This window comes from Bacillus sp. ISL-75, assembly GCF_018613095.1.
Genome location: NZ_JAGGQX010000025.1, coordinates 1 through 57,671 on the forward strand (window position 1 = coordinate 1; position 57,671 = coordinate 57,671).

At 38.0% G+C, this 57,671-nt stretch carries 56 protein-coding genes and 1 riboswitch (1 of these 57 running past the window's edge); of the genes, 45 read left to right on the forward strand and 11 right to left on the reverse strand.

The window, feature by feature from the left end; translation table 11 throughout:
* Positions 1-198 precede the first annotated feature (198 nt).
* Positions 199-1,431, reverse strand: coding sequence for an aminopeptidase (locus J7E63_RS11390; protein WP_215012109.1), 1,233 nt, complete (start codon positions 1,429-1,431; stop codon positions 199-201).
* A 462-nt stretch (positions 1,432-1,893) separates the two neighbouring features.
* Complete coding sequence (locus J7E63_RS11395) at positions 1,894-3,984, reverse strand: DNA topoisomerase III (RefSeq protein WP_215012111.1); 2,091 nt, start codon at positions 3,982-3,984, stop codon at positions 1,894-1,896.
* A 345-nt stretch (positions 3,985-4,329) separates the two neighbouring features.
* On the opposite strand from J7E63_RS11395, the gene hutH reads away from it, so the two are divergent.
* Positions 4,330-5,856, forward strand: coding sequence for a histidine ammonia-lyase (gene hutH / locus J7E63_RS11400; protein WP_215012113.1), 1,527 nt, complete (start codon positions 4,330-4,332; stop codon positions 5,854-5,856).
* A 32-nt stretch (positions 5,857-5,888) separates the two neighbouring features.
* Here hutH and J7E63_RS11405 read toward each other — a convergent pair whose 3' ends face one another.
* Positions 5,889-6,092, reverse strand: coding sequence for a hypothetical protein (locus J7E63_RS11405; protein ID WP_215012115.1), 204 nt, complete (start codon positions 6,090-6,092; stop codon positions 5,889-5,891).
* Between the two features lie 626 nt (positions 6,093-6,718).
* Positions 6,719-6,808, forward strand: a riboswitch (cyclic di-GMP riboswitch).
* Positions 6,809-6,838: 30 nt separating this feature from the next.
* Here J7E63_RS11405 and J7E63_RS11410 point away from each other — a divergent pair.
* A complete protein-coding gene (locus J7E63_RS11410; RefSeq protein ID WP_214715341.1) occupies positions 6,839-6,970 on the forward strand; it encodes an anti-repressor SinI family protein in 132 nt (43 codons plus the stop codon).
* Between the two features lie 104 nt (positions 6,971-7,074).
* Here J7E63_RS11410 and J7E63_RS11415 read toward each other — a convergent pair whose 3' ends face one another.
* On the reverse strand, positions 7,075-7,404 hold the full coding sequence (locus J7E63_RS11415) for a helix-turn-helix domain-containing protein (RefSeq protein ID WP_214715342.1): 330 nt from the start codon (positions 7,402-7,404) through the stop codon (positions 7,075-7,077).
* Between the two features lie 277 nt (positions 7,405-7,681).
* Between J7E63_RS11415 and map the strand changes: the two genes are divergently transcribed.
* Entirely contained in the window at positions 7,682-8,431 is a 750-nt protein-coding gene (map, locus tag J7E63_RS11420) for a type I methionyl aminopeptidase (protein WP_215012117.1), read from the forward strand.
* A 37-nt stretch (positions 8,432-8,468) separates the two neighbouring features.
* Here the strand turns inward: map and J7E63_RS11425 are convergent, their stop codons facing one another.
* Positions 8,469-8,693: a DUF1128 domain-containing protein gene (locus J7E63_RS11425; RefSeq protein WP_066251264.1), complete on the reverse strand. Its 225-nt coding sequence runs from the start codon at positions 8,691-8,693 to the stop codon at positions 8,469-8,471.
* 237 nt (positions 8,694-8,930) lie between these two features.
* Between J7E63_RS11425 and J7E63_RS11430 the strand changes: the two genes are divergently transcribed.
* Complete coding sequence (locus J7E63_RS11430) at positions 8,931-9,302, forward strand: YtxH domain-containing protein (RefSeq protein ID WP_215012119.1); 372 nt, start codon at positions 8,931-8,933, stop codon at positions 9,300-9,302.
* 14 nt (positions 9,303-9,316) lie between these two features.
* Positions 9,317-10,153: a YihY/virulence factor BrkB family protein gene (locus tag J7E63_RS11435; protein ID WP_215012121.1), complete on the forward strand. Its 837-nt coding sequence runs from the start codon at positions 9,317-9,319 to the stop codon at positions 10,151-10,153.
* Between the two features lie 238 nt (positions 10,154-10,391).
* Here J7E63_RS11435 and J7E63_RS11440 read toward each other — a convergent pair whose 3' ends face one another.
* Complete coding sequence (locus tag J7E63_RS11440; protein ID WP_215012123.1) at positions 10,392-12,305, reverse strand: heavy metal translocating P-type ATPase; 1,914 nt, start codon at positions 12,303-12,305, stop codon at positions 10,392-10,394.
* Positions 12,306-12,481: 176 nt separating this feature from the next.
* Entirely contained in the window at positions 12,482-13,660 is a 1,179-nt protein-coding gene (locus J7E63_RS11445) for an MFS transporter (RefSeq protein ID WP_215012125.1), read from the reverse strand.
* 200 nt (positions 13,661-13,860) lie between these two features.
* On the opposite strand from J7E63_RS11445, the gene cax reads away from it, so the two are divergent.
* The 23 genes from cax (at position 13,861) to J7E63_RS30495 (ending at position 38,306) form a co-directional block, all read left to right on the forward strand.
* A complete protein-coding gene (gene cax, locus J7E63_RS11450) occupies positions 13,861-14,901 on the forward strand; it encodes a calcium/proton exchanger (RefSeq protein WP_215012319.1) in 1,041 nt (346 codons plus the stop codon).
* Positions 14,902-15,283: 382 nt separating this feature from the next.
* A complete protein-coding gene (locus J7E63_RS11455; protein WP_215012127.1) occupies positions 15,284-15,898 on the forward strand; it encodes a YczE/YyaS/YitT family protein in 615 nt (204 codons plus the stop codon).
* A gap of 131 nt (positions 15,899-16,029) precedes the next feature.
* Positions 16,030-16,800: a YfkD famly protein gene (locus J7E63_RS11460; protein WP_251033497.1), complete on the forward strand. Its 771-nt coding sequence runs from the start codon at positions 16,030-16,032 to the stop codon at positions 16,798-16,800.
* Positions 16,801-16,932: 132 nt separating this feature from the next.
* Positions 16,933-17,130 carry an SE1561 family protein gene (locus J7E63_RS11465; protein ID WP_088085809.1) on the forward strand — a complete coding sequence of 66 codons (198 nt, stop codon included), beginning with the start codon at positions 16,933-16,935 and terminating at the stop codon, positions 17,128-17,130.
* A gap of 193 nt (positions 17,131-17,323) precedes the next feature.
* The gene (locus J7E63_RS11470) at positions 17,324-18,865 is read left to right on the forward strand and encodes a fumarate hydratase (RefSeq protein WP_285289930.1); all 1,542 of its coding nucleotides are present in this window, start codon (positions 17,324-17,326) and stop codon (positions 18,863-18,865) included.
* A gap of 404 nt (positions 18,866-19,269) precedes the next feature.
* Positions 19,270-20,235, forward strand: coding sequence for a nuclease-related domain-containing protein (locus J7E63_RS11475; protein ID WP_215012131.1), 966 nt, complete (start codon positions 19,270-19,272; stop codon positions 20,233-20,235).
* Between the two features lie 63 nt (positions 20,236-20,298).
* On the forward strand, positions 20,299-21,066 hold the full coding sequence (pdaA, locus tag J7E63_RS11480) for a delta-lactam-biosynthetic de-N-acetylase (protein WP_215012138.1): 768 nt from the start codon (positions 20,299-20,301) through the stop codon (positions 21,064-21,066).
* Positions 21,067-21,232: 166 nt separating this feature from the next.
* Complete coding sequence (rlmD, locus tag J7E63_RS11485) at positions 21,233-22,615, forward strand: 23S rRNA (uracil(1939)-C(5))-methyltransferase RlmD (RefSeq protein ID WP_215012145.1); 1,383 nt, start codon at positions 21,233-21,235, stop codon at positions 22,613-22,615.
* Positions 22,616-22,889: 274 nt separating this feature from the next.
* On the forward strand, positions 22,890-23,456 hold the full coding sequence (locus J7E63_RS11490; protein ID WP_215012147.1) for a DUF4256 domain-containing protein: 567 nt from the start codon (positions 22,890-22,892) through the stop codon (positions 23,454-23,456).
* Positions 23,457-23,680: 224 nt separating this feature from the next.
* Entirely contained in the window at positions 23,681-24,004 is a 324-nt protein-coding gene (locus J7E63_RS11495; RefSeq protein ID WP_168242256.1) for an ArsR/SmtB family transcription factor, read from the forward strand.
* Positions 24,005-24,007: 3 nt separating this feature from the next.
* Positions 24,008-24,397: an SRPBCC family protein gene (locus tag J7E63_RS11500; RefSeq protein WP_215012149.1), complete on the forward strand. Its 390-nt coding sequence runs from the start codon at positions 24,008-24,010 to the stop codon at positions 24,395-24,397.
* Between the two features lie 119 nt (positions 24,398-24,516).
* On the forward strand, positions 24,517-27,687 hold the full coding sequence (locus J7E63_RS11505; RefSeq protein WP_215012154.1) for an ATP-binding cassette domain-containing protein: 3,171 nt from the start codon (positions 24,517-24,519) through the stop codon (positions 27,685-27,687).
* A gap of 319 nt (positions 27,688-28,006) precedes the next feature.
* Positions 28,007-29,221, forward strand: coding sequence for a C40 family peptidase (locus J7E63_RS11510; protein ID WP_215012161.1), 1,215 nt, complete (start codon positions 28,007-28,009; stop codon positions 29,219-29,221).
* A 168-nt stretch (positions 29,222-29,389) separates the two neighbouring features.
* The gene (locus tag J7E63_RS11515) at positions 29,390-30,097 is read left to right on the forward strand and encodes a M48 family metallopeptidase (protein WP_215012163.1); all 708 of its coding nucleotides are present in this window, start codon (positions 29,390-29,392) and stop codon (positions 30,095-30,097) included.
* Between the two features lie 34 nt (positions 30,098-30,131).
* Positions 30,132-30,629, forward strand: coding sequence for a YehS family protein (locus J7E63_RS11520; RefSeq protein ID WP_215012165.1), 498 nt, complete (start codon positions 30,132-30,134; stop codon positions 30,627-30,629).
* A 76-nt stretch (positions 30,630-30,705) separates the two neighbouring features.
* Positions 30,706-32,175, forward strand: a complete 1,470-nt coding sequence (locus J7E63_RS11525; protein ID WP_215012167.1) for a protein adenylyltransferase SelO — start codon at positions 30,706-30,708, stop codon at positions 32,173-32,175.
* A gap of 51 nt (positions 32,176-32,226) precedes the next feature.
* Complete coding sequence (locus tag J7E63_RS11530) at positions 32,227-32,496, forward strand: iron-sulfur cluster biosynthesis family protein (RefSeq protein ID WP_215012169.1); 270 nt, start codon at positions 32,227-32,229, stop codon at positions 32,494-32,496.
* A gap of 173 nt (positions 32,497-32,669) precedes the next feature.
* Positions 32,670-33,443, forward strand: coding sequence for an IclR family transcriptional regulator (locus tag J7E63_RS11535; protein ID WP_215012171.1), 774 nt, complete (start codon positions 32,670-32,672; stop codon positions 33,441-33,443).
* A gap of 52 nt (positions 33,444-33,495) precedes the next feature.
* The gene (locus J7E63_RS11540; protein ID WP_215012172.1) at positions 33,496-34,383 is read left to right on the forward strand and encodes an acetaldehyde dehydrogenase (acetylating); all 888 of its coding nucleotides are present in this window, start codon (positions 33,496-33,498) and stop codon (positions 34,381-34,383) included.
* Positions 34,384-34,406: 23 nt separating this feature from the next.
* On the forward strand, positions 34,407-35,435 hold the full coding sequence (dmpG, locus tag J7E63_RS11545; RefSeq protein ID WP_215012178.1) for a 4-hydroxy-2-oxovalerate aldolase: 1,029 nt from the start codon (positions 34,407-34,409) through the stop codon (positions 35,433-35,435).
* Positions 35,436-35,668: 233 nt separating this feature from the next.
* Complete coding sequence (locus J7E63_RS11550) at positions 35,669-37,075, forward strand: GntP family permease (protein WP_215012187.1); 1,407 nt, start codon at positions 35,669-35,671, stop codon at positions 37,073-37,075.
* Positions 37,076-37,305: 230 nt separating this feature from the next.
* The gene (locus J7E63_RS11555) at positions 37,306-37,749 is read left to right on the forward strand and encodes a HEAT repeat domain-containing protein (protein ID WP_251026732.1); all 444 of its coding nucleotides are present in this window, start codon (positions 37,306-37,308) and stop codon (positions 37,747-37,749) included.
* A gap of 137 nt (positions 37,750-37,886) precedes the next feature.
* Positions 37,887-38,306: a hypothetical protein gene (locus J7E63_RS30495; protein WP_374193721.1), complete on the forward strand. Its 420-nt coding sequence runs from the start codon at positions 37,887-37,889 to the stop codon at positions 38,304-38,306.
* Here J7E63_RS30495 and J7E63_RS11560 read toward each other — a convergent pair.
* Both J7E63_RS11560 and J7E63_RS11565 read right to left on the reverse strand, forming a co-directional pair.
* Positions 38,191-38,616 (reverse strand): MarR family winged helix-turn-helix transcriptional regulator, encoded by a 426-nt coding sequence (locus J7E63_RS11560; RefSeq protein ID WP_251033495.1) that lies wholly within the window; start codon positions 38,614-38,616, stop codon positions 38,191-38,193. The two genes, J7E63_RS30495 and J7E63_RS11560, sit on opposite strands and share 116 nt — an antisense overlap.
* 36 nt (positions 38,617-38,652) lie before the next feature.
* Complete coding sequence (locus tag J7E63_RS11565; RefSeq protein WP_215012189.1) at positions 38,653-39,132, reverse strand: glutathione peroxidase; 480 nt, start codon at positions 39,130-39,132, stop codon at positions 38,653-38,655.
* Positions 39,133-39,294: 162 nt separating this feature from the next.
* Here J7E63_RS11565 and J7E63_RS11570 point away from each other — a divergent pair, with 162 nt between their 5' ends.
* The 3 genes from J7E63_RS11570 to J7E63_RS11580 all read left to right on the forward strand — a co-directional run bounded on the left by J7E63_RS11570 (position 39,295) and on the right by J7E63_RS11580 (position 40,766).
* On the forward strand, positions 39,295-39,522 hold the full coding sequence (locus tag J7E63_RS11570) for a hypothetical protein (protein ID WP_215012191.1): 228 nt from the start codon (positions 39,295-39,297) through the stop codon (positions 39,520-39,522).
* A gap of 191 nt (positions 39,523-39,713) precedes the next feature.
* Entirely contained in the window at positions 39,714-40,097 is a 384-nt protein-coding gene (locus J7E63_RS11575; protein WP_374193723.1) for a vWA domain-containing protein, read from the forward strand.
* 60 nt (positions 40,098-40,157) lie between these two features.
* Entirely contained in the window at positions 40,158-40,766 is a 609-nt protein-coding gene (locus J7E63_RS11580) for a methyltransferase (protein WP_215012195.1), read from the forward strand.
* On the opposite strand, the gene J7E63_RS11585 is transcribed toward J7E63_RS11580, so the two are convergent.
* Both J7E63_RS11585 and J7E63_RS11590 read right to left on the reverse strand, forming a co-directional pair.
* Positions 40,755-41,831 (reverse strand): UvrB/UvrC motif-containing protein, encoded by a 1,077-nt coding sequence (locus J7E63_RS11585; protein WP_215012201.1) that lies wholly within the window; start codon positions 41,829-41,831, stop codon positions 40,755-40,757. The two genes, J7E63_RS11580 and J7E63_RS11585, sit on opposite strands and share 12 nt — an antisense overlap.
* A gap of 97 nt (positions 41,832-41,928) precedes the next feature.
* The gene (locus J7E63_RS11590) at positions 41,929-43,413 is read right to left on the reverse strand and encodes a peptide MFS transporter (RefSeq protein WP_215012203.1); all 1,485 of its coding nucleotides are present in this window, start codon (positions 43,411-43,413) and stop codon (positions 41,929-41,931) included.
* Between the two features lie 334 nt (positions 43,414-43,747).
* Between J7E63_RS11590 and J7E63_RS11595 the strand changes: the two genes are divergently transcribed.
* The 14 genes from J7E63_RS11595 to J7E63_RS11660 all read left to right on the forward strand — a co-directional run.
* Positions 43,748-44,512, forward strand: a complete 765-nt coding sequence (locus J7E63_RS11595; protein ID WP_215012205.1) for a MerR family transcriptional regulator — start codon at positions 43,748-43,750, stop codon at positions 44,510-44,512.
* Between the two features lie 307 nt (positions 44,513-44,819).
* On the forward strand, positions 44,820-45,833 hold the full coding sequence (locus tag J7E63_RS11600) for an ABC transporter ATP-binding protein (protein WP_215012206.1): 1,014 nt from the start codon (positions 44,820-44,822) through the stop codon (positions 45,831-45,833).
* Positions 45,814-46,782: an ABC transporter ATP-binding protein gene (locus J7E63_RS11605; protein WP_215012208.1), complete on the forward strand. Its 969-nt coding sequence runs from the start codon at positions 45,814-45,816 to the stop codon at positions 46,780-46,782. Before J7E63_RS11600 ends, J7E63_RS11605 begins: the two co-directional genes overlap by 20 nt.
* Positions 46,783-46,832: 50 nt before the next feature.
* Positions 46,833-48,449, forward strand: coding sequence for an ABC transporter substrate-binding protein (locus tag J7E63_RS11610; protein WP_215012210.1), 1,617 nt, complete (start codon positions 46,833-46,835; stop codon positions 48,447-48,449).
* 154 nt (positions 48,450-48,603) lie between these two features.
* The gene (locus J7E63_RS11615; RefSeq protein WP_215012213.1) at positions 48,604-49,611 is read left to right on the forward strand and encodes an ABC transporter permease; all 1,008 of its coding nucleotides are present in this window, start codon (positions 48,604-48,606) and stop codon (positions 49,609-49,611) included.
* 17 nt (positions 49,612-49,628) lie between these two features.
* Positions 49,629-50,528, forward strand: a complete 900-nt coding sequence (nikC, locus tag J7E63_RS11620) for a nickel transporter permease (protein WP_308161944.1) — start codon at positions 49,629-49,631, stop codon at positions 50,526-50,528.
* A 141-nt stretch (positions 50,529-50,669) separates the two neighbouring features.
* The gene (locus tag J7E63_RS11625; protein WP_215012215.1) at positions 50,670-51,188 is read left to right on the forward strand and encodes a shikimate kinase; all 519 of its coding nucleotides are present in this window, start codon (positions 50,670-50,672) and stop codon (positions 51,186-51,188) included.
* Positions 51,189-51,239: 51 nt separating this feature from the next.
* Positions 51,240-52,004 carry a type I 3-dehydroquinate dehydratase gene (aroD, locus tag J7E63_RS11630; protein ID WP_215012222.1) on the forward strand — a complete coding sequence of 255 codons (765 nt, stop codon included), beginning with the start codon at positions 51,240-51,242 and terminating at the stop codon, positions 52,002-52,004.
* A gap of 123 nt (positions 52,005-52,127) precedes the next feature.
* Positions 52,128-52,553: a DUF4395 domain-containing protein gene (locus J7E63_RS11635; protein WP_215012224.1), complete on the forward strand. Its 426-nt coding sequence runs from the start codon at positions 52,128-52,130 to the stop codon at positions 52,551-52,553.
* 267 nt (positions 52,554-52,820) lie between these two features.
* On the forward strand, positions 52,821-53,858 hold the full coding sequence (gene argC, locus J7E63_RS11640) for an N-acetyl-gamma-glutamyl-phosphate reductase (RefSeq protein ID WP_215012226.1): 1,038 nt from the start codon (positions 52,821-52,823) through the stop codon (positions 53,856-53,858).
* A gap of 18 nt (positions 53,859-53,876) precedes the next feature.
* A complete protein-coding gene (argJ, locus tag J7E63_RS11645) occupies positions 53,877-55,145 on the forward strand; it encodes a bifunctional ornithine acetyltransferase/N-acetylglutamate synthase (RefSeq protein ID WP_215012228.1) in 1,269 nt (422 codons plus the stop codon).
* 14 nt (positions 55,146-55,159) lie between these two features.
* Complete coding sequence (argB, locus tag J7E63_RS11650; RefSeq protein ID WP_215012230.1) at positions 55,160-55,957, forward strand: acetylglutamate kinase; 798 nt, start codon at positions 55,160-55,162, stop codon at positions 55,955-55,957.
* Positions 55,957-57,156 carry an acetylornithine transaminase gene (locus J7E63_RS11655; protein ID WP_215012231.1) on the forward strand — a complete coding sequence of 400 codons (1,200 nt, stop codon included), beginning with the start codon at positions 55,957-55,959 and terminating at the stop codon, positions 57,154-57,156. Before argB ends, J7E63_RS11655 begins: the two co-directional genes overlap by 1 nt.
* A 5-nt stretch (positions 57,157-57,161) precedes the next feature.
* A protein-coding gene (locus J7E63_RS11660) for a carbamoyl phosphate synthase small subunit (protein ID WP_215012326.1) crosses the window boundary here: on the forward strand, positions 57,162-57,671 show its 5' end (the start). 567 nt of this gene lie beyond the right edge of the window; the window shows 510 of its 1,077 coding nt (coding positions 1-510); it begins with the start codon at positions 57,162-57,164; its stop codon lies off the right edge, out of view.

A 57,671-nucleotide genomic window follows, 5' to 3' on the forward strand; every position in this document is an offset into this window, starting at 1 on the left:
CAGGGGAGACCCCGCAGGAGCGTAGCGACGAGGAGGCTCCCCGGCACGCCCGCGGAAAGCGAAGTGCCTGGAGCGGAAATCAACAGGCCCATTAGCAGGTACAATGAATAATTAAATGCTGAGAATAAAAAATTGCCGAGAAAAATACTCTTTCTCGACAATCTGAGAGCAGGGAGTCCTACTCTTTTTGTGCTTAAATTAAAAAGCCCAGTTTCCGCCTCGGAATACGGGTTCTGTTTTTCCATCAGCGGTGATTCCATCGATGTCCATCTCCGTGGAACCAATCATGAAATCAACGTGAGTGATACTTTCGTTCAGACCGTTTTCTTTCAATTCTTCGGAAGACATTTTCTTGCCGCCTTCAATACAGAAAGCATAGGCACTGCCGATTGCTAAATGGTTTGATGCATTTTCATCAAACAATGTATTGAAGAAAAGGACATTTGATTGGGAAATTGGTGAGTTATATGGTACAAGAGCAACCTCACCAAGATAATGTGAGCCTTCGTCTGTATCGACAAGACGCTTAAGGATTTCTTCGCCTTCTTCTGCTTTTACCCCGACAATTCTTCCATCTTCGAACGTAATCGAAAACCGGTCAATAATATTTCCACCATAGCTTAAAGGCTTTGTGCTAGCAACTGTACCATTAACACCTGTTCTATACGGAACAGTGAACACTTCTTCTGTCGGCATGTTGGCCATAAACTCGAAGCCTTTCTCATTCAAACTGCCTGCGCCCACCCAGATGTGTTTTTCCGGAAGTTCAATCGTTAAATCTGTACCAGGAGCTGTGTAATGGAGCTTTTGGTATCTTTTTTCATTTAAATAATGAACTTTTTCATGAAGGGTTTCATCATGTTTTTTCCAAGCTTCTACTGGATTTTCAACGTCTGCACGCACGGCTTTGAAAATCGCATCCCAAAGTTTGCTTACTTGGTTTTCAGCAGGCTCATCCGGGAAAACTTTAGCTGCCCATGCCGGCGCCGCAGCTGCAATAACAGTCCAACTCACCTTATCTGATTGTGCTGCCTTCCGGTAATTCGCCAGTGCTTTTCCAGCAGCTTTATTGAAGTTGGCAATCCGTTCTGGATTCACGCCTTTTAGCAAATCAGGGCTAGTGGAAATAACCGACATAAAGGCAGCGCCTTGATCTGCTAGATCTTCCATTTCTTTGGCACGCCAAACAGGGTACTCAAGGAATGCCTCATCGGGAGCTAAGTCATATTTTGTTCTCGTAACTGTATCATCGTTCCAGTTAACGATGACATTTTGTGCACCAGTTTCGTATGCTTTTTTGACAATCAGACGAACAAATTCGGCCGCATCTAAGGTGGCGTTTACGACTAAGGTTTGACCTTTCTGAACATTTACGCCCACTATAACGGCTAGTTCAGCATATTTTTCAAGGTTTTTTTGAAATTCACTCATATGTACGTCTCCTTTTCTTCTGAATCTTCCTTTATTGTAGCGGTTCCAATTGGAAAAAGAAACCGAAAGCCATTAAGCAAAAGGATACCTGATAAAAACAAAAAAACAGTAAAGATTTTTATCTTTACTGCAACTTACTGCCGTATACTTTTATATTTAAATAAACACCTGCGGAAAATAGGACTAAAAATGTAATAATTCCTGACAATGAAGTTGGAGCCATGAACTGGGATAATTCCATTGTTTCCACCGCCCTAATAATATTAACTTTTGTAAGTTAATTATAATACAAATTAGGCAAATGTGAACATTTTAGTACAATTTTTTATGTATTATTGACCCTTTTTTACATCTGTGTTCCAACCTTTTGTTTTTCAAACGAATAAAACATCACCATCATACTATCTAACTGGAAGATCATACAACAGAAATGGTAAGCACATTTTGTGCTTACCATTATGGTTAGTCTTGATTCTTTAAGGCTTGTTTCAGTAAATCTCCTAAGCTTGTTCCAAAATCCTCTTTTTGCGTATATTTCTGGACAAGCTTTTGTGCTTCTTTCTTATTGACTGCTTTTTTCTTGTCTTCTGCTTTTTCAACGACATTGCATCGGCGGCATTGGAAGTATGCGCCTGCTTTCCCGTCATGAATCTCCATTTTTTTATGGCACTGTGGACAGCGGCGATTAGAAAGCTTCGGGTCCTTTCTTTTCCGAAATGAACACTCAGGACTTGAGCAAACAAGAATTTTTCCATCCTTTGTATTTCTTTCCTTTAAGAATTCGTTACATTCCGGACATCTCGATCCAGTTAAATTGTGAGCCCGGTACGTTTTGTCGCTCGTTTTAATTTCAGAAACCAGCTGCTCTGTTTGACGGCGAATTTTTTGTAAAAAGGCTTTCGGGTCTGCCTTTCCTTTTGAGATTCGTTCCAGTTCCTGCTCCCATTTGGCCGTCAATTCTGGTGATTTTAATTCATCATTGACAAGGTCGATTAGTTGTTTGCCTTTTTTCGTTGGATGGAAGCGCCCATTTTGCCGTTCAACAACTTCTGTTTCCACAAGCCTTTCAATAATTTCTGCTCTGGTTGCTGGGGTTCCTAAACCGAATTTCTCCATTTGAGCTAGAACATCTGCTTCAGAATAACGCTGCGGCGGTTCGGTCCATTTTTGGTTCATGGAGCTATTTTTAACCGTAAAGGACTGACCTTGGGCTAATTTTTGCAGGCCAGTTACAGCATGTTCAGTATCTTCTTTTCCTAAAACTTTCTTAAAGCCCAAATCGATTACATTTGTTTCTTTTGCTGTAAATGTCTCACCTTCTACCTTGAAGGTAGCCTGAATGGTTTCATATTCATAAGCAGGTAAAAACAAAGCTAAGAACCGTCTAGCAATGATATCGTATAGTTTTCTTTCATCTGAATCGAGTTCACTAAGATTCAGCCGTTGTTCCGTAGGAATAATGGCATGGTGATCCGATACCTTTTCATTGTTAAAAACGCGTTTGGCAAGTACTATACCCCTATTTGCAAGAAGAGGGCGGACCTCATCCTTATATCCAGAAGCCATTCCTTGCAGGCGGTCTGTCATTGTGTTCATCATATCTGTTGTTAAATAGCGTGAATCGGTTCTTGGATAAGTAACTAATTTGTATTGCTCGTAAAGACGCTGTAAAACGGTCGAAGTCTTTTTTGCAGAAAAACCAAATCGCTTATTGGCATCACGCTGTAGCTCTGTTAAATCATAGGGTAGAGGCTGCGGCTCTGATTTTTTCTTTCGCTCAATTTTTTCAAGCACAGCTTTTTTCCCATTGATTTTAGATTGGATCGCTTCCGCTTTTACTTTATCGAAAATGCGCTTTTCATTGTCTCGTTCCCAATCAGTTGAAAGCGGGCCGATTTCTGCCCGAATTGTCCAATATTCCTTTGGTACAAAAGATTGAATCTGCTGCTCACGCTCAAGAGCAAGTGCAAGCGTAGGGGTTTGAACCCGACCTGCAGATAGAGGATCCTTGTATTTGGTGGTCAATGCTCTTGTCACATTTAGACCAATTAACCAATCAGCCTCTGCTCGGCAAACTGCTGAATGGTAGAGGTCCTCAAACTGTTTGCCTGGTTTTAATTGTTTGAACCCATCCTTTATAGCCTTATCTGTTTGTGAAGAAATCCATAATCTCTTTAAAGGTTTGTTCCAGTGGAGCTTTTCAAGAATCCAGCGGGCAACCAGTTCGCCTTCACGTCCTGCATCCGTTGCAATGATACATTCGTTTATATCTTTCCGTTTGGCTAACGCTTCAATGGCTCGGAATTGATGGTTTGTTTGCTTCATAACCATCAGGCCCATTTTTTGTGGAATGATCGGTAAATCTTCCAAATTCCATGTTTTATATTTCGTGTCATAATGCTCGGGCATTTTTAATTCAATTAAGTGACCAAGGGCCCATGTGACAATATATTGATTGCCTTCCATATAGCTTTTATGTTTTTGATTGCAGCCAAGGACACGAGCAAGTTCACGAGCCACACTTGGCTTTTCTGCAAGTACGAGAGATTTCATAGTAACTCCTTTCGGGTAAATCCAATTTGACCTTTTTATAGTATAACGGAACTTTCCTTTATTTTAAATCGTTGTAGCTCATACGCCACTAAACCGGCGATTCCGCTTTTCATTATTATCGTACTAAAGTGTTATCGTGCTAAAATTCAGAAAATTAAATTGACAGATAAGCTTTTCATCACATACAATAATTATCAATAAGATAGTTAAAGAATGGAATGATCCCATGAGGCATCTAATAATATTCGATCAATTAATCATAAAAGAGGCTGGACTCCAAATCAAATAGATTCGGAATCCAGCCTCTTTCTTTATTATACTACAGTGGTAGAGGAGAGAGACAATATGATCACACTTACAGGTGGAAGCTTAACGTTAGAGCAGATGAAAGATGTATTATATGGCAAGCAAAAGGTTAATGCTTCAGACAAGAGTATGGAAGCTGTCAAGAAGAGCCGTGAAGCAGTAGAAAGAATTGTTTCAGAATCAAAGGTCGTTTATGGAATTACGACTGGATTTGGAAAATTCAGCGATGTACTTATCGATAAGAATCATGTTCAAGACCTGCAGCTTAATTTAATTCGTTCCCATGCGTGCGGGGTAGGTGAACCTTTTCCGGAAATTGTTTCTAAAGCCATGGTCCTTCTTCGGGCTAACGCACTGCTAAAGGGCTTTTCTGGAGTCAGACCTATTGTCATTGAAAAGTTATTAGAGTTAGTGAATAAAGATATCATTCCTGTCATCCCACAGCAAGGTTCCCTTGGTGCGAGCGGTGATTTAGCTCCGCTTTCTCACCTTGCCTTAGTTCTAATTGGGGAAGGAGAGGTATTTTACAAAGGTAAGCAAATCGATGCTTTTGATGCGCTCCAGTTAGAAGGGATTTTACCCGTAACATTGGAAGCGAAAGAAGGTCTAGCTCTAATTAATGGTACCCAAGCGATGACAGCAATGGGTGTTATTGGTTACTTGGAGGCAGAACAGTTAGCACATGAAAGTGAGCTGATTGCTGCAATGACAATGGAAGGGTTAAACGGAATTATCGATGCATTTGCAGAAGAAGTTCATGTCGCAAGGGGATATAAACAGCAGATTGACACAGCAGCGAGAATTCGTCGTTATTTAAGCGATAGTTTATTGACAACACAGCAGGGCGAGTTACGGGTTCAAGATGCTTATTCTCTCCGCTGCATTCCACAAGTTCACGGGGCATCTTGGCAGGCCTTGGATTATGTGAAAGAAAAATTAGAGATCGAAATGAATGCAGCAACGGATAATCCATTAATTTTTGATGATGGAGAAAAGGTGATTTCTGGGGGGAACTTCCACGGGCAGCCCATAGCTTTTGCGATGGATTTTATGAAGATTGCCGTAGCGGAACTAGCAAATATCTCGGAAAGACGAATTGAAAGATTAGTCAATCCACAGCTTAATGATTTACCGGCTTTCCTAAGTCCTGAACCTGGTTTGCAATCAGGTGCAATGATTATGCAATATGCGGCAGCAGCGCTTGTTTCAGAAAATAAAACACTCGCACATCCTGCCAGTGTCGACTCGATTCCCTCTTCCGCAAACCAAGAGGACCATGTAAGTATGGGAACAATTGCTTCTAGGCATGCTTATCAAATTATCCAGAACGCACGCAGAGTTATCGCAATTGAACTAATTTGTGCCATGCAGGCGGTTGAAATTCGCGGGATCGAAAAAATGGCATCTCATACCAGGGTTTTTTATGATAAGGGCCGCGAACAGGTAGCTTCGATTAAACAAGACAGGGTGTTTTCCAAGGACATCGAAAAAGCAGCTAATTGGCTTAAAACAATTGAATTTTCACATTTTATTAGAAATTTAAGTATGGAAAAAGGCCAATTCTAGGGATATAAAAAGGCGTGAAGTGCTCACGCCTTTTATTCTGTCTGGTCATTTAGTAAACGAGCAGTATCTCCTCGATATTCTTCCTCATCTTCTACTCGATTTTTAAATGCTTCCCTTACCACTAAAAATTCTTCGTCCCCAATTGCTTGTTTCGCATGTTTTTCAGTTAAACTGTCTTTTGGAAAATTACCAGGGTGGTTTTTCTTTTTATGTTCAAAATGTTCTCCACGTGCCAAATTCAACACTCCTTTCGTCATCAAAAGTAGCATTCCCTGATTGGAGTGAAAATAATTACTATTAAAAAAGAAAAAAGCTGTCTGAAAGTGGAATCTATAAATAGATTCACTCTTCACCAGCTTTATCTTTCGGGGGATCTGGTTTACACATGCGGTCTAATACATACCCAGCAAACACAATAAACGCAATCGGAATGGAAAAGTTTAATACATGAATAAGGGTCATCGCAATGCTTCACCACCATTATTTTGAATATTAACAATATTAAGTTTGTTGTTATGTTGTTTAATTATATGCTAATTGTCACAGTTTAGACAAATATTACAATTCATATGAATTGTAATATTAATTTAGTTTCCACAAGGAAATAAAGAAATGGCAAGGAATTTCGTCTAAAGCTCTAGAACTTAGACATGGAACATCAAAGGGGTTAAGCTGTAATTGGGATATTTTTGTAGATATTTGGCATAATTTGTTAGAAAAAAATGTGTGAAAATTAAAATAATGCGACAAATTACAACACCCTACTAAAATAGCACTAGATATAATATCAATGAGGATTAAGTAAATCGACCTATCACATAAGAACGATAAGCTAAAACAGTCATACTTAAGTTGTATTAGTATCAGAAAAAGGCAAACCTGTTGAAAAGCAGGGACGCAAAGCCGAGGATCTAAGGCAAGTATGACTTGTTACGATGGCCGGGCTACCTGGAATACACAATGTATTTTAGGAGTGAGAAAAATGGTTATTACAAAAAGTGAAGTAGAAGTAATCGATCAAGAATGGATGGAACTCATATTAGAAGCAAAAGACTTGGGATTATCCATAAAAGCAGTTCGTGACTTCCTTAGCCAACAAGAGGTTATGAGTTAATCACGGAACGACAGTGTACATAAATAAAAAAAGCATTCTACAAATGGGAGTATTTGTAGAATGCTTTTCTTTTTTCAAATTGAAAAAGACCTTTTCGCAGGTTATTATTTATCGTCGTTTTGATTAATACGCCACTTGTTAAATTCAAGAAAATCACGAAATTGTTCTTTGGAAACACCAGAATTCATTGCATCTTTGACAAGATTCATCCAATCAATGTCTAATTCCGCTTTATTGACTTCTTCATGTATTAAATGATCAATAGGTATATTTAAGACAACTGCAATTTTTTCAAGAAACTTTATAGAAGGATTCTCTTGTTTGTTATTTTCAAGGTTGCTTAAATAAGATTTTGCCACGCCTGCTTGAGCAGCAAGTTCGGAAAGTGACATTTTCTTTTCTAAGCGAAATTTTTTTACGCGATCACCGATCATAATTCTCACACACCTAATTTTTATTCACTTACATTAATTTTATCAAAAAGAATAGAAAAGCACCATATTAAGAACAAAGGAATATGACAATAATATGAACTTTGAGAAAAGTTTCACCATATAAAGTATTTTTGAAAAAATCACAGGATAGGGTTAATATTAATAGTGTTGCCAATAGTGGTCAATTGTAATTCACTAAAAGGTATGGCTTTTAGACGAATAACAATTTTGGATATTATACATAAAAATAAACAAAAAGGAAGGGGACCCTCCTAAAATGATTGTCCTTAAATCACAACGTGAAATTGAAGCAATGAAAAAGGCAGGAGAAATACTTGCAGCTTGTCATAAAGAAATCGGAAAATTAATCAAACCAGGTATAACCACTTGGGAAATCGATGCATTTGTTGAAGAATTTCTTAAGAAAAATGGAGCGACACCAGAACAAAAGGGTTATAAGGGTTATGAATATGCAACCTGTGCAAGCATAAATGACGAAATATGTCATGGCTTCCCAAGGAAGGAACCTTTAAAAGATGGGGATATTGTGACAGTGGATATGGTTGTCAATTACAATGGTGCTTTGGCTGATTCCGCCTGGTCTTATGCGGTAGGAAAGGTATCAGAGGAAACCGAACGTCTATTAAATGTTACAAAGGAAGCACTCTATAAAGGGATAGAACAGGCGATTGTCGGCAATCGAATTGGGGATATAGGACACGCAATTCAAACCTATGTTGAAAGCGAAGGTTTTTCTGTTGTTCGAGACTTTATTGGCCATGGGATTGGAGCAGTGATACACGAGAAGCCGGATGTTCCACACTACGGGCTGCCAGGAAAAGGAGCAAGAATTAAAGAAGGTATGGTCTTTACAATTGAACCCATGGTTAATGTAGGTAGATACCAAACGAAGATGGACAACAATGGATGGACGGCAAGGACCATTGATGGAAAATATTCAGCACAATACGAACATACACTTGCGATTACAAAAGATGGCCCCGTCATCTTAACTGAACAGGATTAAAAACAAACCCGTTATGTGCAATAACGGGTTTGTTAGCTTATTTTTTTCGGAGGCTTCCAAGCTCTTCAACTAAGGCCTGCATTTCATTAGGACTAAATGAATTCTTTCTAAGTACCATATCATAAATCTCTTTTAATTCCTCGTACATTTCTTCATCAAAATGCGAAGGTTTTATGGCTCCAAGGTTTAGGACCTTTAGCTTTTCCTTAATTTGTTCAATCATATATTCGACATTCTCAATCGATTTTTCTGATAAATTCATTTGGGTCACCCTTTCCGCGAGTTAATATGTCCATCTTTTCATGTTGAAAATTATATGTCAATACAAAGTTCCTAGGAAAGACTCCCAATTTAGTAAACCAAAAAAAATGGATAAAAATATCAGTTGGACTTGCGTGACCATCCACTATGAAGCAAAATAAATGAAAGAGGGTTTTGGTATTATTATCATCGGGTATTATTAATGATAATAATAATTATGATTAAGGGAGACGTTAACATGACAAAGAAAAATCAATTTTGGCGCGGGGTGTTACTTGGAGCACTTGCTGGCGGAGCAATCAGCCTTTTAGATAAACAAACACGTGAAGTGATGAAAGAAAACGTACAAAAAACTACTACAAAGGTTACCTATATCATGAAAAATCCAGGAGAGATTACTGATAAGGTGAAGGAAACTGCAGAAAAATTAAAGACAACCGTTAAGCAGGTCAGTGAGGATATATCTTATATAACAGATAAAGTGGAAGAGTTACGAGAGATAACTCCTCAGGTAACGGACATTATAAAAGAAACGAAGGATACCTTCACAAAAAGTGACGAAGAAATCCTTTTAAATGAAGTATTAGGTAAAGAAGAAAAAATCCAATAAAAAGGAGGATGAAAATGGAAAAGGTGGGGAATGTTCGCTCATCTTTATTAAAATTACTTTGGCACCGGGTCGATGAAGATGATTTACCTGGATTAAGTGCACAGCTAGCATATTATTTTCTACTGTCCCTGTTTCCGCTCCTGATTGTTTTATTTACACTCCTTCCATATATTCCAATTCCCCATCAGGATATGCTTGGGATCGTAAGGGATTTTGCACCTGTCGAGGCCATGGACCTAATTGAAAAAAACGTCCATGACATAATGAATCATCGGAATGGCGGGTTGTTATCGTTCGGGATTATCGGTACGATTTGGTCGTCATCGAACGGTATTAGTGCGATTGTGAAGGCTTTTAATAAGGCATATAATGTTAAGGAAAGCCGCTCGTTTATTGTCTCAAGAGGAATGGCTATTCTTTTAACTTTTGGAATGATCTTTGTTTTAATTCTGGCGATTGTTCTTCCTGTATTCGGCAGAGAAATAGGTGTCTTTTTATTTTCTCAAATGGGCTACACGACAGAATTTATTAAGGTATGGGATACATTAAGCTGGCTGGTTAGTGCGATTATTTTGTTTCTCATTTTTACAGGATTGTATTGGATTGCACCAAACGTAAAAATAAAATGCCGGAGTGCCTTTCCAGGGGCAGCTTTTGCTACCGTGGGCTGGATTATTTCTTCGATTGGATTAACCTTTTACGTTGGTAATATAAGTAATTATTCGCTCACCTATGGAAGTATTGGGGCAATTATTGTCTTAATGATTTGGTTATACATATCGGCATTTATTATTATATTAGGTGGAGAAATCAACGCTTTTTATAGTGAAAAAAACCGTAAGAATTGCTAATAGTTTCCTTCATGAAATTAGCCCATCTGTCCAAACTAAGTTAGAAGGCTAACATAACTTCAGGGAGGTTCTTATTATGACAAAGAAGACCAAAAAAGATGGCGGTACAAAGCAAAAAGGTAAAGGTAGTAAAGGAAATAAAACTTCGGGGTCTGCGAACGGCTCGAACGGCTATCACTAATGGGTTAAATCCCATATGAAAATAAAAAGACCGGATGAATGTTCATCCGGTTTTTCACTATTTAAGCAATCGAAGACTATTTAGAATGACTAAAATGGTACTGCCTTCATGACCGATTACTCCATATGGCAAATCGAGCATCTGAAAGAAATTCGATGCCATCAAGATCATGATTACAGTTATGGAGAAAACAACATTTTGTTTAATGATTCTATTCATGCGTTTGGAAAGATCGATGGCCTCGGCAATTCGCGGTAAATCATTTTTCATTAGGACAATATCAGCTGTCTCAAGGGCAACATCAGTTCCTCCGCCCATGGCAATACCGACATTGGCAATTGCTAGCGCGGGTGCATCATTAATCCCGTCACCTACCATTGCCACAGTTTTATACTTTTCTTTCAAATCCTTAAGTTTTTCTACTTTTACCTCAGGTAAGCATTCGGCGAAAAATTCATCTACATGGCTTTCAGAGGAAATCGCTCGTGCTGTTTTTTCACTATCCCCAGTAAGCATGACCGTATGAATACCTTGCTTTTTTAAATGATCAATGGCAAGTTTTGTTTCCTTGCGAACTACATCCTTCATGGCAATGATCGCACTCAGTTCACCATTTATTTCAATGTATACAAGTGTATTGCCAAGACTTGAAAGATCTTTTGCCTTATCTTCAGCAAACTTGTCAACATAATTATTGCCAATAAAGGCAGCCTTACCAATTTTCCAATGCTCACCGTTAATTGTCGCTTTAACACCCCAGCCTGGTACATCCTCAAGACTTTCTGGATAAAGGAGATCCTTATTCATGCTCAATTTAACATAATTCACTATCGCGGTTGCAAGCGGATGGTTAGAATGGTTTTCAATTGAAGCTGCTTTCCAAATAAGGTCCTCTCGATCAAGTCCTTCCTTAACAATCACTTCGGTTACTTCTGGTTTCCCTTTGGTAAGTGTCCCCGTTTTATCAAATGCGATGGCCCCTAGATGGCTTAAATTTTCAAGATGAACCCCGCCTTTTACCAATATCCCATGTCTCGCTCCATTTGAGATGGCGGATAAAGTGGCCGGCATAATAGAAGCAACAAGGGCACAAGGGGATGCAACCACCAATAATATCATTGCCCTGTAGAAGGCTTCTTGCCAACTCCAGCCTAACATAAAGTGTGGGAGGAAAAACATTAATAAAACAACGGATAGGACTACTTTTACATAGGTTCCTTCAAAACGTTCAATAAACAGCTGTGAGGGTGATTTCTCGCTTTGAGCTGATTGAACAAGCTGTATGATTTTGTGGAAGAGGGTATCATGACTCGCTTTTGTCACTTTAACAGTAATTGAACCAGTCATGTTAACGGTACCCGCGAAAACGTCTTCCTCAGTTCCTTTTGAGACAGGCATGGATTCGCCGGTTATTGCAGCTTCGTCGATATTCGTTTGTCCTTTGATGATGATTCCATCAGAAGGGACACGTTCCCCAGGCTTAATTAAAATAAAATCACCGACACGGAGCACTGAAACAGGAACCTTTTTTTCATAACCACTTGAGATGAGCAAGGCTTCTTCGGGCTGAAGCTTCATTAAAGAGGAAATTTCCTTGTGGCTTTTATTCATGGTATAGGTTTCTAATGCTCCACTTACAGCAAAAATGAAAATTAGAACGGCACCCTCTGTCCAGTAACCAATAATTGCTGAACCTATGGCAGCAAAAATCATTAGCATTTCCACATTTAATTCTTTATTTTCATAGGTGGCTTCAATGCCTTCTTTAGCCTTGGCAAACCCGCCAATGATAAATGCCAGCAGGTAAGCAATAATGGAATCTGCTCCATTTCCGTACTTATCCAATATCCAGCCAGCAGCAATGAATCCACCGCTTAATCCAGCAGCAATCAATTCTGCATGCGGTTTGATTTTTTCTAAGAAACCTACTTTGTGAATACTCTTTGTTAGAGTCTTTGCTTCTGAATTCATAGAATCTCCCCCTCTCAATTTCCTAGTTGATAAGAATAATCAAAATCAATCCCCTTAAAAAATACGAAAGCTGTCATCAAAGGGATGACAGCAACAATTCTTAATTTTATCTTTATTTTCTTTCATCTTACCACATATTTTATGCATTAGATATGAATTTGCTCCACAATAGTGGATTAAGAATTTTGTTGTTCAAAAGCCAAGTAAGTCTTTTTTCCAAAAGCAAAGATGATAATTGATAAGATCAAAAGCATCGGACTAATGATATAGAAGAAACTCACATTTTGAGAGAATTTAATGAACAATCCTCCGATGATTGGACCACTTAGGCTGCCAAGACTAAAAAAAATGCCGCATAACAAATTTCCTGTCGATAGTAAGTTCTTTGGAACTAAATCGGTCATGTAACTAATGCCAAGCGAGAAGGTCGAACCGACTATCATCCCTGAAATGAGGAAAGCTACAAACAGCCCAATAAAGGAATGCTCAAGAAAACTTGCAGCTGTAAAGCTGAAAAATCCAAGAAATAATATAGTTATTAAGATATTTCTCCGCCCAACCTTATCACTAATAATTCCTAACGGAAGCTGGGTAATGATACTGCCGATTGCAAAAGATGATAACACCATTGAAACACTGGAAACGTCGATATTCATTCTTAATGCATAGACAGGGAAACTTCCGTTTAAGGAGGATTCTAAAAAGCCGTAAGAGAATGGAGGTAAGAAAGCAACCCATCCATGTTTTAATGCCTTTCTAAACTGCTTGATTGTGGCAAGGAATGAATTGATACCAACTTCTTGCTCAGGTAATTCATTTTTAAGAGTAAAAACAAAGACCCAGCCAATAAAACATAAAATCGAGGAAACAATAAAGGGCAGCGATTGATTTACGTTTACTAATGGTGTCATTAATGGCCCGGAGGCAAAACCAATCCCAAAGAACAGACCATACAGAGAAATATTACGTCCCCGCGTTGCAGCTGGGGAGGAGGAAGTAATCCAAGTCTGTGTGGCAAAATGGAGGGAATGATCGCCAATGCCAATCAGTAATCGGAGAGCAAACCAAAACCAAAATGTCTCCCATAATGGAAATAAAGCAAGTGAAACAATTACGAGCCCGCCACCATAGATAATAACCGGTTTATAACCGTATTTTCTGAGAGGCATTTCCATGAAAGGGGACACAAGTAGAATTCCAATATAAAGTGCTGTAGCATTTAAGCCATTTAATGAAGGAGAAACGCCACTTTTTTCAAAAATTACTGCGATGAGTGGCAACAGCATGCCTTGCGAAAAACCAGATATGGCGACTATACTAACAAGAATCCAAAAACGATGGTTATTTTTATTCATAGAACTTCCTCATTCAAATATTTTTAAATAGTTCCTAAATGATGGTAACGAGAAAATCCGCCATTTGCAAGTGAACAAACTCCCTAGACTTTTATGATTAGTTTAGGTAAATTAGGGTACAAAAGGAAAAAAGATTTAAAGGAGAAAGCCTCGGTACATAATAAATAGAATTTGGAGGGAATACGGTGAACAAGATTTTTATGCTTATGACACTTATTGGGGTGCCACTTTCAGTTATTGGCTCACTTATGCACTGGTCAAATATCATCTTATTTATTATTTACTGTTTAACCATAGTTGCATTAGCCAGTTTTATGGGGAGGGCAACAGAAAGTCTCGCAATTGTTGCTGGCCCGCGAATAGGCGGATTATTAAATGCAACCTTCGGAAACGCGGTTGAACTTATTATTTCTATCTTTTCGTTGAAGGCAGGGCTCGTTGGTATTGTTCTTGCCTCCTTAACCGGTTCGGTATTAGGAAACTTGCTTCTTGTAGCGGGATTATCTTTCTTTATTGGAGGCATAAAATTTAAGAGGCAGACATTTAATGTGTACGATGCACGACACAATTCGGGCCTGCTTATGTTTGCTGTTATCATTGCCTTTGTTATTCCCGAGGTTTTTTCGATGAATATGAATGAGACAAAAACTCTTTCCTTAAGTATCGGCATATCAGTCATTCTGATTATCCTTTATCTAGCGGCCTTATTTTTTAAGCTGGTCACCCATCGAGGTGTGTATCAGCCTAGTACTGAAAAAGTGGCGCATGAGGAAGAAATACCAGAATGGAGTAAAGGGAAAGCGATCGCTGTCCTTTTCATCGCTACCATAGCTGTTGCTTATATTTCCGAGCATCTTGTTCATACCTTTGAATATGTAGGTGAAACTCTCGGTTGGTCTGAATTATTTATCGGGGTAATTATCGTAGCAATTGTTGGTAATGCAGCAGAGCACGCTTCGGCGATAGTGATGGCATTTAAAAACAAAATGGATATTGCAGTGGAAATCGCAATTGGTTCTACCTTACAAGTGGCTATGTTCGTCTTACCTGTACTTGTTCTGATTTCTCTTTTCTTTGATACCACGATGCCGCTTCTTTTCAGCTGGCAGGAGTTAATTGCAATGGTTTCATCTGTTCTCCTTATGGTTGTTATCTCTAACGATGGTGAAACCAATTGGTTTGAAGGGTTAACTTTACTGGCTGCCTATTTGATTATGGGAATTGGTTTTTACTTACTCTAATTTACATTAAAGAGACTCTAAGCCTAATGGATTAGAGTCTCCTTTGAAATATATACTATTTTTAAATTCTTCCATGTACGGAGTTAATGATCTTGCATGGACTATAATGATAAAATATCTTTTTTGTAGGGTTAAGTATCAATCGCTTTTCTTTGGGCCATCAATCACCAACCTTCATGTTTATTTAGATACATGAACACGAGTGTTGAATCACATATAAGACGGGAATCCCAACCTCCTTAATATTAATTAGGTAAATGGGTAGCAGATTGATTACAGCCCTCCTTACTTGATAGATTAAGTATATTATATAACGAAATTGTAATTTTGTAAATGTTCTGATTATTACATTTATGTTACTTTTCCCTAAAAGGAGCCACAAATGAAATTATTAGTTAGGTTTTTATTTTTTATTTTAGGTTTAGCTATTATGACTTTCGGAGTATGTATGACCATTGAAGTAGCCGATATTGGTGTAGGTGCATGGGACGCACTTAATGTAAGCCTAACTGAAAAGGTTGGGTTATCAGTGGGAAAATGGGTGATGATTGATGGAGCGGTTTTAGTCATCGTTGTTTCTTTTTTATTAAAAAAAAGACCGGATCTGCTTTCATTACTAACTATTATTATCATTGGTTCCTTAGTTGATTTTTGGTTAGACACTGTTTTTGATTTATTTCAAGTCAATCAACTTAAGGGAAAAATCGGGATGTTATTGATGGGCATCTTGATTATTGGATTTGGGGCAGCCATTTATATTCAGGCTAAGTTTCCACAAAGTCCAATCGATAATTTTATGTTGGCAATCAAGGAACGTTTTCATGTTAATTTAATGGTTGCGAAAACGATTGGGGAAATTACAGCCTTAATTCCTGCATTTTTTCTGCATGGGCCTATTTCATACGGGACCCTTATTATCACTTTTACGGTAGGGCCGGCCATTCAATTATTTTTTCCATTTTTTGAAAAATTAATGGTCCGTCTTCAGGCGAAATAATGAAATTAGTTGCTTGGATGGATAAAATATATCAACTCCGAAAAAACTACTAGCAGACTGATTAATGCTATTTAGTGAAAGGAGTTTAACTCGTGAAGAGAAATGTCTCTGTTCTTATAACACTGCTATTAATGTTAACTTTTATTCCGTCAGGGTATGCACAAAAGGTTCCGGTGAAAAAAGTCTCGGTTAAATATCAAGTCCCAGCTTCGGTTCGGAATATCACCAAGGAAAATACTTATCCGAATTCGACACAGGATCTGCCATTACTGCAACCAAGTGATTTAACTAAGAAGTTGATTAATTCTTCAAAGGTCAAAATTGAAAATCCCGATTTGATCCGGATGTTGAATGAATCGAGTATTAATAGCACACCATTTGCGATTGGTTATCGCGCTATCGTCTACTTAGGCCAGTGGCCGTTGAATTATGAATCAACCGAAACTTCCCCGAATTGGGAGTTCCAAAAAATTAACACAAATTATTTCGATAATCGTGGCGGAAAGGTGCCATATCAGATTAAGTATGTTCAGGAGTCGCAAAAAATCATCAGAGGCGGCCTAACGGCTAAAATCGCCAATGCCGAAGATGTGAAAAAAATGATGCTATTAAAGGCGATGGAAAAAACGAATCTTCCACTTTCGTTTGATACGATTATTGGAGCAGGCACAAAGAATGATCATATTTATAACATCCCTCCTAACCGCCTAGGCTACTTATACGCTTATGCACCAGGTGTGAATGAAAAAGGAAAAGTAACCTACGGTGAAGTCTACTTAATTCTAAAAGGAAGCAAAAAGTTTATCGTAATTAAAAATGTCACGTCCCAAGGGATAGGTGCATGGATCCCTGTACAGGATTATGTTTCCTTTGGATTTGCTGCGTCTGAAAGACCAAGATGACCTTAAAGTTGAGGACTCCTCCGTACAGGAGTCTTTTTATTTTTTAAAAATAGGGCAAAATAATAATAATCGATTGTCAAAGTATAAATTTTTCGGTAGGATGAGAACGTTAACGAAAAGGAGTGAATCAGTTTGGGTAATCCAATTGAAGATAAAAATACACAAGTGAATTTTTTAAAACAACGTTTAAACATGTTCATTGACGTGCTCGATGCCATTGATCCTGAAGATACGGATCTTGAAGATATTGACCGCTTAATTTCAATGTTAGATGATATGGAATCAAAATGCAGAGAATTTAATAATCGCGAAGTGAGTGAGTCTGTTTAATCAACAGGCTCTTTTTTTTGGAGGGAGGTGAGTTTCCTTATCCAAAATTTACATGGTTTTTTTTTCGATTAACATGGCAACGGTTGCAAGCTAATCCTTTAATTCTAGAGGGTATAGGAGTATAATATAAACGTGCAAAAACGTTGAAAATTGAAAAAGATTATTGGGGAACATAGGGAGAGGGGTACTCGAATTGAATATTTCTAAATTTCAAGAAAGCATGTACAAGCTAGTCGTAGAAACATCAACAAAACTTCCTAAGGATGTACGCCGGGCCGTTAAAAGGGCGAAGGAAATAGAAAACGCTGGAACAAGTGCGGCGATGAGCCTTGCGACGATTACAAACAATATCAAAATGGCTGACGATCAAGTGTCACCGATCTGCCAGGACACCGGTTTACCAACCTTTAAAATCAAAACGCCAGTTGGTGTAAACCAGTTAGAAATTAAAGAAGCGATTCGCAATGCCATTGTTTTAGCAACAAAAGAAGGAAAATTACGCCCGAACTCGGTTGATTCACTCACAGGTGAAAATAGTGGTGATAATCTTGGTGCAGGGGTGCCAGTTATCAAATTTGACCAATGGGAAAAAGACTATATCGACGTCCGTCTTATTTTAAAAGGCGGCGGTTGTGAAAATAAAAACATTCAATACAGTCTGCCATGTGAAATTGACGGTCTAGGACGAGCTGGACGTGACCTTGATGGAATCCGTAAGTGTGTCATGCATTCCGTATATCAAGCACAAGGACAAGGCTGCAGTGCTGGCTTTATTGGCGTTGGGATTGGAGGCGACCGTTCCTCCGGATATGATTTAGCCAAAGAGCAGCTATTCCGCTCAGTGGAAGATGTGAATCCAAATGAAGAACTTCGTAAACTTGAAGAGTATGTTATGGAAAATGCTAATAAATTAGGAATTGGCACCATGGGCTTTGGCGGAGAGGCAACTCTTTTAGGGTGTAAAGTCGGTGTGATGAATCGTATTCCAGCAAGCTTTTATGTGTCTGTTGCCTACAATTGCTGGGCATTCCGCCGTTTAGGTGTAAGTGTGAACGCGGAAACAGGCGAAATTAACGAATGGATGTACCAAGACGGGGAATTCATTGATTTTGCTGAGGGAGAAGCGGCGAAGGAAACGGCAGCTACATCTGAGGGTGTTATTACGCTGGAGGCGCCAATTTCTGAAGAACAGATCCGTGCCCTTAAAGTTGGAGATGTCGTTCAAATTAACGGCTTGATGTATACTGGTCGCGATGCGATTCATAAATATTTAAGTGATCACGACGCACCTGTTGATTTAAATGGCCAAGTCATTTATCATTGCGGACCGGTTATGTTAAAGGATGACGCTGGTGAGTGGCATGTTAAAGCTGCGGGTCCGACAACAAGTATTCGTGAGGAACCTTACCAAGGCGATATCATGAAGAAGTTCGGAATCCGCGCTGTCATTGGTAAAGGCGGGATGGGACCGAAAACACTGGCTGCTTTGAAAGATCATGGCGGTGTGTATTTAAATGCTATCGGTGGTGCGGCCCAGTATTATGCTGATTGTATTAAATCTGTGGAGGGTGTGGATTTAATGCAATTTGGTATTCCAGAAGCCATGTGGCATCTGCGTGTAGAGGGCTTCACAGCCGTAGTAACCATGGACTCGCACGGAAACAGCTTGCACGCCGACGTTGATAAATCTTCCTTAGAAAAATTAGCTCAGTTTAAGGAACCGGTTTTTAAATAAGGTATTTTTGGGATAGGCGCTTTGGGCGTCTATCTTTTTTAGTTTGAAGAGCAATTAGTGAGGAAGGAGATAGAACTGGGAATTAGATGCCATTTTTTGAAAAATAAAGTTTCTGTTTTGTAAAATTAATCTTAATTTTGGTCGAATAACCTGATATTATTTCTTGTGTTGGGAATATTTTCCGTTTTATGTTCAATCCCAAGCTTATTATGAAAAATAAATTGAATAATTGTATAATAATCTTTTTTATCGTGTAATTATCTCTCGAATTGTAAAATTCCCCTTTCATCTTTTGTCTATCACATTATAATTAACAAAATTCATAAATACTTCATACACGAAATAAGGAAAACATGTTATAAATAAGCGAAACAATTTCTAAATTTACTAAAGGAGGTATTAATTTGTTTGTTAAAGACCTAACAGTTCCGCTTAATCTCTTAAAAGCCGAAGCATTGGAAAAAAGAATGCCCCCAAATCATCCCAAACTTAATGATTTAAGGCTATTCATTAAAAATTTACGATCTGGATATAATGGTGAAAGAAAAATACATTATTATCTAGGACAAATTCCCCCAAAAAGGTTTCTCATTTTCCACGACTTGCGTCTACCGTATGGAGAAGGTTACTTTCAAATCGATGCCCTGCTACTTTCCCCAAGAGGTATTCTCATGATTGATGGAAAAAACCACTCTGGCAAACTTACAATCGAAAAAAATCAGATGATTCAAGACTATTTGGACAATAGGGTCATTTATGAAAATCCAATCGCACAGGCACAACGCCATAACTTATTATTGACATATTTTCTAGAAAAACACCAAATCCCTCCAATCCCAATCGACTCCTTAGTTTCTATTTGTAAATCATCCACTGAGGTATGTATTAGTCCTGGATACACAGCTGCTCAAAAGAAGGTTTGCCGAGTAGGTGATTTACTTGGAAAAATCGATGTATTTTATCATCAACATAATAAGAACCAGATTGATAATAAAACCATTGAGAAAATAAAAAAGCTCTTTTTAAAGAACCACACTCCTCTAATTACAGACATTCTTCAAAAATTTGGTATTATAAAATCTGAAATTATTACTGGGGTTCAATGTCCCAATTGCTTCCAATTTCCAATGAAATATAAGAGGAAAATATGGTGTTGTCCTACTTGTCAATTTATTTCACAAGATGCGTACATAGATGCGATAAGAGAGTATTTCTGTCTACACACTCCATCATTTACAAACATAGAAATACGGAATTTCCTCCATCTTCCATCAACAAGAATAACCGCGTATTTTCTTTCCTCATTAAACTTCCCTTATACTGGAACAACTAAGGGGCGGATTTATTATCCGCCTAAAAATTTCCTTTAAATACTAATAATCTTTTCTCTCCAATAACAAATAATAAAAAAAATAAAAATAGGGGGAACATGGATGAAAAGATTATTGTGCATCCTCAGTATGCTGCTCGTTTTGATACCTCAGAGTACATATGCGGCTGTTTCTAATCAGCCGATTCATTGGGGTTTTAAAAAGGGGGTTAACGAACAGCCTGCAGAAGCAGGGGCCGAGCTTGATCAGTTGATCGAACAATACGGGGCTTTTTATAAAAGTAACCCTAATTCAAAGACGCTTTACCTTACCTTCGATAACGGATATGAACAAGGCTATACCCCTCAGATTCTTGATATTTTAAAAAAGGAAAAGGTCCCTGCAACATTCTTTGTAACTGGACATTACTTGCTCTCAGCAGGGGATATAGTTAAAAGGATGGTAAAAGAGGGGCATATTGTTGGTAACCATTCGTGGCATCATCCAGACCTCACAGCTGTAAGTGACGAAAGGATACGTGAGGAGCTGGAAAAGGTCCGCGTTAAAACGAAAGAATTGACTGGTCAAAAAGAAATGAAATATCTCCGCCCGCCAAAAGGAGTCTTTAGCGAGCGAACGATGCAAATTGCTAAAGAAGAAGGCTATACACATGTTTTCTGGTCCCTTGCCTTTGTCGATTGGAATGTGAACCAGCAAAAAGGCTGGCAATATTCCTACGATAATATCATGAGACAAATCCATCCCGGTTGTATACTGCTATTACACACTGTTTCAAAAGACAATGCCGATGCACTTGAAAAGGCGATTCAGGACTTAAAGAAAAAAGGCTACAAGTTCAAAAGCCTGGATAAGTTTCCGAAGAAAAAATAATCAAAGCTAAAGGCGAATTTATTCAAAAATTCGCCTTTTAATGATTCATTTTATCAATGCCGAATCATGGAGATTCGGTTTTTCTATATAAATCATGCTATAATACGGGGTAAAATTAAAATGAAACTATCTATATGAATTTATGGAATAATTTGGAGTGAAATAGATGAAAACTGATCAAAATATCAAAATCGAACTAAATCAAACCTTTCCGCTGACTATCAAAAGGCTCGGCATTAATGGGGAAGGCGTGGGCTATTTTAAAAAGCAGGTTGTCTTTGTGCCGGGAGCCCTTCCAGGTGAAGAAGTTGTGGTAGAGGCAACGAAGATTAACCCTAAATTTGCTGAGGCAAAAATCAAAAAAATCCGGATTAAATCCCCGCATCGTGTACTGCCGCTTTGCCCGGTGTATGATCAATGCGGTGGATGCCAGCTACAGCATTTGAAATACGACCAACAGCTTAAGGAAAAACGTGATATCATCATTCAATCATTGGAGCGCCATACCAAAGTTGACATCAACAAGCTCGAAATTCGTGAAACAATTGGGATGGAAGACCCATGGGGATATAGAAACAAGAGCAGTTTTCAAGTCAAGGCAATCGATGGAAAGGTACTCGCCGGACTTTATGGCCTTAATTCCCATCAATTGATTAACATTGACGAATGTGCTGTGCAGCATGCACAAACAAATGAGGCAACCTCTGAAGTGAAGCGGATTTTAGAGGAATTAAAAATTCCGATTTATAATGAAAAATCTAGAAAAGGTATTATTCGAACCATTGTTACTCGTGTCGGCATTCAAACAGGGGAACTGCAAATAGTTCTAATAACTACACAAAAAGAATTGCCGAAAGTGGAAGTCATCATTCAGGAAATCCAAAAGCGTCTTCCGAATGTAAAATCAATTGTGCAGAATATAAATGGACAAAAAACGTCACTAATTTTTGGCGATGAAACCTTGCCATTAGCTGGTGAAGATTTTATCCAAGAAACCTTGGGAGACTTACAATTCGAGCTATCGGCAAGGACCTTCTTCCAGTTAAATCCTGTGCAGACAGTAAAACTTTATAATGAAGTGAAAAAAGCAGCGGCTCTAACTGGCCAAGAAAAAGTCCTCGATGCCTATTGTGGTGTGGGAACAATTGGGTTATGGCTTGCAGACCAGGCAGCTGAAGTCCGTGGGATGGACGTCATCACGGAATCGATTGAGGATGCGAAGAAAAACGCAAAGCGCCACGGATTTACCAATACTAAATACGTGCCTGGCAAGGCAGAAGAGGTCCTTCCTAAATGGGTCAAAAAGGGTTGGAAGCCAGATGTCATTGTAGTCGATCCACCTAGAACAGGCCTAGAGGGGCAGCTCATCCAAACCATCCTTCAGGCGGAACCAAAAAAGTTGATATACATCTCATGTAATCCTTCAACTTTGGCTAAGGACATTCAGAACTTAAGCGCGAAATATGAAGTAAAATATATCCAACCAGTGGATATGTTCCCGCATACAGCACATGTTGAATGTGTTTGTGTGCTATATATGGCTGATTAAGGATTGGAAAAAATAAATAATATCCATCATAGAGCATCTGCAGAAAAATGCAGGTGTTTTTGTTTGGTTGTATAAAATGCTGTAGAATGAAATTAAATTAAAATTTTATTATGATTAAAAGCATTTGGTTTTCTTAGATGGTAATTTGACTTGTGTGAAGAGAACAGGATTCATTAATCTTGTTAATATCCTTTTTATTAATCGACAAAATACACCCATTTTAGGGGCGTGAGGCACCGCAAATCAATCAATATAATATAGGAAGAGGTTTAGTATGAATAATGAAAAAAGGAAGTTGTCACCAGAACAACATGAAGAAATACTTAGAACATTGAAAGCCCGTTTTGAGAAAAACATGAATCGCCATAAAGGACTTGAATGGGCTAATGTACAAGCAAAGCTAGAAACTAATACTGAAAAACTGTGGTCTCTTTATGAAATGGAAAGAACAGGCGGTGAACCGGATGTTATCGATCATGATAAAAAGGCGGGCGAATACATTTTTTATGATTGTTCAGTGGAAAGTCCTAAAGGCCGCAGAAGTGTTTGTTTCGATCGTGAAGCGCTGGAGTCAAGGAAAGAACACAAACCAAAAAACAACGCTATAGAAATGGCTGCTGACATGGGTATTGAGATTTTAACGGAAGAACAATACCGGGAGATGCAGAGACTTGGAAATTTCGATACTAAAACATCGAGCTGGGTGAAAACACCTGATAATATTAGAAAACTCGGTGGGGCCATCTTTTGTGATCGTCGCTACGATACTGTTTTTGTGTACCACAATGGAGCAGAATCCTACTATGCTGCAAGGGGTTTCCGTGGCTCACTAAGGGTCTAAATTTTGCTGTGAAACGCTGCCCTGTGAAGGGACAACCCATTATTAAGAAAGGCAACTAACCCATTTTTGGGAGTTGCCTTTTTACGTTTCCTGTAAGGGATTATCAAAACTGTATTGAATATGAATAAAGATATGATAACAAATGAATTGAACGATTAACTTATGACTAAAATAAAATTTGACGGGACACCAATTAGTGTCCTATTTAAAAAGGGGGGGTGATTTTGAGCGAGAAAAATCAAGAGCGTGATGTTTATGCAGCCATCGCTGACCCAACAAGACGTAAATTGTTAGGTTTGTTGGCGGAGGCAGAAGAGTTACCTCTTCACGAATTAACTGCTCAATTTCAAATGGGGCGTACTGCTGTCTCTAAACATTTGGCTATTCTTAAAGAAGCGGGCCTAGTTGCTGACCGTAAAGTTGGTAGAGAAACAAGGTATCGACTAAATGCGGCTCCGCTACAGGAAATTAAAGATTGGGTATCCTTTTACGAGAAATTTTGGAAGGAAAAGGTGATTCTCTTAAAAAATTTATTATCGGAGGAATAAATAATGGCAGATGTATCATTAGATTTTCAGTTTACAAGTTCAATCAATAAGGTGTGGAACGCATTAACAGATTCGGATACTCTTGCAAAATGGATAATGAAAAATGACTTCAAGCCAATCGTAGGACATAAATGTCAATTCCGAAATGAGCAGTGGAATTTAATTGTAGATTGTGAAGTATTAGTAGTGGACGAGCCTAATAAGTTATCTTACACATGGATAGGTGGTCCGATAAACACTACTGTCACATGGACATTGAAGGAAGAGGATGGCACAACCTACTTACATCTTGAACAAGCAGGATTCGAAAAAGAAGATCAAGCGTTCAATGGTGCGAAATATGGTTGGGCGAACATGGGCGAAGAACTGAAAAAATTATTAGAAGAAATGTAAGATCAAACGGCTCAGTATAGGACTGAGTCGTTTGTTTTTTCAAAAAATAAGACAACAAATTCATTTGAAGTTGTGCTAGCATGGCAATACTAGATTTAGAGAATGGAGAGGAGAAAGCTATGAAAATAAATCAATTAATCGCGAACAATATTAACAAATTAGATGCAGCACTTCTAGCTGATCAATCGTTAGGAATTGCCGGTTTGTCTGGATCTGGCAAAACAACTTTTTGTCAAACCATTGGTGAAGAATCCAAGAAGCGTCTCGTTTCCTTATTGCCAAAGGCTGAATATCAGTATTTATTTCCTAACATTATGGAAACCAATTTTAGTGCTATCAAGATGGAAGAAATGCCACTTGTCCTTTTTCTGGGGAGATCATCCATTTCTTCCAATCCACGTTCAACAATTGGCACGCATACTGGCGTGTTTACAGAGATTCGTGTTAGTCTTGCTGAAAAATATAATCTTTCTCCGGAAGTGTTTTCCTTTAATAATGCATTAGGCTGGTGTCCAGAGTGTAAGGGTCGTGGAACTACTAAAAATGTCGAATGTAAAAAGTGTAAGGGAAAGCGCTATAATCAAGAAGTTGAACTATATAAAATTGAATTATTTGATCAACCACATAGTATTTCCGATATCAACAATTTAAGCATTGAATCGATTCTATCTCTAGCAGAAGTTTTACATATTAGTGAAGCGAAACAGCATATTCTTAAAAATATTATCAAAATGAATATTGGTTACTTAACCTTAAATCGGATCATGGGTACATTGTCAGGAGGGGAAATAACACGTCTTTACTTGGCAGAATTCATGGCAGCAAGTGAAAATACCGTGATTATTATTGATGAAATCTCCGTTGGTCTTGATCACCAAACATTATTGAAAATTTTAGAACAGATTCACCAATTAGGCTATAAGAACCAAATCTGGTTCATTGATCATTCTGACACAGTCCTGGATACAACAGATGAGCAATTGTTCTTTGGACCCGGAAGCGGGAAATATGGCGGGGAAATTGTAGAAGAATCACCACGTCCCAAACCAATCATTTGGGAACGAAATCAGGCAGTGCCAGCAGAATACTATCATTTTCAAGATCTTTACTTCCGTAATATTCAAATGGCTGAAATTCAGATTCCCAAAAATAGACTTGTCACCTTTACGGGTGAGTCTGGATGTGGTAAATCTACGCTAGTCAATGAATGTATCGCCAAAGATTTTCTGAAGCGTTATCCAAAAGATAAACTGGTTATCGTTGGTCAGGATCGAAACCAATCGATTACCAGTCGATCAACCGTTGCGACTTTTCTTGATATCAAAAAGAAACTCACAAAATATAGTGAAGATATTGATGATATTTTTGAGCGCTCGATTGAAGACATTATTGAGGACCTTCCAAATGAAGACATCGCACATAAACGTTTGAGCTTACTAATCAAACTTGGACTAGGTTATTTGACATTAGAAAGAAAAACACAAACATTATCGACTGGAGAATTTCAATGTGTTCATTTAGTTTCGGAGCTGTTTGCTAACTCAAGAAACCCACATACGCTTTTTATTTTTGATGAGCCTTCAAAAGGTTTATCACAAAATATTTTAAACCAATTCATTGATAGTGTCAGGGTCATTCTGCAAGATGAATCAGTCTCTATCATGATGATTGAACATAATGCCTATATGTTAGAAAGCTCTGATTTTATCGTTGATTTTGGTAAAAGAAAGATTGAACCTGTCACTCATCTTGAAGTTGTCAGTCATAACGAATATTACGAGCTTAAAAATAAGGAAGATGTTGTGCTTCCATCGCAAATTTCTTCGACACTCAAAGCGCAAAATGGCATTACTTATTTAAAAGAAAATCATATCGACTATTTTAAGAATGCTGAAAATGTCTATAAGGGCGGTATCTTAAAAAGCTTATCATCAATGGCCCGTTTAATTTACGGCGAATACGAATCTGACACCATTGCACCTGTCATTGCCATAGATCTTGAAAGACATTTGTATAGCCAATATAGTTTTCTCTATGAAATGGGCGGCGTGATCAACCATATTGTGGCGGCGCATCCGACCAATAAAGATACGAGGAGTTTTGATTTCTATTCACAGGACAATCATTGTCCTTCGTGCTCAGGCCGCCTTAAGATTGAAATATTTGATAAAGATCTTGTCATTCAGGACAAAACCGTTCCATTCTGGGATGGCCTATTTTATCCTGAAGTGATGGAAGTATTAAAATATTATCAATATCCAAAATTAGAGTTTCTATTTGAGGAAATTAAGAATGAGCTCGGGTTTGATCTGACGAAAAGCTACAATGAGATGTCAAAAGAAGAAAAGCATATTTTTTGGTACGGATATTTTGAAAAGACATTCTATGATAAAGCAGGCAAGACACAGAGGACCTGGGTAGGCTTTAATACCATCGTTGGTGGGTATATGGTCATTTCGAAATCGGTGATTAAAGAGAAAATGAAAGCATCTAAAGAAAAGATTACCTGTCCGATTTGTCATGGAACTGTACTTAATCATCATAAACAGCTTACATTTGGTGACACAGATATTCGTGAGATTATTAATCAGCCACTAGATCAAGTGTTACAAATAGTCGGTGATTTACCTGTACTCGCAAAGCTAAAATCAATTGTTGGCGGCGATATGACTTTGACAGAAGATGTCTCCCTGCTGCCTAGGGAAACACAAGTCGCGCTGAAAATGTTTGAATTGGAACTCGCAAGCTTTGTTGGGTATGAAATGGTATTACAAAATGTCTTACCATTCTGGGACAGCATTAAAGACAATATCGAATCCATCAGCATCAATAATGAGATTACCATCTGTGATTTTGCCAATATCAATCAGACGAGAGAAACTATCATTAATAAGTATTTCACTAATGGAAAATACAAAAAACTAACGTATGTTTATGAAGCATTTGGTTACAAAAAAATAGTCACTCAAATTAATAAAATTAATAAAAGTTATCCATGTCCATTCTGTAAAGGGAAGAAAGTCATTACGGAAGAGAATCTCCATGATGGCGTGTTTAAATTAACGATACCATGTGTGAGTTGTCGTGCAAGTGGCATCAATGATGAAGGTCGCAAGGAAATGGTCGAAGGCATATCAGTAATAACATGGTTAACTGGCAAAGTAAGTGATGTTGTTGATGAAAGTTTATATATAGAAGCTGTCGCTGATATTTCAATTTTTAATCGTATTCGTGAGTTAAATAAACGAGATATGATGGCGGTTTATCAATGCCTTGAGCAAAATAATTAGATTAGAATGATTAAAACAAGCCATGTAAGTGTTAAAAGAATTGATATTAAGAAGCTGCAAATTTGGAATGGGATAATATCCTGTTTCTTTTTTTTGGTCTATTTTAACAATACAGGTTTATGTTTAGGCTCTAGAATACCGTGATGGGTGTCCGTCTAAAATAGGGAACAGGAGTCGACTCTTTATCAGATTATTCTACATAAAATTACAATTATATTACATTATCGACTGTTTCATTGTTATTAGTCCGTTTGGAAGATAAACTATTAATATATATAAAAAATCGAATTAACAATAGGTAATAAGAGGAGATTTTAAAATGATAAGAAAATTATTTAAATATACAGTATCGGCTGCCATCCTCGCCACTATGATTCAAGCAACACCTACTTTTGCAAGTCCAGTAGATTCACCAGTTACACTAGAAGAAATCAATACTACAAAAGTACAAATCAATGACTTTGAAACAAAGATCCAGCAATTAGACAACCGGATCTCCTTATCCATGGAGAAAAGTCAAAAACTAAACGATCAGATTAAAACACAACAAGGAAAAATTGAAAAAACAGAGGCTGAAATTGAAAACGCTAAAAAGTCCTTAGATGCTCATAAAAAGGTCTATTCGGATCGTCTAAAAAGCATTCAGTTAGAGGGCAAACAATCAATCGCTACATACGCGGAGCTTTTACTTTCGTCTGATAACATTTCAGAGTTTTTAACTCGTTTTACTGCTATATCGCATATTATGGAAACTGACACAGACTTACTGAACGGTTTAAATGATAAAGAACAAGCGTTAGAAAATGCAGAGGAAAAATTACATAATGAGTTTGACCAATTAAAAAAGAGCCAGGTTGAATTAGCTTCTGAACAAAAAATGATTGAAGAAGATAAAAAAGAAGTTGAAAAAGGAATAGCTGAGGCGAAAAACACATTACAAAACCAACAGGCTCAACTGGCACAACAAAAGGCTGAACAAGCCCGACAGCTTGCTGCACAACAACAAGCCCAAGAACGCGCTCAGCAAGCCCAACAAGAGTCCAGACAGCCTGCTCAGCAAGCCCAACAAGAGTCCAGACAGCCTGCTCAACAAGCCCAACAACAAACTCAACAGCAGCCACCAGAAAGCAGCAGACCTTCTAAGTCTACACCAACGGCAGTTGCAGCCATTTCAACTAACTCTGGATCGGCAAGTGCGATGATTGCGTACGCTAAACAATTTTTGGGCGTTCCTTACGTTTGGGGCGGGTCAACGCCAAGCGGATTTGATTGTTCGGGATTCACTTCCTATGTGTTTCGTTCAGTCGGCATTAATCTGCCAAGAGTTTCACGAGACCAGCAAAATGTTGGAACAAGAATTTCTCCGAGTCAAGTACAGCCAGGAGATTTAGTATTCAGGGGTTCTCCTGCCTATCATGTCGGCATTTATATTGGAGGCGGGCAATATATACATGCTCCGCAAACGGGTGATGTTGTGAAAATTGCTTCGTATAATCCGTCTAAATTTTCTAGTGCTGCTAGAGTATTGCGTTAGAAGTAACAATTTTTTGAAATGTAACTTTAAATAGTGAGACCCTTGCAAAAAAAGTTAATTGCTTTTTCAAATAAACATAGGCAAAATCATGTTAGAGTAGGTTATTTATACTTACTCTAATTTTTTTTGCTGTTATTTTACCCATTGTCATAAAATGAAGGTGATTAAATGATACATAAATATTTAGGTCAGACCCTTAGTTTTGAGATAAATTATAAAAATCGTACATCCATGGGCATTTATATCGATGTTTATGGAAATGTTGAAATCCAGGCTCCTAAAGGGACCTCCGATGAACTTATCCTGCAATTATTAGAGGAAAAATGGGATTGGATCCAGCAAAAATCAACAGAAATGAAGGATAGAACGCTTGGCCAAAAGGTAAAGGTCTATGATCATGGTGAAACCTTTCTTTATTTAGGAAACGAATATCCTATCCAGGTTTCTCAAGATATAACTATCAAGCAAGACTATGTAGTGCTAGAAGGGGATAAGTTATATATATATGTGAAACAGCTTGAGGATGAGAAAATAAAACAAGCCTTAAAACGGTTTTATTATCAGCAGTGTAAAACCTTAGTAGAGAGGAGTATTCGTTCCTATCAAAGCAACTTTAAAATTAAACCAAGGTCTATCCGTATTTCAGATAATAACAGGAACTGGGGAACCTGTGATTCCAGGCAGCAATTAACCTTCAATTGGAAGCTCGCGATGGCCCCATTGAAGGTAATTGATTATGTAGTCGTTCATGAAATGTGCCATATGGTTCATCTGAATCATGATCGATCTTTTTGGCGCCTTGTAGGTAAAATAATCCCCGAGTATGAGCAAATGGAGAACTGGCTATCTTTATCAAGTTGGAAAATGACTGTCTAAAATGGGAACATCAATTTTAAAGGGAGACTTACTGATGGATAATAATGATATATTAATTCGAATGAGATATGCACTAGAAATAAAAAATAAAGAAATGGCAGAAATATTTAAACTTGGCGGAGTGGAAGTAACAGTCCCTGAGGTAATAAAGATTCTAACAAAATCCGATGATGAAGCTGAATATGACGATCAAATAAAATGTAATAACAGTATGTTAGATTCATTTTTAAATGGACTTATTTTTTTTAAAAGAGGGAAACAAGAGACCAAACCAGGACAGTCGGAAACACCGGAACCGTCAATAAAGAAAAGCGCAAACGTTAATAATCTCCTGTTGAAGAAAGTAAAAATAGCGCTGGCCTTAACTACGGAGGATATGCTGGAAATATTCGAAAATGCAGGAATAACAGTAACAAAAGGAGAACTCGGCGCTTTATTAAGAAAAGAAGGACATAAGAATTATAAAGAGTGCGGGGATAAATACGCTAGGAATTTCTTAAAAGGTTTAGCTTTAAAATATAGGGTAATTTAATAACACAGTATTTTAGAATTCCTATAATATTTGTGTAAAGTAAGTTTAAAAAGACAAAAAAAGAAAAGGGGATACGATGGCTAAAGAAATTAATGAACTAGGCTGGAACTTAGATAACAGTTATGCCCGACTGCCAGACTCATTTTTTACCAGGACCGACCCAACACCTGTCCGTTCACCCAAGTTGATTATTCTAAATAACAGGCTGGCAACCTCCCTTGGCTTGAATATACAGGAGCTCGAGAGCGAAAATGGCGGAGCAGTATTTGCTGGCAACCGGATACCTGAGGGGGCAATGCCGCTTGCCCAAGCATATGCAGGGCATCAATTTGGGCATTTCACGAAATTAGGGGATGGACGGGCCATCTTGCTTGGTGAACAAATCACCCCGAAAGGTGAACGGTTTGATATTCAACTTAAGGGTCCAGGTAGAACACCGTATTCCCGCGGAGGCGATGGTCGAGCGGGGCTTGGACCGATGCTGCGTGAATACATCATCAGCGAAGCAATGGATGCGCTAGGGATACCAACCACCCGAAGTCTAGCAGTTGTGACAACCGGGGAGGCAGTACTCCGCGAAACCGCCCTGCCAGGAGCAATTCTGACTCGTGTGGCAGCCAGCCATCTGCGCGTTGGTACCTTTCAATACGTTGCAAAATGGGGCACAGTTGAGGAGCTCCGGGTATTAGCAGACTATACACTAAAACGCCATTATCCTCACGTTGAAACAGATGAGAGACGATATCTATCGCTGCTACAGGAAGTGATCAAACGTCAGGCAGCGCTAGTAGCGAAATGGCAGTTGGTTGGCTTTATCCACGGGGTTATGAACACCGACAACATGACCATTAGCGGAGAAACGATTGATTATGGTCCGTGTGCTTTTATGGATACCTATGATCCTGCAACAGTATTTAGTTCTATTGATAGGCAAGGACGTTATGCTTATGGCAATCAGCCGTATATTGCCGGTTGGAATCTCGCTCGATTGGCAGAAACTCTTTTGCCGCTCTTACATGACAATCAAGAACAGGCTGTCCAACTGGCTCAGGATGAGATTTCACATTTTATGGAGTTGTTCCGGGGTAATTGGCTGGCTGGAATGAGAGCCAAACTCGGTATATTCAACGAGGAAGAACAGGATGAATCTCTTGTTGAAAATCTTTTAACTATGATGCAGAAGTATAAGGTGGACTATACCAATACCTTCCGAGCATTAACTTTTGATAAGCCGGAGGATATAGACTTAGTGAAGACTTCAGAATTTAAGCAGTGGTATGAGCAATGGCAAGCACGTCTAAATAGACAGCAGGAATCGAAAGACTCCTCACACCAGTTGATGCGTAATAGCAATCCTGCGGTAATCCCTCGTAACCACCGGGTGGAGGCAGCACTAGACGCTGCCGTGAATCAAGAAGACTACAGCGTAATGGAGCGGTTGCTTGATGTACTTTCAAGCCCTTATGCGCACTCCCCAGAACAGGCGGAATACTGCACGCTTCCTGAGCAATCAACCCAGCCTTACCAAACCTTTTGTGGTACATGATAATCATTAATTAAATCTCTTTTTAGGAAATTAAGGTATGAGGATGATCGCGTGTTTATATTAACTGAAAATGCCAAAACAGAACTAAAAAATAGGTTGAAACTAGCAGCTTCAAAACAATTTATCCGGCTGCAAATGCGTAAAAGTTGTTTTATGAAAGTGAAATTGACCTTGGAAGAAACGATTCAGCCAAATGATGCAGAAATCACTAAGGATGAGTTGCATTTCATTATTGACAATGGTGAGTGCCATTATTTCAATAATAAAACGTTAGATTTTATCCCAGATACAACAGGTTTTAAACAATTTGAGATTATTTAAAAAGGAGTCTGATTTCTATGAAATCAGGCTCCTTTTTTTATATTTTCAACGTAAATTAAAAAAACAGCTAAATTATTAAAAATATTGACAGAATAATGAACGAGAGTTATTATTAGATTGTCCTTAAGAAACGCGAACGTCGTTCGATAATGTCGAATATGAGGAGGATGGTTGTGTCAGAACGTTTAATTCAGTCGGTTGAAAGAGCCGCTGATATCCTAGAATTATTTTTGGTTACTAAACCAGAACTAAGTATCAAAGAGATTAGTGAGAATTTAAATTTATCAAAAAGTACTGTCCACGGTATTATCAAGACCTTGGAACATAGAGGATTTCTTCAACAAAATCCTGAGGATTTGAAATATAAGCCTGGGATCAAGCTTTTTGAACTTGGGAATTTTGTCGGAAAACATTTCGATATTGGGAAAATTGCAAGGCCCATTATTAGAGATTTAGTGGATGAACTAAATGAAACTGTTCACTTAGTTTCGTTACAGCGAGATGAAGTTATTTACATTGAAAAAGTAGAAGGTCAAAGTGCCCTTACTATTTATTCGCATATTGGAAAAAGAGCTCCTTTTCATAGTACGGGTGTGGGAAAGGCAATACTTGCCAACCTTAATGAAAACGATGTTAACAGAATATTATCATCTATCAATTTGGAATCATTTACAAAGCACACGATGACAAATATTGAGGAAATAAAAGACCATTTACATTCCATCCGTGAGCAAGGCTATGCGGTCGATGATGAGGAAATTGAGTTAGGGCTTAAATGTATAGCTGCGCCGATATTTAATCATCAAGGAAATGTAATCGCTTCAATAAGTTGTGCTGCACCTAAAATGAGGCTTGATGAAAATCGGCTGCCTAAGGTGATAGCAGGAATTAAAAGTGCTGCAGCAGAGATTTCAAGTTGTTTAGGCTATAAAGGTAAAAATACCTGATAGAAAGACAAAGAGAGAAATAAACACATTAATTTTTAGGAGGAGAATTATTTTGTCAAAAGTAAAAGTTGCCGTTCTTGGCTCAGGGAACATTGGTACAGATTTAATGGTCAAACTGGGACGCTCTGAATATTTAGAGCTAACAGCTGTGATTGGGATTGACCCGCAATCAGACGGATTACGCCGTGCTAGAGAATTAGGTTATGCTGGGGTTGATACGGGAATCGATGGTTTTCTTGCAGACCCAACACTAGAAGCAGACATCGTTTTTGATGCAACTTCAGCCAAAGCTCATCTTTATAATGCAAAAGTGTTAAAAGAAGCAGGAATAAAAGTAATTGACATGACCCCTGCAGCTGTAGGCCCATATGTATGTGCTGCTGTAAATATTGATGAACATTTAGATAAAGATAATATCAATTTAATTACCTGTGGTGGTCAAGCAACCATTCCAATGGTTCATGCAGTTAACCGAGTAGCTCCAGTAGAATATGCAGAAATCGTTGCAACGATTGCGAGCTTAAGTGCTGGCCCTGGAACACGTGCAAATATCGATGAATTTACGGAGACAACTTCACGTGCAATTGCTGACGTTGGTGGTGCTAAAAAAGGAAAAGCGATAATGATCCTAAACCCTGCTGAACCGCCAATTATGATGCGTGATACCGTTTATACACTTGTTGAGGATGGAAAAATGGATGAACAAGCGATCAGGAAATCGATTGAGGAAATGACTAAGGTTGTTCAATCCTATGTTCCAGGCTATCGACTCCGCACAGAACCAATTTTTGAAGGAAATAAAGTAACCATCTTCCTTGAAGTAGAAGGTGCTGGTGATTACCTTCCTAAATACGCAGGAAACTTAGATATCATGACATCTGCCGGTGTTAAAATTGCCGAAGCGTTTGCTAAAAAATTATTAACGAAAGAAACAGTTTGAACTGTAGAAAGGGGTAAAAAATAATGACAAATGAAAGAGATATTCTTATCACAGAGGTAGCATTACGCGATGGAAGCCATGCGATCAATCATCAATTTACAGTTGAACAAGTACTTAAGGTTGCAAAGGCATTAAATGACGCAAATGTTCCTTATATCGAAGTATCACATGGAGACGGTTTAGCAGGATCTTCTTTACAATATGGACTTTCCCGTACAAATGAAATGGAATTAATCGAAGCAGCCGTTTCTGTTGCCGACAAATCCAAAATTGCTGTGTTGCTTTTACCAGGAATCGGTACTTTACATGAATTAAAAGAAGCAGCTAATTTAGGAGCAAAAATGGCTCGTATTGCAACACATGTAACAGAAGCAGATGTGGCACCACAACACATTGCCTACGCAAAAGAATTAGGGATGGAAACAGTTGGATTCTTAATGATGAACCATATGGCACCTGTTGCTAAATTAGTAGAACAGGCTAAATTAATGGAAAGCTATGGAGCAGATTCAGTATACGTTGTTGACTCTGCAGGTTACTTACTTCCAGACCAAGTTCGCGAACGTATTCGTGCTCTTAAACAATCCATTGGCGTTAATGTTGGTTTCCATGGTCATAACAATTTATCTTTAGCGATGGCCAATACACTTGCCGCAATCGAAGAAGGTGCTACTCGTATTGATGGCAGTGTTCGTTGCCTTGGTGCTGGTGCCGGTAATACACAAACAGAAGTACTTGTAGCAGTTTGCGAACGGATGGGTATTAAAACAGGGGTAGATTTATATAAAATGATGGACTTAGCTGAGGACATTGTGGCACCACTTTTACAAGTACCACAAGAAATCACAAAAGACAGCCTAACACTCGGATATGCTGGTGTATATTCTAGCTTTGCTCTTCATGCAAAACGTGCAGCTGCAAAATTTGGTGTGGATTCACGTGATATTTTAATTGAACTAGGAAAGCGTAAAGTAGTTGGCGGTCAAGAGGATATGATTGTTGAAGTGGCTGCAGAGATTGCTAAAAGCAAGTCAAAAATAGTCTTGGCCTAATAGTTATAACCCATTACAAATAGATTTATAGAACATTAAAAAATTAATAGAGTTGATGGAAGAGGGGACTAAACTGTTCCCACCTCCATCGACTACCTTATATCGGAATGATTTTAATTTTATTTTAAAATGTTCACTGCTTGTGTAAGCGTTTTACCTTTAAGAAGAGATAGATCACCGTCTTAATTTCATCTTAGTTGGAATTTACATCCTAGGAATAGAGGAGAAATTTTATGGAATTAGTTATTATATTATTAGCACTCGGAATGTTAATGTTTATTGCATACCGGGGATTTTCAGTTATCATGTTTGCACCGTTATGTGCATTATTCGCCGTCTTTTTAACAGACCCAGATTGGGTTCTTCCGTTTTTCTCCAACGTATTTATGGGGAAAATGGTTGAATATATTAAACTATACTTTCCAATTTTCCTATTAGGGGCTATTTTCGGTAAAGTGGTAGAAATGTCAGGATTAGCCCGTTCAATTGCATCTACCCTTATTCAGTTAGTAGGACGTAAACGTGCAATGTTAGTTATCGTTTTATTGTGTGCGATTCTAACATACAGTGGCATAAGTTTAGTCGTTGTTGCTTTTGCTGTTTATCCATTTGCAGCGCATTTATTCAGACAGTCAGATATTCCGAAACGATTGATTCCAGGGACGATTGCACTTGGTTCATTTACCTTTACGATGGACGCACTTCCTGGTTCACCTCAGGTGCAAAACGTTATCCCAACTACATTTTTCAAAACAGATCTTTACGCCGCGCCTACTCTTGGAATAATTGGGGCAATTTTTATCTTCATACTTGGGATGCTCTATTTAAATTCACGTCGTAAAAAGGCAGAAAAAGCGGGCGAAGGCTATTTTAGTTTCGGCACAATCAAAGAAAAACAGATCGACATTGATTTAGACCAAAATGAAAGTATAGCCCGTAAAATCTTGGCATTTGTTCCAGTAGTCCTTGTCGGTGTCTTAAATAAAGTGCTAACCACATGGATTCCAAAATGGTATCCTAACGGCTTTGATTTTTCTAAGATTGGCTTAAATTTTCCAAATGTTGAAACTTCCCAGGTTGTGGGTATTTGGTCAGTTGAAATTGCTCTTATTGTCGGTATTCTTACGACCATTTTATACAATCGTAAACCCGTTGTTATGAACTTCAAGGATGGCATGAATCTGGGTATTGCTGGTGCATTATTAGCCATCATGAACTCTGCAACAGAATATGGTTTTGGGGCGGTAATTTCAAACCTTCCTGGTTTTACGATGGCGAGAGATGGAATTGCTAAATTATTTACGAATCCTCTATTAAATGGGGCAGTTACAACCAATGTTCTATCTGCTATTTCTGGTTCCGCATCGGCTGGTATCGCCATTTCACTTGGGATTATGGCAGATAAATATATTGAACTAGCAACTCAATTCGGTATCCCGCTTGAAGTAATGCACCGCGTAATTTCCATGGCTTCAGGGGGTATGGATACACTTCCACATAACGGGGCCGTCATTACGTTGCTTGCGATCACAGGCTTAACACATAAGCAGTCCTACCGTGACATTTTCGCTGTTACCATTATTAAAACAATCGCTGCTTTCTTTATCATTTTAGTATATTTGGTAACGGGGATTGTTTAATAATCCAATGGTTAGATACAGTTTATAGATCTCCAGTCATGGAGGCAATAGCAAGTAGACAAAGTCTAAGTTTGGACAAGTCTACTTGCTTTTTTTAAACTGGACATAACCTACCTACTGTTTTTTCAGTTTATTAAAGTGTAAATTGACATCAATCATTATAAATATTACACTCAAATCTTGTATAAGGTATGGTCGAATTATATATGAAGAGAAGGAGATTGGATTATTTGAAAAAAACTGAAGAAAAAAATACGTTACCTGAAAATTATGAGGAATTAAAAAAGCAGGCTAGTCGAACATCTAATTGGAGGGAACGTTTAGATGCTGTTGAAGAGTTAGGAAAGTGGAAGAACAAACATATTGTCGATATATTAATGCGTGTAATGAATAATGATTCCGTATATAAGATTCAAGAAGCTGCATTCCGTCAGTTGAAAAAATTAGGGGAAGATGTTCAATTACCGCAAAGAAAAAAAGGTGACTTGATTAAAGATATAACGAAAATCTTGGTAAGAATTAAGAAGAGTTTACCTGAAGATCATAGCTATGAAGAGTTCAAAGAGAAGATACAGAAGATGAGACTTGATGTATATGATACTTACGAAGGTGATAAGGGTGCTGACTTTGATACATGGCTTGAAAGCACATGGGTGTCCTTACCTAAAAGGTAAATCGTTAGCGTCATTTCTTTTTTTATAATAAAGACAGATACCCGATCGCAAATTATAGCAATCGGGTTTTTAGTGAACAGTTTAGCGGATATCCAGACAGATTAAAAGGGACCAACATCCCATACTTTGCAAGAATAGTGGCAGTTGTAGACGTATATGATGCACTGACTTCAGAACGTTCTTACCGTAAATCATGGACACATGGGGAAGCAATGAAGTACATTATAGAAAATATGGGAACCCATATTTTGACCCTCACTGTGTTGACGCGTGGGAGCAGCTCTGTATACGGAATCCATCTGTCTATCAATTTCCAGCACAGGCGATCAAAGACCAACCGACCATACGAAAAATATCTTCAATTAAATAATACTAAAAAACAACACTTGAAAAAAAGTGTTGTTTTTGTGAATGGAAGTATTTTTAAACCATGTTGTAAGGTTAATGTTCCCGTTCTTTCAACTTACTATGCAATTGATTCAATCGCACCATTAATTGTTTATATTCCTCGAGTTCAATATTACAGGATTGTATTTCTTCACCAACTGTTTTTGTAATAGCTTGTTTTTCTTCCAGTGCTTTCTTTTGTAAATGGATATAGACTTTTCTTTCATCTGCCTTTGAACGTTCTTTTCTAAGCCATCCGTTTGCTTCCATTCTTGATAGCATGGGAGTCAATGTTCCTGTACCTAAACTCAATTTTTCTCCTATTTCTTTAACCGTTACACCATCTTTTTCCCATAATGCTAATAGAACTAAGTATTGAGGATAGGTTAATCCATAAGGTTGAAGTGTGCTGGAATATAACTTATTGAATTCACTTGCTGTTTCATAAACGGCAAAGCATAGTTGGTTTTTTAATAACATGAAGTCTTCCAAGATAATCACCTTACTTTAAAATAATTATGAAAATAATCTTTTTATATCCTTCTCAATTCTGCTTGGTTCAGTCGTGGGGGCATACCGTTCGATCACCTGACCCCTAGAGTCGACTAGAAATTTTGTGAAATTCCATTTTATATTTTTTGTAAGAGCACCTGGTTTCTGGTTCTTTAAATAAGTAAATAGGGGATCAGTATTATTGCCATTTACATCAATTTTAGCGAATATTGGAAAGGTTACCCCGTAGTTTAATTGGCAGAACTGTGTTGTCTCTTCAATATTATCAAATTCTTGATTATTGAATTGATCACAAGGGAAACCTAAAATCTCTAAACCATTCTCATTAAACTTTTCATATAATTCTTGAAGTCCTTTGAATTGAGGTGTTAACCCACATTTACTTGCAGTATTCACAATAAGTAAAGGCTTGCCTTCATAATCCATTAATGATTTTTCCTCACCATTAGTCATCTTTACACTAAAATCATAAATCGTTGTCAATTGAGTCTCCCCCTTGGTTTTTACTATGGAATTTTTTAGATTGAATCGCCTACGATTTAATCTTACACGATTTAATTAAGTGTGGCAAGTTTGAATATGTTAACTAGGCTGGATATCTGGAATGGAAAAGAGAAAGATAAAGATGAAAAGGAGGGTTTTCCAATGGGTATAAATTTGTTTAATGGTAAAAATGGAGAAGAAAAGGAGAAACTTAAAGACGTTCTTGAAGATTCAATCGAAACGGAAGAAAATTTAATGCGGACATATCTAATAACGGCAGAGCGAATTCATGATGATGATGAACTAAAGGAACGCCTTGAAAACTTTGCCGAAGGAAATGCGAAACGAACCAAACAACTGATTGATGAACTCAATGAAATCAAGGAATAGTAAAATTTAGTGCTCATCTGTGAATAGACCAAGATGAGCATTTCTTTTTTACTTGCATACGTTTCTATTGTTATTCTGATTACCGCAATTATCCAAACATAAACCTTTTCTTTATAAACCAAAATAATATGGTTCACTTATACATTCCAAAGGAGTTGGTCGTGTTGAAATGGCACAAAACGATACTTTCAATGATTCAACAGCGTCAAGATAAAAAGGTTGCGTTAGCTGTAGACACTTCCACGAATGAAGCCCCAAGCATATTAATCAATAACATAGTAAAACTGTTTGAACAATTAAAGCCAGACACCATTTTGGTGCAAGCGGATTTTAAAATTAGAAGTACATCACCTGTCAAAAGTGATACAATTAAATACTATACACATGGGAAATCTTCGTATACCTTGGTGCTTGAGTGGGCAAAAGAAGAAAATATCGATACACTATTTTATATTACCGATGTAACCGGCTTTATTTCAGAAGACATAGAAGATGTTAGTTATGAAATGATTTGGCTTGTACCTGGAGCTATTTTGCCAAGGGTTCCTTTTGGCAAAGCAATTAAAGTAGCCTGAAAAGAATCCCTCACGAAAAGTGGGGGATGAACTCTTTCGGATAGGAGTTATGAGTTTTCAATGAAAGAATATTATTATGATAAATTAATGGGGATAAAAACGGGAGGGGACCAAGAGGGATTTAATAAGTCCTTTCACTACCATCGTTATGAGCCAACACCATATAGCGCCCTCGAAGAATTATTTAACAACTATAAATTAACTAGCCGTGATCGAATAGTTGACTTTGGGTGTGGCAAAGGGCGGTTAAACTTTTTTATTCATTATCTATTTAATGCAATGGTTGTCGGCGTTGAAATGAATGAGGATTTCTATCAGGAAGCAATTGAAAATCGAACTAGTTATTTAAAGAAAACCGACACGAGAAATAGCAATATTGATTTTTATTGCGGTTTGGCGGAAGAATACCAAATAAACCCTAATGACAATCGATTTTACTTTTTTAATCCGTTTTCGATCCAAATTTTTATGAAAACCATTAATAATATATTGCTATCGGTGGAAAAATCCGAGCGTAATATTGAATTGATTTTATATTACCCATCAGAAGATTATATTTATTATTTAGAAAACGATACCTCTTTTGAATTGAAAAAAGAAATCACTTTGCCTTACTTCTATGAACATAATTCTAATGAGAGATTTTTAATTTATCAATTAATCGTATAGCTTTTGCATTAATCTGTTTATCTCATCGTATAATTCAGCTGTGTTTTTAGTATCAAGCAATTGTTCAGAAATGACGATATAACTGCTGTTGCTCCCTTTCAAATAACTATAGATAATCTGCGCGGCATCAATTTCATCTCTGCTGACTTTTTTTGTTGAATTAACTTCTGTAGTTTTAAAAATGGTTAAAATATTGGTCTTGATTGTTTCTCTTATAGACACACTCTCAGACCATGAATATTTTTCACAAAAGAGTATTTTGTTCTTCTTAATTAGGAATAGTTTAAAAGTATATTCATTTAAGGGCTCAATGACTGCGAGATTTTTATTACTTTCCGTAAATTCAATCACTTTTTCTTTATTAAGAAGGGAGTGGATGGCATCCAACGTGTCTCTATACTTTGCAGCCACTTCAAAATCAAATTCTTCAGAAGCCTCTGTCATTCTTCGCTCCATAACTTCAAGCAGGCTCATATCGGTGCCATGCAGTAAGCCGATAATCTTAGTTATGTTTTCATTATATCGATCAAGTGCATCTCCTCCTAAACACATACCAAGGCATAAACCTAAGGAATAATTTAAGCAGGGAGTGTTCTTGTTTGAAGGGCTGCTACAGCAGATCTTATAGAATTCCTTGATACCTTGGAGCGCCTTTTCGACAGTATGTTTGCTTGTATACGGACCAAAATAAAGACTGTTAGGGTTATTAGGACTGCTACAAGTGTTGATTCTATGATAGCCGGCATCCATTTCAATCATAATATAGATATAGGATTGAGTATTTTTCATCATTCTATTAAAAATGGGCTTGATTTCACTGATTAATTTACATTCTAACATAAACGCTTCAAATTCTGTGTCAGTAAGAATATAGTCAAAATCCTTTAGGCTTGCTTTTAGCTTTATTATCTTTTTAGGATGGGTTTTTGAATTTTGAAAGTAAGACCGCACACGATTTTTAAGGTTTTTTGCTTTCCCTACATATATAATCTGTGCTCTGGGGTCCTTCATAAGATACACTCCAGGGGAAGAGGGAAGGTTTTTTACCTTTTCTTTAAGATCCATATGAATTCCTCCGTTCACACTATATTTTATCACAAATAAAAAAGGTGCCCGGCCTTCACCATCAATAGATGAGAAGACTAGGCACCTTTTTTTATAATTACCTGATACCTTTCATGTAGCCCTGAATTTTTGGTGCTAACATTAATAGGATAATACCTAGTACGATGGATGCTCCACCAATCACACCAAAATAGGTCATTTCAGTTTCAGGTGTGTAGAATTTAACAACTTGTGCATTTAGTGCTTGTGCAGCAGCACTTGCTAAGAACCATAAGCTCATTGTTTGTGCTGAAAAGGCTGCAGGGGCTAATTTAGTAGTCGCTGACAAACCAACAGGTGACATGCATAATTCTCCAAATACAACAATTAAATAACTAAGAACAAGCCACATTGGACTCACCAATGAATTCGTACCGCCAAAATAAGCAGGTATAAGAATAACTAGGAATGACAAACCAGCAAATAATAATGATAATGAGAACTTTTGAGGTACTGATGGCTGACGCTTTCCTAATTTAACCCACAACCAAGCAAATACAGGCGCAAATATAATAATAAATAACGGGTTTAAAGATTGAAACCACGCTGGCTTAATTTCAATTCCGGCAAAATGTAATTGTGTACGAGTATCAGCATAACTTGCAAGGATGGTTGAACCTTGCTCTTGAATTGCCCAGAACATAACCGCTGCAATAAATAACGGGATATAAGCAATAATCCTTGAACGTTCTACAGCTGTTGTTTTTGGACTACGGTACATCACAACGAAATAAATCGTCGGAATTAAAATACCAAGAAAAGTAACAATATTAATAAAGCTAGCAAAAGTTAAAAGTCCGTTTGGTATTAATACTGCACATAAAACAGCAAGAATAATTACAGCTAATCCAATAAAAGTGAAGACTTTTTTCTTTTCTGCAGGTGACATTGGATTGGCAATCATCGTTCCTGCAAGACCTAGATTTTTTTTCTTTGTAAGACTGAACACAATTAATCCTAAGAACATACCTACAGCGGCAATTCCAAAACCTAAGTGGAAGTTACCAACCGATCCAACGATTAACGGGGATAAGAATGCTCCCAAGTTAATACTCATATAGTAAATAGTGAAACCTGCATCACGACGTTCGTCCTTTTCGCTGTATAATTCACCTACTGCGGAAGAAACATTCGGTTTAAGCATTCCAGTACCTAGGACAATCAATACCATGGAAACAAAGAACATAGAAACACTGCCAGGAATAGCTAGAGCTATATGTCCAAACATAATCAAGATTCCGCCGTAAAACACGGCTTTTGAAGAACCGAAGACCCGGTCAGCAAGCCAGCCGCCAATTATTCCAGACATATAAACAAGTGATCCATAGATGGACATGATAGAAAGTGCGAGATTTTTATCAATGCCCAATCCACCTTTAGAAACTTCATAATACATATAGAAAACGAGGATGGCTCTCATTCCATAGTAAGAAAAGCGCTCCCAAAATTCAGTAAAGAAAAGAGTAGATAGTCCTTTAGGATGTCCGAAAAATCCAGTTTGAGGTACACTATCCACAATTTTCTGTCTATTTATGTTTGACATGTTACAACCTCCCTTTTATTATACTATAATACTTTCTGTTGTTTTGAATTGTCAAAAACTTTTTTTCGGAAAATAAGTTATGAAAGGCTATAAACATTGATAATACTGAATTTCAGTTTAATGAAGGGGAAAAAGAAAGTTTTTTTAAAATAGTAAATGATTTCAGATAAGAGGGACTTTTCACTCTAATAGACCTTAATTGGGTGCCTGACACCACAGATGGACATTTGTCCATCTGTGGTGTCAGGCACCTTTTTTTCGAAAAATAGGCATAATAGTGATTGACATTGACGTTGCGTAAAGGTGTATCGTTAGTTTATAAGGGGGTGAACGAATGGAGTATACAGTGCAGAAGCTTGGAAGTCTAGCTGGTGTTAGTACTAGAACACTTAGGTATTATGATGAAATTGGAATTCTTAAGCCAGCTAGAATCAATTCATCAGGATACAGAATTTATGGTCAAGCGGAGGTGGACCGTCTTCAACAAATCTTATTTTACAGGGAATTAGGGATCAGTTTAGAAAGTATAAAAGAAATTGTAACGGCTCCAAACTTTGATGGCGCTGCAGCACTTAAAGAACATCGTGAAAAACTCCTTGAGAAAAAGGAACAGTTAGAATTATTAATTGCGAATGTAGATAAAACGATCGCAGTAACAGAAGGGAGAATGAAAATGTCAAATATAGAAAAGTTCGAGGGTTTTAAGAAAAAAATGATTGACGAAAATGAGAAAAAATACGGGAAAGAAATTCGAGAAAAGTATGGAGATGAAACCGTTAATAAGTCAAATGCCAAACTTCAGAATATGACACAAGAACAACATGCTGAGGTAACAGCACTAGCTGAAAAATTGACACAAACGTTAGCTGAAGCTTTTAAAACAGGGGATCCAGCCGGAGAAAAGGCACAAACAGCCGCTGACCTCCATAAGCAATGGTTATGCTACTATTGGAATGAATATAGTAAGGAAGCCCATGCAGGTCTGGCACAAATGTATGTGGATGATGAAAGATTCACCGCCTATTATGATAAACAACAGCCAGGGACCGCAGAATTTTTAAGGGATGCCATTCACATTTATACGGGTATGAAAAAATAACTTTTTACAATAGATGAGATTCCCTGTAAGACAGCGATAGTCTTACAGGGTTTTTTTATTTCCTTTTATATTTTTTATTATTTTAATATTTAAAGAAAAAATTTGGTGTATAACACAAAAAAATGCCTTAGTGCATTAACGCGACTATGTGGTACTGGAATATTTTGAACTTTTTTCACGTAATTGACAAAAATGGATAGTACCTCTAAAGTAATATATGTCATAATTATTTTAAAATTTATTATATTATTATATTTCTGATTAGAAAGAATACATAAAAACAATCTATGTACAGGTAGGTGTAAATGTGGAAAAGGATCCTATTCTTCGTATTAAGGACTTAAAAGTATCGTTTCAATCAGGGAAAAAATTCGTGCCGGCAGTAGATGGTATCAGTTTTGAGTTAAAGGATGGAGAAATTCTAGGGATTGTAGGTGAATCGGGGAGTGGTAAAAGTGTCACCTCTTTAGCGACCATGGGTTTGATTCCTTCTCCACCAGGAAAAATCGAGAATGGTGAAATCATTTTTGAAGGAAAAGACCTGAAAAATATCTCCGAAAAAGAATGGAGAAAAATCCGCGGGAATCAGATTTCAATGATATTCCAAGAGCCTATGACCTCATTGAATCCGTTGTTTACAATTGGTAATCAGTTAATGGAAGCCATCCGACTACATACAGACCTTTCAAAGCGAGAAGCAAATGTACGCAGTATCGAATTATTAAAACTTGTCGGTATTCCAAGAGCAGAAGGAATCCTTAAAGAGCATCCACATCAACTATCGGGTGGTATGCGGCAACGGGTAATGATTGCAATGGCCATGGCCTGCAATCCTAGAGTGTTAATTGCGGATGAGCCAACAACTGCACTTGACGTAACAATTCAAGCACAAATCCTTGCCTTAATGAAGGACTTAAATAAAAAGACAAATACAACGATTATTCTCATTACCCATGATTTAGGTGTCGTTGCAGAAATTTGTGAACGCGTAATTGTCATGTATTCTGGGCAAATCGTGGAGCAGGGTGATGTTAGAACGATACTCAAAAATCCTCAGCATCCTTATACAAAGGGCCTATTAAAATCCGTCCCTGATTTAAGAGGAAAAAAGGAGCGGCTTTATAGTATTCCCGGCACTGTCCCTACACCCGGAACAATCCAAAAGGGCTGCCGGTTCGCGGCTAGATGTGCAGAGGCATTCGGTCAATGCCAAGAAGAAACACCAGGTTTATTTAAAACGGAAAAAGACGGACATGAAGTACGCTGTTTCCTACATACATTGAAGAAGGGAAGTGACAACCATGTCAGAGTTACTTCTTGAAGTAAATGGATTAAAAAAATACTTTCCGATTACAGGCGGCCTTTTTGGAAGCAAACAAGGAGAAGTCAAAGCGGTTGATGATGTATCCTTTTACGTTAGAAAAGGAGAAACATTGGGAATCGTTGGTGAAAGCGGTTGCGGTAAATCGACCACGGGCCGTCTGCTCATGCGTTTGATTGAAGCAAGTGAGGGTAGGATTGTTTTTGAAGATCAAGAGATTACTAGTATGTCAAAATCCGAATTAAGAAAAACTCGACGAGATATCCAGATGGTATTCCAGGACCCCTATGCATCGCTTAATCCAAGACATTCGATCGAACAGATTCTTGAGGAGCCGCTCATTGTTCATGGAATAGGGACAAAAGAGGAACGCAAAAAGCAAGTGAGAGATATGCTTGAGGTGGTTGGCTTAAGCAGTTACCATGCCAAAAGGTATCCGCACCAATTTAGCGGCGGTCAGCGTCAAAGAATTGGAATTGCAAAAGCGTTAATGACCAAACCAAAACTAATTATCGCCGATGAGCCTGTTTCAGCTCTTGACGTATCCATTCAGGCCCAGGTTCTTAACCTGATGAAGGACATACAAAAGGAATTTCAGCTTACTTACATATTTATTGCTCATGATTTAGGAGTTGTACGCCATATCAGTGACCGTGTTGGCGTGATGTACTTAGGAAGATTAATAGAGTTAGCTGAAAGTGAAGATCTATATGAAAATCCAAGGCATCCATATACAAAAGCGCTCCTATCAGCTGTGCCAATACCGGATCCAGATATAAAGAGGGAGACCATTTTAATAGAAGGAGAACTTCCAAGTCCTGCGAATCCTCCCTCAGGTTGTGCCTTCCATACACGATGCTCACATGTGATGGATATTTGTAAAAAGACTAGACCTACGGAACAAAATCTAAACGGTCATTTTGTCGCATGTCACTTATATAACAAGTGATTTGCAGCATTTATGATAAAAAACAAAAATATAAGGGGGCAAAAAAACTTATGAAGAAGAGGTCTTTTAAACTGCTGTTAATCTCTCTATTAGCCATCAGTATGTTTCTAGTTGGCTGTAACAGCAAAACAAATGAAGAAGCAGGAGGCAAGAAAGATCCTGCCACTGGAAGTGGTTCGAAAAAAGATACACTAGTTTATGGTCGTGGTGGAGATTCTACATCTCTAGATCCGATCACAACAACTGAAGGTGAAGCATTCAAAGTAACAGAAAACATTTATGAAACATTGATTCAATATGGTGATCAAGATACTACTATTAATCCAGGACTTGCTGAATCGTGGAAAGTGACACCAGATGGTTTAACTTACACATTCAAGCTTCGTCAAGGAGTTAAATTCCATGACGGTACTGATTTTAACGCAGACGCGGTTGTTTTTAACTTCGATCGCTGGATGAATGGTAATGCTGACAGCTTCCCATATTACACCATGTTTGGTGGATTTAAAGGGGAAAAAGGACACGTAATTAAAGAAGTTAAAGCTGTTGATGTAAATACAGTACAATTTGTATTATTTAGACCACAGGCACCGTTCCTTAAGAACTTAGCCATGTCACCGTTTGGAATTGCGAGCCCTGCGGCAGTTAAAAAATACGGTGATAAGTTTAGACAAAATCCAGTTGGAACAGGTCCATTTAAATTCGATGAGTGGAAAGAAAACGATACAATTACGCTTGAGAAGAACCCTGACTACTGGCAAAAAGGCTTGCCTAAGTTAAACAAAGTTATTTTCCGCGTGATTCCTGAAAATACTGCACGTTTGAACGCTCTAGCAAATGGCGAGATTGACGTGATGGATGGACTAAACAATTCAGATGAGGCGACTGTTAAATCAAATGCTAACCTCCAAGTAATTGAACGTCCATCAATGAACGTTGGTTATATTGGTTTAACAACCACTCGTAAACCATTTGATAATAAACTCGTTCGTCAGGCGATTAACTACGCTGTCGATAAAAAATCAATCATTGATGCGTTTTATGGTGGGAAAGCCCTTGCAGCGGTCAATCCAATGCCTCCTTCCATCGAAGGCTATAATAAGGCAGTTGAGCCGTATCCATATGATTTAGAGAAAGCTAAGCAATTGTTGAAAGAAGCTGGATACGAAAAAGGATTTGAAATTGACCTATGGGCCATGCCTGTAGCTCGCCCATATATGCCTGAAGCACAAAAAGTTGCTGAAGTTATTCAAGAGAGCTTAAGCAAAATCAATGTCAAAGCCAAAATCCAATCTGTGGACTGGGCAACTTACTTAGATAAAGCAGCAAAAGGTGAATTTGATATGTTCATGCTTGGCTGGACAGGCGACAATGGTGACCCTGATAACTTCTTATATACATTGCTTGATAAAGACAGTATTGGAAGTAATAACTATTCCCAGTACAGCAATGACAAATTACATGACGTTTTAATTAAGGCACAAACAGAAATTGATCAAGCAAAGCGTAATGAACTTTATGAGGAAGCACAAGTAATCATTCATGATGATGCCCCTTGGGTTCCACTTGTACACTCTACACCGTTGTTAGCAGCAGGGAAAGATGTCGCAAATTACTTACCGCACCCAACTGGATCAGAAGCACTAACAAAAGTTGAATTTAAATAACAGACAAGTTTAACAGACCGAATTAATAATGGCTGAAAGGGGAGGGAGCTTAGCCTCCCCTTTTGTTAACTAAACACATTCAGTATTTTTGTAGAAAAATTGTTTAGCTAAAGCATCTAACCAGGCGCTTACGCTTTTCAGTGAGGTGAAAAATTTGTTTACTTATACAGTCCGCCGTGTGTTTTCTTTAATACCTGTTTTAATTGGGATGACTCTCGTGGTTTTTGCCATCATCCATGCTATTCCAGGAAATCCCGCTCAGGTAATTCTTGGGCAAAGAGCGACTGCAGAATCAATTGTCACGTTAACAAAGGAATTAGGGTTGGACAGACCTTGGTACATACAATACGCCGATTATATTAATGCTTTACTTCATGGGGATTTAGGAGTCTCACTCAGGACAAGGGGTCCAATTAACGAAGAAATATGGTCCTACTTAGCAGCAACCGCCGAACTAACAGTAGTGGCAATGTTAATTGCCATCATAGTGGGGGTAAATGCAGGAATTGTCAGTGCTTGGTTCTCCAAATCATGGTTTGATTATGTTGCGATGGTTCTTGCACTGATTGGGGTGTCATTACCGATTTTTTGGCTTGGTTTAATGGAGCAATGGGTATTTTCAATTGAATTAGGCTGGCTTCCAACGACAGGAAGAGAGAATGTTAGAGATCCCGTTGCAGCAATTACTAATTTTTATTTAATAGATACCCTTTTACAAGGAAGATTTGATCAATTTATAACGGTCATTAAGCATTTGGTGTTACCTAGCATTGCACTCGCAACGATTCCAATGGCGATTATTGCTCGAATGACCCGCGCAACCATGCTGGAAGTGATGAAGTCAGATTATGTCCGTACTGCAAGAGCAAAGGGACTGAGCATGTTCTGGGTCGTTTATAAACATTCCTTAAAAAATGCCGTTATCCCTGTTCTAACTATCATCGGGTTGCAAACCGGTCTTTTACTTGGAGGCGCTATATTGACGGAAACAATCTTTGGCTGGCCAGGAATCGGGAGATATCTATATGATGCGATCGGCTATCGAGATTATCCGGTTATCCAGTCAGGGATATTAATTATTGCGGCAATTTTTGTACTCATTAATTTAATTGTGGATCTATTATATGTTTTTGTTGATCCACGAATTAAATATACCAAGTAGAGGAGGGGGATCTTAAAGTGGCGGAACTTGCAAAAAAACCGGTAAATATGGCAACGGTAATTGTTGAAGAAAAGCTGACACCTCCCTGGAAGGAAGCATGGATTTCATTTTATAAAAACCAATTAGCAGTAGTAGGTTTAGGAATTGTGGTCTTTTTTATTATCATTGCTATAATCGCTCCTATCATTGCTCCATATAGCTTTAAAGATCAAGTGTTGGCAGATCGAATGCTCCCACCTTCAAGTGAGCATTGGTTTGGGACAGACGACTTTGGTCGAGATATTTTTTCTCGTATTGTTTATGGTGCAAGGATATCATTGTGGGTTGGCTTTTTCTCAGTTTTAGGCTCAGTTGTGGCAGGGACATTACTAGGAATTGTAGCTGGATATTACGGCCGCTGGGTAGATGCGATTATCTCACGTATTTTTGATATTATGCTAGCTTTTCCAAGTATTCTATTGGCGATTGCGGTTGTTTCTATTTTGGGGCCATCCCTGCAAAATGCTTTGATTGCGATTGCGGTTATTAATATACCGAACTTTGGACGACTTGTTCGCTCCAAAGTATTAAGTGTTAAACAGGAAGAATATATTATGGCTGCCCGTGCCGTCGGAATGAAAGATTCACGTATTCTTCTCCGTCATATTTTACCTAATAGTATATCACCAGTAATCGTTCAAGCTACATTAGCGATTGCCACAGCAATTATTGAGGCAGCAGCTCTTGGTTTCCTTGGAATGGGTGCACAAGCACCGACACCAGAGTGGGGAAAAATGCTTGCCGATTCAAAAAATTATATCACTCAGGCACCATGGACGTTATTCTTCCCTGGGGTCGCTATAATGCTGACCGTGCTCGGATTTAACTTAATGGGAGATGGGCTGAGGGACATCCTAGATCCGAAAATGAAACAATAGACGTAGAGACTCCTGTGTGGGTCTCTTTCTTTTGGTGTCAGGTACCATTAACTTTTGATTAATTAATAATTGTCTAAAATCTCAAAATAGCATTATAATTATGCTTAATAATTTGTTTTACCAATTGGGGGTTTGGCGTAAATGTTGAATAGAAATAAGAGTATTGTTTTTATTGGGTTTATGGGTGTTGGAAAAACTACTATCGGCAAGATGGTTGCTAATAAACTAAATCGTGATTTTATTGATATTGATGAACAAATTGAAAAAGAATACAACATGCCAGTGTCCCAAATTTTTTCTGAATTTGGTGAGAAAGTTTTTAGAGAAAGAGAAAAAAGTTTAATTGCAAGTCTAGCGTCCCAGCAACAAAAGGTTATTTCTGTCGGCGGCGGTGCCTTCCTACAAGAAGAAATTAGAAAGACCTGTTTAGAATCTTGTATTGTTATTCTGCTAGATTTATCATTGGAGGGCTGGAAAGATAGATTAGGTCTGATTATAGAGAGCCGACCTGTTTTAAAAGGAAAGTCAATTGAGGAAATGGAAGATCTTTTTTACAAAAGACAAGATATTTATGTTAACCATCATTTGAAGATTTCAACTGATAGCAAGGATGCAAAAGAAATTGCTGACCAAATTATTGACGAATTAAATTCAATCTAGGGAAAAATAGGTATCAAAACTAATGTAGAATGGGACAAGGAGTGGGAACAAATGACTAAAACAGTAACGGTTAGAGGTCTCGTCATTGGGGAAGGAATGCCAAAAATTTGTGTCCCGTTGGTGGGAGAAACACTCGTACAATTAAAGGAAGAAGCCGAATTTCTAAAAACAATTGACTTAGATGTAGTAGAATGGCGGGTAGACTTTTTTGACCAAGTAGAAGATTTTGAGCAGGTGAAAAAGGCTCTTGCTGAAATTCGCACGTTCCTGCCTACTACACCACTTATCTTTACCTTTCGAAGTCATAAAGAAGGCGGCAATAAGGAAATAACCACTTCTTTTTATTTTGAATTAAACAAGACGGTCGCAGAAACAGGTCTGGTGGATATCATTGATGTTGAGTTATTTAATGATGAAAATGAAGTCAAAACAATAATTGAAAAGGCACATGCAAAAAATGTTTTTGTTATTGTCTCTAACCATGATTTTCATAAGACGCCAACAAAAGAGGAAATTATCTCGCGGTTACGGAAAGCACAAGAGTTTGGGGGAGATATACCAAAAATTGCTGTAATGCCAAATAGTACAGCCGATGTGCTAACCCTCTTAGATGCAACAAATACAATGAACGAACAGTTTGCGGATAGGCCGTTCATTACCATGTCTATGGCAGGTAAAGGGGTCATAAGTCGATTGGCTGGAGAAGTATTTGGGTCTGCTGTTACTTTTGGTGCAGCAAAAAAAGCCTCAGCACCCGGACAGGTAAATGTGAAGGAGTTGCGAAGTGTATTAAACTTGTTACATGAAAGTTTATAATCATTGGAAAAGCACTCCTTGGGGTGCTTTTCTTTTTTAGAAATGATTACTGTACAAATAAATACATTCAAGTTAAAATGACTTTAAGTATATAATTCCAATAAGAAAGGTGGGAATTAAATCGTGACAGAAAATAATCGTTCCATCCCTCGTCCTCTTGTAAGAACAAACCAATGGGTTATTGTTATAAGTGTTGTATTAACTTGGATTTCTAATATTGAGTGGTTTTTATTAGTACCGTTTATTTCGGGTTTACTTGGGCTGCTATTTGGATATAATCCGGTTATACAATTTGCTAAACTATTCTTAAGAAAAGCCCCCAAGTCCTATATCCCTGAAGATTGGGATCAGCAGCAATTTAATCAAAAGATTGCAGTATCATGCCTAGGAATAGGATTTATTAGTTTTTTACTTGGTTGGTCTACTTTAGGTTACGTGTTCACTATTCTTGTCGCCGTGGCAGCGTTTGTAGCCATTCTAGGTTTTTGTGTTGGATGTTTCATTCATTTCCAATGGAAACAATTTAAACATAGACGAACAATCCGATAAATACAAAAGATTTTTTAATATCTAAATAGATTCAATCTTTATATAGAAGTTCTTTAAAAGACAGTGAACTTTAACATGTTCACTGTCTTTTGCATACATAAAGATGTATAAAAATTGTATAATCTACCATTCTATTTTGTAAGCGTTTTCAAAAAAATGGGCAATTATTTTCAATAAAAATAGAAAATTAAGCTGTTTTTTTATTGAATAATTATATATATGTATGTATAATAATACATTATGAATGACACTTAGGAGTTGGGTAAATTGAAGGCTGCAATTATTGGTGGTACCGGTTATGGATCAATTGAGTTAGTGAGGTTAATCAATAAACACCCTTATTTGGAGATTGGTTCAGTTATTTCAAACTCACAATCAGGGTCAAGCTTTAGCGGAATTTATCCACATCTTTCTGAGATTGTTGATCAACCTCTAGAAACCTTTGATGTTGATAGATTGTCTGAAAAGAATGATATTGTATTTTTTGCAACCCCATCAGGTGTGAGCAGTAAACTTTTGCCACAACTAGTTGATAGAGGGATTAAAAGTATAGATTTATCCGGTGATTTCCGGCTAAGGTCTGCTGAAGAATTCGAAACTTGGTATAAACACTCACCTGCTGAGGAGAAATATTTAAACCAAGCAACCTATGGTTTGAGCGAAATTTATCCAGACCAAATAAAGCCGGCCAAATTAATAGCCAATCCGGGCTGTTATCCGACTGCGACTACACTCGGTCTTATTCCGATATTAAAAACAAATTTGGCTGATGAAAAGTCGATTATCATTGATGCAAAATCTGGTGTTTCTGGCGCTGGAAGAGGACTTTCCTTAACAGCCCATTATTCGGAAATCAATGAAAACTTAAAAGCTTATAAACTAGGAGCACATCAACATATTCCGGAAATTGAGCAAGTACTTTCAGATGAGAGCGGTAATCCAATTACCATTTCATTTACTACCCATCTTGTTCCAATGACAAGGGGAATCATGTGCACGATGTACGTGAATCTAACAGAAGAAATTTCATCAAAAAAAATTATAGATTTATATAAACAATTTTATCAAGATTCTCATTTTATAAGAGTGCGGCCAGAAGGAAATGTACCATCAACAAAAGAGGTACTCGGTTCAAATTATTGCGATATCGGCCTACATGTTGACGAAAGAACTAACCGCCTGACCATCATTTCAGTTATCGATAATTTAGTTAAAGGGGCTGCCGGGCAGGCCATCCAAAATGTGAATTTGATGAATGGCTGGGATGAGCGAACAGGGCTTACAGACATTCCAATGTATCCATAAGTAAAACTACTACCTTTTATGTATAGAACGAAGGGAAATTTGAAGGGGGAAATTAAATTGACACAAGCTACATCAACAAATGAAATCGTAATTATAGAAGAAGGTAGTGTGACCTTACCTAAAGGATACAAAGCAGGCGGCATGCATTGTGGAATAAAAAGAAAGAGACTTGATCTGGGATATATCGTTTCAGAAGTTCCTGCAACATCTGCAGGAGTGTATACAACCAACACCTTTCAAGCAGCTCCATTGTTAGTTACCCAGGAAAGTATCGCAAAAGAAAATAAGATTCAAGCAATTATCGTAAACTCTGGGAATGCCAATGCCTGTACAGGAGAGCAAGGTTTACTTGATGCATTCGCTATGCAAAAGGGCTTTGCAAGCGAACTGGGAATACAAGACCATCTCGTAGCGGTTACTTCAACGGGAGTGATCGGGGAACTACTGCCGATGGATAAAGTAAATGCAGGGATAAAACAAATCCTAAATAAAGATAATGAAAATGAAAATAATTTTATGAATGCGATCCTAACAACTGACACTTGTATCAAACATATAGCAGTGCAAATGAAAGTCGATGGAAAAACAGTTTCCATTGGCGGTACCTCAAAGGGTTCTGGAATGATTCACCCTAACATGGCTACCATGCTCGGATTTGTAACAACAGATGCAAACATTGCCCAGGAAGACCTGCTTGGAGCATTGAGAGATATAACTAATCAAACTTTCAATATGATTACGGTTGATGGTGATACAAGTACGAACGATATGGTTTTAGTTATGGCAAATGGCTTGGCTGATAATGAACCACTAACTAAAGATCACCCTGAATGGAATATTTTTAAACAAGGGTTAAAAATCGTTTGTGAGTCACTTGCTAAAAAAATTGCAAGAGATGGTGAAGGTGCTACAAAACTAGTAGAAGTTCAAGTAAATGGTGCCTACAGTCAAAACGCAGCAAGTGCAGTCGGTAAAGCGATTATTTCATCCAACCTAGTTAAAACTGCAATTTATGGAACGGATCCAAACTGGGGAAGAATTGTTACTGCAATTGGCTACAGTGGTGTACCAGTTGAACCTAACGCAATTAAGGTGGCAATTGGACCATTTACAGTATTCGAAAATGGACTTCCGAGCAACTTTGTTGAGGAAGAAGTGAAGGAATACTTAGAGTCGGAAAATGTTAAATTAAGTGTTGAATTAAATCAAGGTAAATATAACGCTACAGCCTGGGGATGCGATTTAACTTATGATTATGTGAAAATCAACGCATCTTACCGCACGTAAGGGAGGACCTGAAAATGAAATATATAGTCATTAAGTGCGGCGGAAGTGTGTTAGATAATCTCCCAAGATCCTTTTATGAAGATATTGTTTCACTTCATGCATCGGGTGAATGGATACCGATCATCGTTCATGGCGGCGGTCCACTAATCACATCGTTATTAAAAAATCTAAACGTCGAAACCACCTTCGTGAATGGTCTTAGGGTAACCAATCACGAAGTGTTAGATATAGTGGAAATGGTATTAAGCGGTTCAGTTAACAAACAAGTTGTTCGGAACATTATCGAAGTTGGGGGAAAGGCCATTGGCGTAAGTGGCGTGGATGGTTGCCTTTTACAAGCTGAACCAACCAAAAATGCGGATAAATTAGGATTTGTTGGGGAAGTAATTGGTGTTAACCACGGAGTAATCGAAGGAATCATTGCCCAAGGAAATGTTCCTGTAATTTCTCCAGTCGGCATCGATGCAGGTGGACAACGATATAACATTAATGGTGATATTGCTGCCTCAGCTATAGCCAAAGCTTTAGGAGCAAACCTATGTTTTATCAGTGATATCCCTGGAATCCTAGTTGAGAAAAATGGTGCTAAGACAAAACTTGATAAAGTCTCAAAGGCAACAATCGAGGAACTGATAAATAATAAGACTATTTATGGGGGAATGATTCCCAAAGTAAAAGCCGCAATTGATGGTCTTGTCCACAAAATACCCGAAGTGGGTATCATCAATGGCTCTGAAAAAAGTAGCTTAATAGATTATACAAATGGTAAAATGACTGGCACAAAAATTGTCTTAGAAGAGGGGATCGCGTAATGTCAATCAATAATTCAATCTCCCTAGCCTCTCCAGTGATGGCAACATACAGTCGATTCCCTGTTACTGTCGTTAAAGGGAAGGGAAGCTATGTTTGGGATGAAAAGGGTACTCAGTATTTAGATTTCACTTCCGGTATAGCGACCTGTAACCTAGGGCATGTACCTGATGTCGTAAAAGAAGCACTTGAGGAGCAATTACAGAATCTTTGGCACTGTTCAAACCTCTATAACATACCGAATCAGCAGCGATTGGCCGCTCTTCTTACTGCCAATAGTTGTGGAGACCAAGTTTTCTTTTGTAACAGTGGGGCGGAAGCAAATGAGGCAGCGATCAAGTTAGCTAGAAGGTATGCTAACAAAGTGAAGGGGAAGGAATCACCTGAAATAGTAACGTTTCAGCAATCCTTTCATGGTAGAACGCTAGCCACCTTATCGGCAACAGGACAAGAAAAAATTCAGCAAGGATTTTTTCCATTAGTATCCGGGTTTAATTATCTTCCTTTTAATGATGAAGAAGCACTAGAACTGCTCTATACACTCGAGCCTGCAGCCGTTCTCCTTGAGCTTGTTCAAGGCGAAGGTGGAGTCATCCCAGCGAACCAAGAATGGGTTAGTAAACTTGCAAAAATTTGCCAAGAAAGAGAAATCCTCCTGATGGTGGACGAAATCCAAACAGGGATCGGTAGAACAGGCACACTGTTTGCATATGAACAATACGGTATAGAGCCCGATGTCATTAGCATTGCAAAGGGACTTGGTTCAGGTTTTCCAATTGGGGCAATTATCGCAAAAGAAGAAGCCGCTAAAGGATTTGACCCAGGAAGCCACGGCAGTACTTTTGGAGGAAATCCATTAGCAACAGCAGCAGGACTCGCGACTGTTACACATATTACTGAAAGTAATTTATTAAATAACGCCAACGAAATTTCAGGGTACTTAGATAAAAAGTTACACGAACTGAAGGAAAAGTACTCTTTTATAAAAGATATCCGCGGACTCGGACTATTAAAGGGGATGGTCGTCGAAACGAATGCTTTAGGAATTGTTCAAAAGGCAATCGAAAACCATCTTCTTATCTTAACAGCCGGACCAAATGTAGTGAGAATTTTACCACCGTTAACAGTAACAAAGGAAGAAATAAATGAATTTATTAAAGCATTGGAAATAACTTTCCAAGGTATTGAGAAAGGCGAGTGAGTATGTTGCAGAATGGATACCTTACTTTGGAAACGGGAGAAGTATTTGAGGGGGTACTAATTGGTGCCGAAAAAGAGTCTCTAGGAGAAGTGGTTTTTAATACAAGCATGACTGGGTATCAAGAGATTATCACAGATCCATCATACGCAGGACAAATCATTACCTTCTGTTATCCCATTATAGGTAATTATGGGGTTAACGCAATCGATGATGAGAGCATCACACCAGCATTATCAGGGGTGATTATCGGTGATTTATGTGAAACACCGAGCCATTATCAATCCGTAAATAAATTCTCGGAAAAACTAAAGCAGGCAGGAGTTCCTGGGATTGCAGGAATTGATACGCGTCTTTTAGTAAAAACCATTCGCAGCCGTGGGACGGTAAAAGGGTATTTAAGCCAGTCCAAGAATGGCGAAATATCAGCACCAGAAAAATCTTCATTTTGGGTGGAGAAAGTATCAACTAAAAAAATACAATATTTCAAAAACCAAGGGCCACATGTGGTGCTCATG

What these genes read in the sequence shown, in the direction of transcription:
- J7E63_RS11390 (WP_215012109.1), bottom strand. Translation starts at nt 1,431, where the DNA reads ATGAGTGAATTTCAAAAAAACCTTGAAAAATATGCTGAACTAGCCGTT.
- J7E63_RS11395 (WP_215012111.1), bottom strand. Translation starts at nt 3,984, where the DNA reads ATGAAATCTCTCGTACTTGCAGAAAAGCCAAGTGTGGCTCGTGAACTT.
- hutH (WP_215012113.1), top strand. Translation starts at nt 4,330, where the DNA reads ATGATCACACTTACAGGTGGAAGCTTAACGTTAGAGCAGATGAAAGAT.
- J7E63_RS11410 (WP_214715341.1), top strand. Translation starts at nt 6,839, where the DNA reads ATGGTTATTACAAAAAGTGAAGTAGAAGTAATCGATCAAGAATGGATG.
- J7E63_RS11415 (WP_214715342.1), bottom strand. Translation starts at nt 7,404, where the DNA reads ATGATCGGTGATCGCGTAAAAAAATTTCGCTTAGAAAAGAAAATGTCA.
- map (WP_215012117.1), top strand. Translation starts at nt 7,682, where the DNA reads ATGATTGTCCTTAAATCACAACGTGAAATTGAAGCAATGAAAAAGGCA.
- J7E63_RS11425 (WP_066251264.1), bottom strand. Translation starts at nt 8,693, where the DNA reads ATGAATTTATCAGAAAAATCGATTGAGAATGTCGAATATATGATTGAA.
- J7E63_RS11430 (WP_215012119.1), top strand. Translation starts at nt 8,931, where the DNA reads ATGACAAAGAAAAATCAATTTTGGCGCGGGGTGTTACTTGGAGCACTT.
- J7E63_RS11435 (WP_215012121.1), top strand. Translation starts at nt 9,317, where the DNA reads ATGGAAAAGGTGGGGAATGTTCGCTCATCTTTATTAAAATTACTTTGG.
- J7E63_RS11440 (WP_215012123.1), bottom strand. Translation starts at nt 12,305, where the DNA reads ATGAATTCAGAAGCAAAGACTCTAACAAAGAGTATTCACAAAGTAGGT.
- J7E63_RS11445 (WP_215012125.1), bottom strand. Translation starts at nt 13,660, where the DNA reads ATGAATAAAAATAACCATCGTTTTTGGATTCTTGTTAGTATAGTCGCC.
- cax (WP_215012319.1), top strand. Translation starts at nt 13,861, where the DNA reads ATGCTTATGACACTTATTGGGGTGCCACTTTCAGTTATTGGCTCACTT.
- J7E63_RS11455 (WP_215012127.1), top strand. Translation starts at nt 15,284, where the DNA reads ATGAAATTATTAGTTAGGTTTTTATTTTTTATTTTAGGTTTAGCTATT.
- J7E63_RS11460 (WP_251033497.1), top strand. Translation starts at nt 16,030, where the DNA reads ATGTTAACTTTTATTCCGTCAGGGTATGCACAAAAGGTTCCGGTGAAA.
- pdaA (WP_215012138.1), top strand. Translation starts at nt 20,299, where the DNA reads ATGAAAAGATTATTGTGCATCCTCAGTATGCTGCTCGTTTTGATACCT.
- rlmD (WP_215012145.1), top strand. Translation starts at nt 21,233, where the DNA reads ATGAAAACTGATCAAAATATCAAAATCGAACTAAATCAAACCTTTCCG.
- J7E63_RS11490 (WP_215012147.1), top strand. Translation starts at nt 22,890, where the DNA reads ATGAATAATGAAAAAAGGAAGTTGTCACCAGAACAACATGAAGAAATA.
- J7E63_RS11500 (WP_215012149.1), top strand. Translation starts at nt 24,008, where the DNA reads ATGGCAGATGTATCATTAGATTTTCAGTTTACAAGTTCAATCAATAAG.
- J7E63_RS11505 (WP_215012154.1), top strand. Translation starts at nt 24,517, where the DNA reads ATGAAAATAAATCAATTAATCGCGAACAATATTAACAAATTAGATGCA.
- J7E63_RS11510 (WP_215012161.1), top strand. Translation starts at nt 28,007, where the DNA reads ATGATAAGAAAATTATTTAAATATACAGTATCGGCTGCCATCCTCGCC.
- J7E63_RS11515 (WP_215012163.1), top strand. Translation starts at nt 29,390, where the DNA reads ATGATACATAAATATTTAGGTCAGACCCTTAGTTTTGAGATAAATTAT.
- J7E63_RS11520 (WP_215012165.1), top strand. Translation starts at nt 30,132, where the DNA reads ATGGATAATAATGATATATTAATTCGAATGAGATATGCACTAGAAATA.
- J7E63_RS11525 (WP_215012167.1), top strand. Translation starts at nt 30,706, where the DNA reads ATGGCTAAAGAAATTAATGAACTAGGCTGGAACTTAGATAACAGTTAT.
- dmpG (WP_215012178.1), top strand. Translation starts at nt 34,407, where the DNA reads ATGACAAATGAAAGAGATATTCTTATCACAGAGGTAGCATTACGCGAT.
- J7E63_RS11550 (WP_215012187.1), top strand. Translation starts at nt 35,669, where the DNA reads ATGGAATTAGTTATTATATTATTAGCACTCGGAATGTTAATGTTTATT.
- J7E63_RS11560 (WP_251033495.1), bottom strand. Translation starts at nt 38,616, where the DNA reads ATGTTATTAAAAAACCAACTATGCTTTGCCGTTTATGAAACAGCAAGT.
- J7E63_RS11570 (WP_215012191.1), top strand. Translation starts at nt 39,295, where the DNA reads ATGGGTATAAATTTGTTTAATGGTAAAAATGGAGAAGAAAAGGAGAAA.
- J7E63_RS11575 (WP_374193723.1), top strand. Translation starts at nt 39,714, where the DNA reads ATGATTCAACAGCGTCAAGATAAAAAGGTTGCGTTAGCTGTAGACACT.
- J7E63_RS11580 (WP_215012195.1), top strand. Translation starts at nt 40,158, where the DNA reads ATGAAAGAATATTATTATGATAAATTAATGGGGATAAAAACGGGAGGG.
- J7E63_RS11585 (WP_215012201.1), bottom strand. Translation starts at nt 41,831, where the DNA reads ATGGATCTTAAAGAAAAGGTAAAAAACCTTCCCTCTTCCCCTGGAGTG.
- J7E63_RS11590 (WP_215012203.1), bottom strand. Translation starts at nt 43,413, where the DNA reads ATGTCAAACATAAATAGACAGAAAATTGTGGATAGTGTACCTCAAACT.
- J7E63_RS11595 (WP_215012205.1), top strand. Translation starts at nt 43,748, where the DNA reads ATGGAGTATACAGTGCAGAAGCTTGGAAGTCTAGCTGGTGTTAGTACT.
- J7E63_RS11605 (WP_215012208.1), top strand. Translation starts at nt 45,814, where the DNA reads ATGTCAGAGTTACTTCTTGAAGTAAATGGATTAAAAAAATACTTTCCG.
- J7E63_RS11610 (WP_215012210.1), top strand. Translation starts at nt 46,833, where the DNA reads ATGAAGAAGAGGTCTTTTAAACTGCTGTTAATCTCTCTATTAGCCATC.
- J7E63_RS11625 (WP_215012215.1), top strand. Translation starts at nt 50,670, where the DNA reads ATGTTGAATAGAAATAAGAGTATTGTTTTTATTGGGTTTATGGGTGTT.
- aroD (WP_215012222.1), top strand. Translation starts at nt 51,240, where the DNA reads ATGACTAAAACAGTAACGGTTAGAGGTCTCGTCATTGGGGAAGGAATG.
- argJ (WP_215012228.1), top strand. Translation starts at nt 53,877, where the DNA reads ATGTATAGAACGAAGGGAAATTTGAAGGGGGAAATTAAATTGACACAA.
- argB (WP_215012230.1), top strand. Translation starts at nt 55,160, where the DNA reads ATGAAATATATAGTCATTAAGTGCGGCGGAAGTGTGTTAGATAATCTC.
- J7E63_RS11655 (WP_215012231.1), top strand. Translation starts at nt 55,957, where the DNA reads ATGTCAATCAATAATTCAATCTCCCTAGCCTCTCCAGTGATGGCAACA.